General features: G+C 61.2%; 59 protein-coding genes (2 of these 59 only partly in view). 27 read left to right on the plus strand and 32 right to left on the minus strand.

Features of this window, described 5'->3' with window-relative positions:
- The 3 genes in view from FNU76_RS02105 to FNU76_RS02115 are tightly spaced (each overlapping or abutting the next) and all read right to left on the minus strand, a layout consistent with a single transcriptional unit that may run on beyond the window.
- Positions 1 to 345 carry the 5' portion of an MlaD family protein gene (locus FNU76_RS02105; protein ID WP_143856165.1) on the minus strand. It extends 612 nt beyond the left edge of the window, so only the first 345 of its 957 coding nucleotides appear in the window; the start codon lies at positions 343 to 345; its stop codon lies off the left edge, out of view.
- Positions 342 to 893 (minus strand): hypothetical protein, encoded by a 552-nt coding sequence (locus FNU76_RS02110; protein WP_143856166.1) that lies wholly within the window; start codon positions 891 to 893, stop codon positions 342 to 344. Before FNU76_RS02110 ends, FNU76_RS02105 begins: the two co-directional genes overlap by 4 nt.
- A complete protein-coding gene (locus FNU76_RS02115) occupies positions 890 to 1600 on the minus strand; it encodes an MlaE family ABC transporter permease (RefSeq protein ID WP_143856167.1) in 711 nt (236 codons plus the stop codon). Before FNU76_RS02115 ends, FNU76_RS02110 begins: the two co-directional genes overlap by 4 nt.
- A gap of 232 nt (positions 1601 to 1832) precedes the next feature.
- Between FNU76_RS02115 and trxB the strand changes: the two genes are divergently transcribed.
- Complete coding sequence (gene trxB, locus FNU76_RS02120) at positions 1833 to 2786, plus strand: thioredoxin-disulfide reductase (RefSeq protein WP_143856168.1); 954 nt, start codon at positions 1833 to 1835, stop codon at positions 2784 to 2786.
- A gap of 58 nt (positions 2787 to 2844) precedes the next feature.
- On the opposite strand, the gene FNU76_RS02125 is transcribed toward trxB, so the two are convergent.
- Positions 2845 to 3048, minus strand: a complete 204-nt coding sequence (locus FNU76_RS02125) for a hypothetical protein (protein WP_143856169.1) — start codon at positions 3046 to 3048, stop codon at positions 2845 to 2847.
- Here FNU76_RS02125 and FNU76_RS02130 point away from each other — a divergent pair.
- Both FNU76_RS02130 and FNU76_RS02135 read left to right on the plus strand, forming a co-directional pair.
- Entirely contained in the window at positions 3043 to 4200 is a 1158-nt protein-coding gene (locus FNU76_RS02130) for a leucine-rich repeat domain-containing protein (RefSeq protein ID WP_143856170.1), read from the plus strand. The genes FNU76_RS02125 and FNU76_RS02130 overlap by 6 nt on opposite strands.
- A 421-nt stretch (positions 4201 to 4621) precedes the next feature.
- Positions 4622 to 5968: a leucine-rich repeat domain-containing protein gene (locus FNU76_RS02135; RefSeq protein ID WP_143856171.1), complete on the plus strand. Its 1347-nt coding sequence runs from the start codon at positions 4622 to 4624 to the stop codon at positions 5966 to 5968.
- Here FNU76_RS02135 and FNU76_RS02140 read toward each other — a convergent pair.
- Positions 5951 to 6508 (minus strand): hypothetical protein, encoded by a 558-nt coding sequence (locus FNU76_RS02140; protein ID WP_143856172.1) that lies wholly within the window; start codon positions 6506 to 6508, stop codon positions 5951 to 5953. The two genes, FNU76_RS02135 and FNU76_RS02140, sit on opposite strands and share 18 nt — an antisense overlap.
- Positions 6509 to 6671: 163 nt before the next feature.
- On the opposite strand from FNU76_RS02140, the gene FNU76_RS02145 reads away from it, so the two are divergent.
- From FNU76_RS02145 to FNU76_RS02155, 3 genes are all read left to right on the plus strand, one after another.
- Positions 6672 to 7307 carry a Smr/MutS family protein gene (locus FNU76_RS02145; RefSeq protein ID WP_223879194.1) on the plus strand — a complete coding sequence of 212 codons (636 nt, stop codon included), beginning with the start codon at positions 6672 to 6674 and terminating at the stop codon, positions 7305 to 7307.
- Between the two features lie 83 nt (positions 7308 to 7390).
- Positions 7391 to 8302 (plus strand): polysaccharide deacetylase family protein, encoded by a 912-nt coding sequence (locus tag FNU76_RS02150; RefSeq protein WP_143856173.1) that lies wholly within the window; start codon positions 7391 to 7393, stop codon positions 8300 to 8302.
- 59 nt (positions 8303 to 8361) lie between these two features.
- The gene (locus FNU76_RS02155; protein WP_143856174.1) at positions 8362 to 8841 is read left to right on the plus strand and encodes a hypothetical protein; all 480 of its coding nucleotides are present in this window, start codon (positions 8362 to 8364) and stop codon (positions 8839 to 8841) included.
- Between the two features lie 35 nt (positions 8842 to 8876).
- On the opposite strand, the gene apaG is transcribed toward FNU76_RS02155, so the two are convergent.
- Complete coding sequence (gene apaG / locus FNU76_RS02160) at positions 8877 to 9260, minus strand: Co2+/Mg2+ efflux facilitator ApaG/CorD (protein ID WP_143856175.1); 384 nt, start codon at positions 9258 to 9260, stop codon at positions 8877 to 8879.
- Positions 9261 to 9436: 176 nt separating this feature from the next.
- Between apaG and rpe the strand changes: the two genes are divergently transcribed.
- From rpe to FNU76_RS02245, 17 genes are all read left to right on the plus strand, one after another.
- Positions 9437 to 10126 (plus strand): ribulose-phosphate 3-epimerase, encoded by a 690-nt coding sequence (gene rpe, locus FNU76_RS02165; RefSeq protein ID WP_143856176.1) that lies wholly within the window; start codon positions 9437 to 9439, stop codon positions 10124 to 10126.
- Complete coding sequence (locus FNU76_RS02170) at positions 10123 to 10878, plus strand: SDR family NAD(P)-dependent oxidoreductase (protein WP_143856177.1); 756 nt, start codon at positions 10123 to 10125, stop codon at positions 10876 to 10878. Before rpe ends, FNU76_RS02170 begins: the two co-directional genes overlap by 4 nt.
- Positions 10879 to 11002: 124 nt before the next feature.
- Positions 11003 to 12811 carry a thiamine pyrophosphate-binding protein gene (locus tag FNU76_RS02175; protein ID WP_143856178.1) on the plus strand — a complete coding sequence of 603 codons (1809 nt, stop codon included), beginning with the start codon at positions 11003 to 11005 and terminating at the stop codon, positions 12809 to 12811.
- Positions 12808 to 13626, plus strand: a complete 819-nt coding sequence (locus FNU76_RS02180) for a citrate synthase family protein (protein WP_143856179.1) — start codon at positions 12808 to 12810, stop codon at positions 13624 to 13626. The genes FNU76_RS02175 and FNU76_RS02180 overlap by 4 nt, the downstream gene beginning before the upstream one ends.
- The gene (locus FNU76_RS02185) at positions 13623 to 14429 is read left to right on the plus strand and encodes a citrate synthase family protein (protein ID WP_143856180.1); all 807 of its coding nucleotides are present in this window, start codon (positions 13623 to 13625) and stop codon (positions 14427 to 14429) included. The genes FNU76_RS02180 and FNU76_RS02185 overlap by 4 nt, the downstream gene beginning before the upstream one ends.
- 68 nt (positions 14430 to 14497) lie before the next feature.
- Complete coding sequence (locus FNU76_RS02190; RefSeq protein ID WP_179958315.1) at positions 14498 to 16591, plus strand: TonB-dependent receptor plug domain-containing protein; 2094 nt, start codon at positions 14498 to 14500, stop codon at positions 16589 to 16591.
- 35 nt (positions 16592 to 16626) lie between these two features.
- Complete coding sequence (locus FNU76_RS02195) at positions 16627 to 17853, plus strand: ABC transporter substrate binding protein (protein WP_143856182.1); 1227 nt, start codon at positions 16627 to 16629, stop codon at positions 17851 to 17853.
- A gap of 10 nt (positions 17854 to 17863) precedes the next feature.
- On the plus strand, positions 17864 to 22330 hold the full coding sequence (locus FNU76_RS02200) for an EAL domain-containing protein (RefSeq protein WP_223879195.1): 4467 nt from the start codon (positions 17864 to 17866) through the stop codon (positions 22328 to 22330).
- Positions 22331 to 22348: 18 nt separating this feature from the next.
- Positions 22349 to 23044: a phosphoglycolate phosphatase gene (locus FNU76_RS02205; RefSeq protein WP_143856183.1), complete on the plus strand. Its 696-nt coding sequence runs from the start codon at positions 22349 to 22351 to the stop codon at positions 23042 to 23044.
- Between the two features lie 96 nt (positions 23045 to 23140).
- Complete coding sequence (gene trpE, locus FNU76_RS02210; protein ID WP_143856184.1) at positions 23141 to 24604, plus strand: anthranilate synthase component I; 1464 nt, start codon at positions 23141 to 23143, stop codon at positions 24602 to 24604.
- A gap of 154 nt (positions 24605 to 24758) precedes the next feature.
- Entirely contained in the window at positions 24759 to 25652 is an 894-nt protein-coding gene (locus FNU76_RS24300) for a PEP-CTERM sorting domain-containing protein (RefSeq protein ID WP_223879196.1), read from the plus strand.
- 268 nt (positions 25653 to 25920) lie between these two features.
- Entirely contained in the window at positions 25921 to 26256 is a 336-nt protein-coding gene (locus FNU76_RS02220; protein WP_143856185.1) for a hypothetical protein, read from the plus strand.
- Positions 26231 to 26557: a hypothetical protein gene (locus tag FNU76_RS02225; RefSeq protein WP_143856186.1), complete on the plus strand. Its 327-nt coding sequence runs from the start codon at positions 26231 to 26233 to the stop codon at positions 26555 to 26557. Before FNU76_RS02220 ends, FNU76_RS02225 begins: the two co-directional genes overlap by 26 nt.
- Before the next feature lie 464 nt (positions 26558 to 27021).
- Positions 27022 to 28239 (plus strand): tyrosine-type recombinase/integrase, encoded by a 1218-nt coding sequence (locus FNU76_RS02230; RefSeq protein WP_143856187.1) that lies wholly within the window; start codon positions 27022 to 27024, stop codon positions 28237 to 28239.
- A 656-nt stretch (positions 28240 to 28895) separates the two neighbouring features.
- Complete coding sequence (locus FNU76_RS02235; RefSeq protein WP_143856188.1) at positions 28896 to 31235, plus strand: RHS repeat domain-containing protein; 2340 nt, start codon at positions 28896 to 28898, stop codon at positions 31233 to 31235.
- A gap of 19 nt (positions 31236 to 31254) precedes the next feature.
- Entirely contained in the window at positions 31255 to 33621 is a 2367-nt protein-coding gene (locus tag FNU76_RS02240; RefSeq protein ID WP_179958316.1) for an RHS repeat-associated core domain-containing protein, read from the plus strand.
- Between the two features lie 2 nt (positions 33622 to 33623).
- Positions 33624 to 34334 (plus strand): hypothetical protein, encoded by a 711-nt coding sequence (locus tag FNU76_RS02245; RefSeq protein WP_143856190.1) that lies wholly within the window; start codon positions 33624 to 33626, stop codon positions 34332 to 34334.
- Between the two features lie 404 nt (positions 34335 to 34738).
- Here the strand turns inward: FNU76_RS02245 and FNU76_RS02255 are convergent, their stop codons facing one another.
- From FNU76_RS02255 to FNU76_RS02285, 7 genes are all read right to left on the minus strand, one after another.
- Positions 34739 to 35239 (minus strand): lysozyme, encoded by a 501-nt coding sequence (locus FNU76_RS02255; protein ID WP_143856192.1) that lies wholly within the window; start codon positions 35237 to 35239, stop codon positions 34739 to 34741.
- A complete protein-coding gene (locus FNU76_RS02260) occupies positions 35236 to 35484 on the minus strand; it encodes a hypothetical protein (protein WP_143856193.1) in 249 nt (82 codons plus the stop codon). The genes FNU76_RS02255 and FNU76_RS02260 overlap by 4 nt, the downstream gene beginning before the upstream one ends.
- Before the next feature lie 67 nt (positions 35485 to 35551).
- Positions 35552 to 36595 carry a phage late control D family protein gene (locus FNU76_RS02265; RefSeq protein WP_143856194.1) on the minus strand — a complete coding sequence of 348 codons (1044 nt, stop codon included), beginning with the start codon at positions 36593 to 36595 and terminating at the stop codon, positions 35552 to 35554.
- Positions 36596 to 36597: 2 nt separating this feature from the next.
- Positions 36598 to 36804: a tail protein X gene (locus FNU76_RS02270; protein WP_143856195.1), complete on the minus strand. Its 207-nt coding sequence runs from the start codon at positions 36802 to 36804 to the stop codon at positions 36598 to 36600.
- On the minus strand, positions 36779 to 37693 hold the full coding sequence (locus FNU76_RS02275; protein WP_223879197.1) for a phage tail protein: 915 nt from the start codon (positions 37691 to 37693) through the stop codon (positions 36779 to 36781). The genes FNU76_RS02270 and FNU76_RS02275 overlap by 26 nt, the downstream gene beginning before the upstream one ends.
- Positions 37694 to 37702: 9 nt before the next feature.
- Complete coding sequence (locus FNU76_RS02280; protein ID WP_143856196.1) at positions 37703 to 40093, minus strand: phage tail tape measure protein; 2391 nt, start codon at positions 40091 to 40093, stop codon at positions 37703 to 37705.
- 93 nt (positions 40094 to 40186) lie between these two features.
- The gene (locus FNU76_RS02285; RefSeq protein WP_143856197.1) at positions 40187 to 40510 is read right to left on the minus strand and encodes a phage tail assembly protein; all 324 of its coding nucleotides are present in this window, start codon (positions 40508 to 40510) and stop codon (positions 40187 to 40189) included.
- Between the two features lie 214 nt (positions 40511 to 40724).
- On the opposite strand from FNU76_RS02285, the gene FNU76_RS02290 reads away from it, so the two are divergent.
- Positions 40725 to 41300, plus strand: coding sequence for a hypothetical protein (locus FNU76_RS02290; protein ID WP_143856198.1), 576 nt, complete (start codon positions 40725 to 40727; stop codon positions 41298 to 41300).
- A 40-nt stretch (positions 41301 to 41340) separates the two neighbouring features.
- On the opposite strand, the gene FNU76_RS02295 is transcribed toward FNU76_RS02290, so the two are convergent.
- Both FNU76_RS02295 and FNU76_RS02300 read right to left on the minus strand, forming a co-directional pair.
- Positions 41341 to 41844: a phage major tail tube protein gene (locus FNU76_RS02295; protein WP_143856199.1), complete on the minus strand. Its 504-nt coding sequence runs from the start codon at positions 41842 to 41844 to the stop codon at positions 41341 to 41343.
- Between the two features lie 11 nt (positions 41845 to 41855).
- Positions 41856 to 43025 carry a phage tail sheath C-terminal domain-containing protein gene (locus FNU76_RS02300; protein WP_143856200.1) on the minus strand — a complete coding sequence of 390 codons (1170 nt, stop codon included), beginning with the start codon at positions 43023 to 43025 and terminating at the stop codon, positions 41856 to 41858.
- Between the two features lie 206 nt (positions 43026 to 43231).
- On the opposite strand from FNU76_RS02300, the gene FNU76_RS02305 reads away from it, so the two are divergent.
- On the plus strand, positions 43232 to 43549 hold the full coding sequence (locus FNU76_RS02305) for a hypothetical protein (RefSeq protein ID WP_143856201.1): 318 nt from the start codon (positions 43232 to 43234) through the stop codon (positions 43547 to 43549).
- A 116-nt stretch (positions 43550 to 43665) separates the two neighbouring features.
- Here the strand turns inward: FNU76_RS02305 and FNU76_RS02310 are convergent, their stop codons facing one another.
- Positions 43666 to 43938 (minus strand): hypothetical protein, encoded by a 273-nt coding sequence (locus FNU76_RS02310; RefSeq protein WP_143856202.1) that lies wholly within the window; start codon positions 43936 to 43938, stop codon positions 43666 to 43668.
- 44 nt (positions 43939 to 43982) lie between these two features.
- On the opposite strand from FNU76_RS02310, the gene FNU76_RS02315 reads away from it, so the two are divergent.
- Complete coding sequence (locus FNU76_RS02315) at positions 43983 to 44594, plus strand: hypothetical protein (RefSeq protein WP_143856203.1); 612 nt, start codon at positions 43983 to 43985, stop codon at positions 44592 to 44594.
- Here the strand turns inward: FNU76_RS02315 and FNU76_RS02320 are convergent.
- From FNU76_RS02320 to FNU76_RS02385, 14 genes are all read right to left on the minus strand, one after another.
- On the minus strand, positions 44591 to 45133 hold the full coding sequence (locus FNU76_RS02320) for a hypothetical protein (RefSeq protein ID WP_143856204.1): 543 nt from the start codon (positions 45131 to 45133) through the stop codon (positions 44591 to 44593). The genes FNU76_RS02315 and FNU76_RS02320 overlap by 4 nt on opposite strands.
- 4 nt (positions 45134 to 45137) lie before the next feature.
- The gene (locus tag FNU76_RS02325; protein ID WP_143856205.1) at positions 45138 to 46052 is read right to left on the minus strand and encodes a hypothetical protein; all 915 of its coding nucleotides are present in this window, start codon (positions 46050 to 46052) and stop codon (positions 45138 to 45140) included.
- Positions 46052 to 46369, minus strand: coding sequence for a hypothetical protein (locus FNU76_RS02330; RefSeq protein WP_143856206.1), 318 nt, complete (start codon positions 46367 to 46369; stop codon positions 46052 to 46054). The genes FNU76_RS02325 and FNU76_RS02330 overlap by 1 nt, the downstream gene beginning before the upstream one ends.
- Before the next feature lie 63 nt (positions 46370 to 46432).
- Positions 46433 to 47047, minus strand: a complete 615-nt coding sequence (locus FNU76_RS02335; protein ID WP_143856207.1) for a phage tail protein — start codon at positions 47045 to 47047, stop codon at positions 46433 to 46435.
- Positions 47048 to 47054: 7 nt separating this feature from the next.
- Complete coding sequence (locus FNU76_RS02340; protein WP_143856208.1) at positions 47055 to 47681, minus strand: phage tail protein I; 627 nt, start codon at positions 47679 to 47681, stop codon at positions 47055 to 47057.
- On the minus strand, positions 47671 to 48564 hold the full coding sequence (locus FNU76_RS02345; protein ID WP_143856209.1) for a baseplate assembly protein: 894 nt from the start codon (positions 48562 to 48564) through the stop codon (positions 47671 to 47673). Before FNU76_RS02345 ends, FNU76_RS02340 begins: the two co-directional genes overlap by 11 nt.
- Positions 48561 to 48926, minus strand: a complete 366-nt coding sequence (locus FNU76_RS02350; RefSeq protein ID WP_143856210.1) for a GPW/gp25 family protein — start codon at positions 48924 to 48926, stop codon at positions 48561 to 48563. Before FNU76_RS02350 ends, FNU76_RS02345 begins: the two co-directional genes overlap by 4 nt.
- Entirely contained in the window at positions 48926 to 49120 is a 195-nt protein-coding gene (locus tag FNU76_RS02355) for a hypothetical protein (protein WP_143856211.1), read from the minus strand. The genes FNU76_RS02350 and FNU76_RS02355 overlap by 1 nt, the downstream gene beginning before the upstream one ends.
- A gap of 71 nt (positions 49121 to 49191) precedes the next feature.
- Complete coding sequence (locus FNU76_RS02360; RefSeq protein ID WP_143856212.1) at positions 49192 to 49464, minus strand: PAAR domain-containing protein; 273 nt, start codon at positions 49462 to 49464, stop codon at positions 49192 to 49194.
- Complete coding sequence (locus FNU76_RS02365) at positions 49461 to 49937, minus strand: phage baseplate assembly protein V (RefSeq protein ID WP_179958317.1); 477 nt, start codon at positions 49935 to 49937, stop codon at positions 49461 to 49463. The genes FNU76_RS02360 and FNU76_RS02365 overlap by 4 nt, the downstream gene beginning before the upstream one ends.
- The gene (locus tag FNU76_RS02370; protein ID WP_143856214.1) at positions 49927 to 50487 is read right to left on the minus strand and encodes a hypothetical protein; all 561 of its coding nucleotides are present in this window, start codon (positions 50485 to 50487) and stop codon (positions 49927 to 49929) included. Before FNU76_RS02370 ends, FNU76_RS02365 begins: the two co-directional genes overlap by 11 nt.
- Entirely contained in the window at positions 50474 to 51022 is a 549-nt protein-coding gene (locus FNU76_RS02375; RefSeq protein WP_143856215.1) for a phage tail protein, read from the minus strand. The genes FNU76_RS02370 and FNU76_RS02375 overlap by 14 nt, the downstream gene beginning before the upstream one ends.
- Entirely contained in the window at positions 51019 to 51318 is a 300-nt protein-coding gene (locus tag FNU76_RS02380; protein WP_143856216.1) for a head-tail joining protein, read from the minus strand. Before FNU76_RS02380 ends, FNU76_RS02375 begins: the two co-directional genes overlap by 4 nt.
- Before the next feature lie 4 nt (positions 51319 to 51322).
- Positions 51323 to 52318, minus strand: a complete 996-nt coding sequence (locus FNU76_RS02385) for a major capsid protein (protein ID WP_143856217.1) — start codon at positions 52316 to 52318, stop codon at positions 51323 to 51325.
- Positions 52319 to 52475: 157 nt separating this feature from the next.
- Here FNU76_RS02385 and FNU76_RS02390 point away from each other — a divergent pair, with 157 nt between their 5' ends.
- Positions 52476 to 54629: a hypothetical protein gene (locus tag FNU76_RS02390; RefSeq protein ID WP_143856218.1), complete on the plus strand. Its 2154-nt coding sequence runs from the start codon at positions 52476 to 52478 to the stop codon at positions 54627 to 54629.
- A gap of 52 nt (positions 54630 to 54681) precedes the next feature.
- Here FNU76_RS02390 and FNU76_RS02395 read toward each other — a convergent pair whose 3' ends face one another.
- Positions 54682 to 55029, minus strand: a complete 348-nt coding sequence (locus tag FNU76_RS02395; protein WP_143856219.1) for a head decoration protein — start codon at positions 55027 to 55029, stop codon at positions 54682 to 54684.
- Positions 55029 to 55618: the 3' portion of a head maturation protease, ClpP-related gene (locus FNU76_RS02400; protein ID WP_223879198.1), read on the minus strand. The gene runs 532 nt beyond the window's last position; 590 of the gene's 1122 nt are visible here — the last part of the coding sequence; its start codon lies off the right edge, out of view; the stop codon is at positions 55029 to 55031. Before FNU76_RS02400 ends, FNU76_RS02395 begins: the two co-directional genes overlap by 1 nt.

Below are 55618 nucleotides of genomic sequence, written 5' to 3' on the forward strand. Positions count from 1 at the left end.
GCCGATCAGCCCGTCCTTGGCCACCCGCCCCACCGAATCGGCCTTGACCCATTTCAGATGCCGGTCCTCGATCAGCAGGGCGATGCGCACGCGGCCCCGGTCATCGAGCCGCAGATCGGTCACTTCGCCGATCTTGAAGCCGGAAAATTTGACCGCCATCCCTACCTTGAGGCCATTACCGTTGTCGCTGATAAAACTGAGCGGCGTCTTCGCTTCGAAGTAACCCTGGCGCCAGGCGAAAAAAAGCAGCACCAGCGCCGCACTGGCCAGGGCGGTCAGGCCGAACAGCGCCAGCTTCCAAGGCAGTGCGCGAAAGCGCGGATCGTTGTCACGCAACAGCTTCATGGCCGGTTCTCATTTGTATCATCGTCAAAACCCCAGATAAGGCCTGGCCGCTGGACGCCCAGCACCAACCAGGCGGCATGCGGGCATTCGGCGGCGAACAGCCTGCTCAAGCTGGCGGCATCGCCTTCATCCAGGCGGCCGAACCATTCGCTTTCGGCCAATATCAGCGCCGGCCGTGCCATCAGGGTACGCAAGGCGCAGGCAATACGGCGCTGGCGGCCGTTCAAACCGCCAGCCGGCGCCGCCGCGAACGACTGGCGCTCCTCCAGCGGCATGCCCAAGCCATCGAGCAGCCTGGTGAAGCGTGCCTCCTGGGCCGCCCCGGGCGGATCGGCAAAATAGCTTAAGGGCAACAGGCAGTTTTCCCAAACCCTTAGATTGGCCAACAGGCCGCCTTCGCCCGGCAGCCAACCATGCGGGCCGGCCACGCTCTCGGCCGCCTGCTCGAACAGTTCCCCTCGGGCATGGCCGGCCAGGGGCAAATGGCAACGCCCACCCTCTTCCAGCACCAGCGGCTGACCGGCATGCACCCATTGCAGAATACTCATGCGATATGCCCCAGCAGGATAAAGCCCAGATCCAGCGCAAACAGGGTCAGCACCGCGCGGATAACGGCGCTGGAGGCCGCGATCGGCACGTCGGTGACGCTAAGCCCGCCGGAAAGGCCACGGGCGCAGGCGACCGTGGCCATGGCAGCGCCGAATACCACGCTTTTCGCCAGGCACAGCCAAAGCGTGGACACGGATAAGGAGGTAGGCAGGCGCGCCAGCTCCGTCAACCAGCCGAAGCCCGCCACCGCGACCGCACCCGTGAGCAGGGCCGCAAGGGCGAAATAGCATGTCAGTACCGTGTTGGCCAGCATCATCCCGACAATGCGCGGCATCACCAGATAGGCGCGCACATCCACGCCCATCCGCGCCAGCGCCGCCAGCTCGCCATGCAGCCGCATCATCGCCAACTCGCTGGCCATGGCCGAGCTGGAACGGGCCGTCAGCAGAATGGCGGTCAACATGGGCGCCAACTCGGCCAGGGTAATGCGTGCCAACAGGCTCAGGCTGCCTTCGCCGCTCTGCCCTATCTGATAGTGGAGTTGCGCCACCACGATGCCGCCCACCGAGATGCCGATAAACAGCAGCAAGGGCAAGGCTTCTATGCCGCAGAAATACAATTGCTTCATCAGTACCCGCCGCACCGGCCAGCGGCGCAAGGCCGACAGGCGCATGGCGGCCGCCAGCAACAGCCTCAGGCTATTCATGGCCGCTTCTCCCGCACTGTCCGACTATCGATAGCATTGAAACAATCAATTTAATTCCTCTCCAGGGCCGGACTTATACTATCGCCAATTTTAAGGGATAGGGCGCGAAGCGTGCCTCCACCTGCTTGAAGATACCTCGCGCAAGCCTCACCTTGGCTGCATTCCGCCCTGCACAAGCCGCCCGCCGCGGCAGTACGATTCCACCCAGTTACAACGAAAAAGGAAGCCCTCCATGCCCACCACCACGCACAGCAGCCTGCTTATCCTCGGCTCCGGCCCCGCCGGCTATACCGCCGCCGTCTACGCCGCCCGTGCCAACCGCAAACCGCTGCTGGTCACCGGCATCGCCCAAGGCGGGCAGCTGATGACGACCACCGACGTGGACAACTGGCCGGCCGACGCCGATGGCGTGCAGGGCCCGGAACTGATGGCGCGCTTCGAGAAGCATGCCCGCCGCTTCGGCACCGAAATCGTGTTCGATCATATCCATACCACCAAGCTGGATGAAAAGCCCATCCGCCTGATCGGCGACGCCGGCGAGTACACCTGCGATGCCCTGATCATCGCCACCGGCGCCTCTGCCCAATATCTTGGCTTGCCCAGCGAAGAGGCCTTCATGGGCAAGGGCGTATCGGGCTGCGCCACCTGCGACGGCTTTTTCTATCGCAACCAGAAGGTCGCCGTGGTCGGCGGCGGCAATACCGCCGTGGAAGAAGCGCTCTACCTGGCCAATATCGCCAGCCACGTCACCCTGGTGCACCGCCGCGATACCTTCCGCGCCGAAAAGATCCTGATCGAGCATCTGATGGAAAAGGTAGCGGCCGGCAAGATCAGCCTGCAACTGGATAGTACGCTCGACGAAGTATTGGGCGACGACAGCGGCGTGACCGGCATTCGCGTCAAGTCCACCAAGGACGGCAGCAGCAAGGACCTGGAATTGACCGGCTGCTTTATCGCCATCGGCCACAAGCCCAATACCGATATCTTTGCCGGCCAGCTGGAAATGGAAAACGGCTACATCATCACCAAGGGCGGCAATGCGGGTGGCGCCACCAGCACCAGCGTGGCCGGCGTGTTCGCCGCCGGCGATGTGCAGGACCACATCTACCGCCAGGCCATCACCAGCGCCGCGACCGGCTGCCAGGCCGCACTGGATGCCGACAAGTATCTCGACACCCTGAAATAAGCGCTTGCCGCAAGGCTACGTGAATACAAGGGCCGCCCATGGGCGGCCTTTTTCGTTTTCATGGATCGTCAAAAAACGATACCGCACTGCAAATTTCGAATGCCTTGCTGCCGGCGACAGCACATTCCTTGGACACCTGGATGACCGGACCCGCCTCGCGAGTCTTGCCATACACCCCAAACACCTCGCCTTTCCCTGCCACATCGACACGGCGCCAGGGCAAGGCGATGCTGTCTACCGAGGAAGGATAAGCAAGATGCATCGTATTCCGTCGCATGGTTTACCAAGCACCCAAGCAGCCGCGGCGGATTTTTGGGAACGCCCCGAAAATCCAGACCTGCGCCGCGCGTTGGACGCCTTGCGCGACAACGGCGAGGACGAGTTGGAACTCGCCGACAAAGCCATGAACGACGCCGACATGGCGGACTTGGCGGCGGCACTGCGACAAGGCGCCGAGGTGCACACGCTTGATCTGTCCAACAACCCGTTCGACGACAGTGGCCTGGCGGCCCTGGCCGATGCGTTGCGGGACAACCGCAGCCTGGTAACGCTCCGTCTGAATGACTGTCAAGCCGGTTTGGCGGGCATGCAGGCCTTGGCGGCGGCCCTCAGGACCAACGGCAGCTTATGCACGCTCGAACTGCAGCGGTGCTGGCTCGGTCCGGCGGCCCTCGCAGCGCTGGCGACCGCCTTGCCGTCCAACATCACCCTGGTCGCGCTCGACCTCAGCGACAATGGCCTGGAGGACGCCGGCGCGGCCGTCTTGGCCGCAGGGCTGGCGCGCAACCATAATCTGGATCGGCTGTTTATGCGGCACAACCGGCTGACGGGCTTGGGCGCCGAGGCGCTGGGCGAGGCGCTGTTGACCCATCCCGCCTTGCAGAAGCTGGACCTGGCCTATAACCAAGTGGGCGATGCCGGTGCGCGGGCCTTGTCCAGCACGCTGCAGCAAGCCCAAGTCACGTTGACCTCGCTCAACCTGAATGAAAATCGAATCGGCGATACCGGCGCTTTCCACCTGGCCAGTGCCTTGGTCGACAATTGCTGCCTTACCGAACTCCAGCTGGAAGGCAACCCGCTGCTCAGCAACGCCGGCGCTCGGGCCCTTGCCGAAGCCTTGCGGCACAACAACCAGCTCACCAACTTGAAGCTGGGCCAACCGCGGGACAGCAGGTTCGATGACCATATCCTGGCCGCTATTTCCGCAGACATAAACCGCAATCGCAATTCAGCTGATGAGCAGATGAAGGATTTGGTGCTACGAGCATCGGGGCTTTGCCAAGAAAGTGCATTCCAACAGGCATCGGCTTGCTACCGACAGGCCGCGAACCTGATGCACTTCGATTCGGCGAGATTTGCACGCATTTTGGTGAGCCAGGCCTTGATTGAAATGAGTGAGTCAGGCCTTGATTGAACCGACCATTCGAAATGCCAATCATTTGGCCTGGGAAGGTCTGGCGCATCTACAGGCGGGGCACGCACTATGTGCAAGCCTACACAGCGCTCGGTCAGGCACTGCAAATCTGCACTGACCACACGTTCGCACTGGAGGGCATGCAAGCCTTACAGGCCAGGTCACCCTAAAGGCCATCTGAGTACAAGGGCCGCCCATGGGCGGCCCTTGTCGTTTTCATCCCGCGTCCAAAAGTGATACCGCGCAGCGAAATTCGAATGCCCTCCTGCCAGCTATCACCCACTCCTTGTGGCTTGGACACCCTGATGACGGGATCCGCCTTCGCGGGTCTGCCGATATGCCCACATACGGGCCTTACCTTGCCATATCAGCATATAGCGCCACGGCAAGGTAATGCTGTTGATCGAGGAAGGATAAAAGCATGCTTCGCATTCCATCGCACGGATTACCCACCACCCAAGCAGCCACGGCGGACTTTTCGGAGCGCCCTGCAAACCCTGCCCTGCGCAAGGCGCTGGACGCCCTGCGCGATAACGACGAGGACAATCTGGCACTCGCCGGCAAAGACATGAGCGACGCCGATATGGTGACCCTGGCGGCGGTATTGCGACAAAACAGCGAAGTACAATCGCTCGACCTGTCCAACAACCCGTTCGGCGACCGCGGCTTGCAGGCCCTGGCCGACGCACTGCGGGACAACCGCAGCCTGATCCAGCTTCGCCTGAATGGCTGTCGAGCCGGCTTGCCGGGCATGCAAGCCCTGGCTGCGGCGCTCACGGCCAATCCCGGCTTGAGTACGCTCGAGCTGCAACGATGCCAGTTCGGCCACGCAGCCCTTGAAGCCCTGGCGAACACCTTGCCGGACAACGGCCGCCTGGCCATACTTGACCTCAGCGGCAATGGGCTGAATGACGCGGACGCAGCGGTCCTGGCTACCGCGCTGGCACGCAACGGCTACCTGAAACGGCTGCTACTGAACGACAACTGGCTGACAGCTTTGGGCGCCAAGGCACTGAGCGAGGCGCTATTGAGCCATCCCAGCCTGGAGAAGCTCGACCTGACCAACAACCAGGTGGGCGATGCCGGCGCCCGAGCCCTGGCCGCCGCCCTGCGACAAACCCAGGTCTCGCTGACCTCGCTCAATCTGAACCAAAATCAAATCGGCGATACCGGCGCTTTTGACTTGGCCGATGCCTTGGCAAACCCTTGCTGCCTTTCCGAACTCACGCTGGAAGGCAACCCGATCGGCAACGCCGGCGCCCAGGCACTTGCCGAGGTCTTACAGTACAACGGCCTGCTCACCACCTTGAAGCTGAGCCCACCGCGCAGCGGTAAGTTTGATGACCTGGTCTTGGCAGCCATCTCCGAAGGCATAAACCGAAATCGCAATTCAGCTTACGAGCAGATGAAGCTCCTGGTCCTACAGGCAACGCAGCTGCGCGATCAAGGCGCTTTCCAACAGGCATCGATATACTTCCGGATCGCCGCGAACCTGGTGTACTTCGATACGGCCAGACATTTAGGCATCGTGCTGCTGCAAGCCGCGATTGAACCGGATATCGAAAATGCCAATCAGCTGGCCCGGGCGGGCCAAGCGCATCTGCAGGCTGGGCGCTACGCACAAGCCCATACAGCGCTCGCTCAGGCACTGCAGATCTGCCGCGATCACACGCTTGCGCAGGCGGTCCTGAAGGATTTGCAGGACCGGTCCACCGCGATGCCCCCTACCCCCCGCCCGCCCGAGAGCGGCTCATGCGTACTTATCTGATTTTCTCCGAAGCAAGGGTTTGGCTTCGTAGAAAGCTACCTTAGCAAGACGCGGATCGGACAGTGAGAGGATGTCGCTACTCTTGCTCGGAATTTCACTCGCGGGGAGTGCCGGTGTCGGGGAGGTCGGGGGTGTCGGGGGTGTGTAGACAACGCTGCCGCCCGACCACGCTGACGGGGGTATTGCTATGGGTTTGGAGCGATGAAGTCGAGCTTTCGCGATCAGCGCCTGCTCCGCCACCCGGGCCTCGTTTCTTACTTCGCACCAGGCATGCTGCAAGCGTTGGGTACGGCTCTGCCAGGATCCATCACCTATGCGATGGGTAAAGAGCTGAATGATCGCGGCAAAAAAGCGAACGATACGGTAATGGGATGCTTGCTTGGCCACCCCCTCTTCGGATTTTTCCACCTGGTAATGGGTACCGCCCCATTCCACCGACAGCTTACCGCGCGCATTCGACCGGCAATATTCTGTTGCCACCGTCTTGAATTCATCGACACCGCCGATGTGGGCCGCAGACGGCTTTACATGACACGTCATCTTTTCTCGTCCTCCAAATTGGTGGCCCCGATTATTTAGAATCCCCGCTTTTTTCGACCCAAACGATTCAGCGAAAGTTCATACCGTCGCCTATACCCCGCCAGGGCATCCGCGCGTAAGCCGCAATGGCGGCCTAATGCCGCCATTGCGCTAAAATCGCGCCATGTCGCGTCCAAAGACTCCCCTCGCCGAACTGCTGAAACCCTTGGCTCGCCGCATGCGGGCGGACAAGCAGGTGCGCGCGCAACCGACGTCCCCACCGAAAAAACCGCCGGCCGCCACCGAACAGGCGATCTTTATGCAGGCGGTGGCCGATGTCACGCCGCTCCGGCAATCCCTACCCTACCCGCATCCCCCCCAGGCCGTTTCACCTTGGCCTCTGCATCATCTTTACGAGGAAGAACGGGATAGCCAGGACGGCATGTCCGATTTCTGGCCATGGGACAGCATGGCCAGCGATGAGGAAGCACGCTTTCTGCGTCCCGGCCAGAAGCACGACACCTTGAAGAAGTTGCAGCGCGGCCATTGGCCGGTGCAAGCCAGCCTGGACCTGCACGGCTTCAATAGCGACCAGGCGCGCATGGCGGTCGGCGGGTTTGTGCTCGATTGCGTGGCGCGGCGACGGCGCTGCGTGCGCATCGTCCACGGCAAGGGTCTCAGCTCCAGGAACAACGAGCCGGTGCTGAAAAACAAGCTGCGCAACTGGCTGGCGCAACGCGAGGAGGTCTTGGGCTTTTGCCAGGCAGGACCGGCCGACGGCGGTGCCGGCGCTGTGGTGTTACTGCTGCGCGGCCGCTGACTTTCCAGTCCGCGCTTGTGGGTCGGCCCGCTAGTACGGACAATGCGCACCGCCACAAGAATAATCCAGGGAGTACCGCAGCCATGCTGCTTGCGCTGAGAATCGAGGTGGATAGCCTTGCCGCCGCCCGCGACATCACCCCCCGGTTGCTGGGGTTGCTGCGCGACCATGATGCGAAGGCCAGTTTTTTCTTCGCCATGGGGCCGGACCGCAGCGGCCGCACCGGCGGCCCCCTGTTCGAGGTAGGCGAAAGCCGCCAGCAGATTCGTCTCAATCGCCAATTGAACGGGCCGCGCGGTGCGGCACGTTGGTATGGCAGCCTGATTCCGGCGCCGGAGCTGGTCAAACATGCCGCTGACGCCATCCGGGCGGTGCGCGATGCTGGCTTCGAAACGGGCTTGCGCGGCTGGGACCGGGTGAATTGGATCAAGTGCATTGCCGGCGCCGAGGCGAGCTGGGTGCGCGGCGAGCTGGAGGCGGCCTGCCACGCCTACGAAGCGGTGCTGGGTGAGGCGCCCCATGCCATTGCCCTGCCAGGCTGGCGCGTCAATCGGGCCGCCCTGCGGCTGGAACAGCAGCTAGGCTTGCACTACGCCAGCGACACACGCGGCAAACACCCGTTTTTGCCGGTCATAGAGGGAGAGCCGGTCCGCGTCCTGCAACTGCCCACCACGCTGCCCACCTTGTCGGAACTGATCGGCGCGGGCAATCGCGACGGCACGGCCGCCGTAGACGACTTGCTGGCCATGACCGAGCGCATTCCCCTTACCGGCCATGTCTTCACCATCCAGGCGCACGGCGATGGCGGCAAGCGCTTGCCGCTTTTGCAACGTTTACTTGCCGGTTGGCGGGAACAGGGCCTGGAGTTGGCGAGCCTGCAGCGTCTGAGTGAAATCCTCGACCCGGCCAAATTGCCCTGGCACACCGTTGAACTGCGCGCCTGGCCAGGCCATGGCGGCCTGCTGGCCTTGCAGGGAGAAGCTTTTCCCGGCTAGTGGCGAGAAGGTGGCCCATCCCTTGCTTTACTACTCTAACACCTCGTTGGAGTAGCAAAATGCTCACCGCCCTCGCCTATTACGAACCGCTCGCCAACTATCTGCAGCCGGCGCCGCCCGTGCCGCACACACGTCTGCCGGGACCGTTGCCGCTAGGCTTTCCGGAAGCATTCCGGGCTCGCTTGATCAGCCTGGCCAGCGATCCCAGCGTGGGTAACGACACCATGCAGCGCCTCTATTTCGACCTGGTGGTGTGTCCGCAGATCGAAGCCAGCATGCGCCGCATGCACCCGGCCAGCCAGGCCGGCCTCGACCAGCCGCGCAGCGAAGCCATTTTCCTCGACCCGGCATTTTCCTGGACCATCCATCTCGACGACCGCCTGCATCGGCGCTGGCAGGATTGCCTGCTGCGGCACGGCGAGCGCGCCGGCCTGGAAGACGTGGTCGGCTTGCTGGCAGGGTTTCGGATACTGGCGGAACATCTTGGGGATAGGGCCGCGTGGGCAAATACGCCTTGGCGGCCACCTGTGGACTTGTAAGCCGGCCGATCGCGTACGCGGCAATAAGCGACAACTCAATGCAAAATACGGGGCACCGACAGGACGAAGGATTCCACCGGTGCGTCGAAACTCTGGCCATCGTCGGCGCGGAACTGATAGCTGCCATGCATGGTCCCAACCGGCGAGCTGAGCGCCACGCCGCTGGTGTAGGCGAAGGCCTCGCCCGGCTTCAATTGGGGCTGTTCGCCCACCACGCCTTGGCCGCGGACTTCCTGGGTCTTGCCGTCCGCTTCGCTGATGATCCAATGCCGCGTCAGCAATTGGGCCGCCACGGAACCGGTGTTGACGATGCTGATGTGGTAGGCGAATACGTGCCGATTGGCATCCTCGTCCGATTGCTCGGCCAGGTACTGGGTTTGAACGGTGACGGTGATATCGTACTTGCGGGATTCGCCCATGAAGTGGCTCGGAAAAAAATGCGGTCGTAAAACGCTGGGCTCGGCGCCCGGCTACGCTTGCCGGGGAATTGGCCCGGACGTTCTCCTACTGATTACACGCGAAAATGTCGGCTTGAACAAGGCATCCTTCGCTTTCCGGTAAAATCGTACCTTTCCCCTCTCGCCGAGCGCCCGCCATGAGCCAGCCCACATTCCGCATTGCCCCCTCCATCCTGTCCGCCGACTTCGCAAAACTGGGCGAGGAAGTACGGAATGTGATCGCCGCGGGAGCCGATATCATCCATTTCGACGTGATGGACAACCACTACGTCCCCAACCTGACCATCGGCCCGCTGGTGTGCCAGGCCATCCGGCCCTGTACCGAAGCCATGATCGATGTACACCTGATGGTCAAACCGGTCGATGCCATCGTGCCGCTGTTCGCCAAGGCCGGCGCGGACTTGATTACCTTCCATCCCGAAGCCAGCGAGCATATCGACCGCACCCTGGGGCTGATCAAGGAGCAAGGCTGCAAGGCTGGCCTGGTGTTCAATCCGGCCACGCCGCTGTCCCATCTGGACTATGTGATGGATAAGATCGATATGGTGCTGCTGATGTCGGTCAATCCCGGTTTCGGCGGCCAGAAGTTCATTCCGGCGACCCTGGACAAGCTGCGCGAGGCGCGCCGCCGCATCGATGAATATACCGCCCGCACCGGCCGGGAGATCTGGCTGGAGATCGACGGCGGCGTCAAGGTGGACAATATCGCCGAGATCGCCCGCGCGGGTGCCGACACCTTCGTGGCCGGCTCGGCCATTTACGATTCGCCCGACTACCAGGCCACCATCGCAGCGATGCGCGCCGAGTTGGCCAAGGTCGGCGCATGAGCGGAGCCCTCTATATCCTCACCGGGGCCTCGCGCGGCCTGGGCCTGGGCATCGCGCGCGCCATCGCCGCACGGGGCGGCCAGCTGCTGGCCGTCGCCCGCAGCGAGAGTGCCGAACTGGCGCAATTGGGCCGGGATATGCCGGGCTATCGGTTTTTCCCCTGCGACCTTGCCGACGCGGCCCAGCTGGAAGCGTTGACCGGGGCGCTTTGCGGTGCGCTGGGCAGCGCGCGCGACCTCTACCTGATCAACAATGCCGGCGTCACCGGCCCCATCGCGCCGGCCGGCCGCTATCAGCACAGCGACCTTGTCCACTGCCTGGCGGTCAACCTGACCGCCGCCATGCACTTGAGCAATGCCTTTATCGCGCATGTGCAGGAAAGGCCGGGAGATCGCCGCATCCTCAATATCAGCTCGGGCGCCGGCCGCAATCCCTACCCGAGCTGGACCGCCTATTGCACCAGCAAGGCGGGCCTCGACATGTATAGCCGCTGCGTTGGGGTGGAACAGGCGGAACACGCCAACGGCATCCGCATCGCCGCCGTCGCGCCCGGCATTATCGATACCGATATGCAAGCCGACATCCGCGCCAGTACGCCCGAGGACTTCCCCTTGGTCGAACGCTTCAAGGCTTACCAGGCCGACGGCGCACTGAGCGACCCGGACCGGGCCGGGGCCGATCTCCTGCGCTTGCTGCATGGCACGCATATGGGCTTCGGGGACCTGCTCGATATACGCACCTTCGCCAGCTAAGCCCACGCCGCGCCTGCCGCAATGGCGGGCATGCATGTCCACTTGGCCCTTGCCTGCATAAGCGCCTATAAATATTGCGGCTGCCAGCGAAATGCAGCCGCACATAAGGCGAAGAGGGCGAGACATGGCGGACAACAAGGCAGCGGGCGGACAAACCGACACGCTTCAGGGCACGGACGTGGCCGAACTGGTGGTGCGCTATCTGGAAGCCATTGGCGTCGAGTACGTGTTTGGCGTACCGGGCGGCGCGGTCGAACCCGTCTACAACGCCTTAGCCCGCAGCGCCCGGCGCGGCGGGCCAAGGGCGGTGGTGGCACGGCACGAGGCCGGTGCGGCCTTTATGGCGGAGGGTTACACCCGCGAGACCGGCCGGCTCGGTGTCTGCATCGCCACCTCGGGTCCGGGCGCCACCAATCTGATCACCGGCGTGGCCTGCGCCTACGACAACAGCATCCCCATGCTGGCCATTACGGGTCAACCCTCGTTACCCTCTTTCGGTCGTGGCGCCTTGCAGGAATCGGCCTGCACCGGCGTGAACACGCTGGGGATGTTTCGCCACTGCACTCGCTATAACTCGCTGGTTTCCCACCCCGATCAAGTCGAGAGCAAGCTGGTCAGCGCCTTGATGCGCACCCACCGGGCGCCCTATGGGCCGGCCCATCTTTCTTTTCCGGTCGATATCCTGCGTGCGCCCGCGCCCTCTTCATGGCTGAATTACGACTTGCGCTCCCTGCTGGAAAAACCCTCGCTGCTGGATATCAATGTGGTCCGGCAACTGGCCGAGGAAATTCGGCGGGCCGACAAGATCGCCATTATTCTCGGCGGCACCTGCGGCGAAGCGACCGAAGCCATTCTGCAACTCGCCGAACTGACCAATGCCCTGTTCGTCACCACCCCGGACGGCAAGGGCCTGGTCAACCCACGCCATCATCTCTATCGCGGCGTGTTCGGATTCGCCGGCCATTACACCGCCAACGCCATTCTGCTGGACGACCCCGATGTGGTCCTGGCCATTGGCGTCAGCCTCGGCGAATGGACCAGTGCGGCCTGGTGCGACACGGTCTTGAACAACCGGCTGGTGCATATCGATGTGGACGATGAACATCTGATGCGCTCGCCCATGGCCCGCCTGCATGTGCGCGGCCGTATCAGCAGCGTGTGCGAAATGCTGGTCGATATCCTGCGCGGCGACCAGGCCAAGGCAGCCGAACGGGCCGGCAAGATCAGCTTGCGCAGCATCGAGGGCATGCTGCGCGAACCGAACAAGTACGAGTCCGATGCGGTCCCGATCAAACCCCAGCGGCTGATGCACGAGCTATCGCGCCATTGCCCGCCCAGCACCCGCTTCTATGCCGACGCCGGCAATAGCACCGCCTGGGCGATCCATTATCTGCAGGCGCGCGACCGGCGCATCAGCCACCAGCACGACTTCGGCCGCACGCACCCGGAACTGGGCGAGCGGCGCCATGACCATTCCGGCTGGCTGCGCGTGTTGATGGATTTCGCTCCCATGGGTTGGGCGATCGGCACCGCGGTCGGCGGTGCGCGCGGCAATCCCGAGTGCCCGGTGGTTTGCATCACCGGCGACGGCAGCTATCTGATGAGCGGCCAGGAGATCACCGTGGCCGCCTCCGAGAAGCTGACCGTGCTGTTCGTCATTCTCAATGATGCCGCACTGGGCATGGTCAAGCACGGCCAAAGGCTGGCGGGCGCCGAGGCGACCGCCTTCGAACTGCCGGACATCGACTACCGGCGCCTGGCCGAATCCATGGGCATTCCGGGATTCCTGATCCGCCGCCCGGAGGATTTCGACAGCCTGGATTTCGATGCCATCCTGCGCCGGCGCGGCCCCACCCTGCTGGATGTGCGGATAGACGGCGAGGAAGTCCCGCCCATGAGCCTGCGGATGAAGACCCTGGGGACCGAGCAATGAGCCAGGCGGCCCCGGAACAGGTAATCCACACCCGCATCTGGCTGGAAGAAGCCGAAGCGGACAATCCCTTCGCCAGCCGGGCCGCTTATTGCCATGGCTATGATGTATACGGCGAGATGCTGGGACAGGCACGCTGGATGGAAATGCTCTATCTCTTGTTCCGCGCCGAGCGGCCCACGCCGGCCGAAACCGCCCTGCTGGACGCCTTGGCGGTGGCGCTGGCCAATCCCGGACCGCGCGATCCGTCCATCCATGCCGCCATGTGCGGCGGCATCGGCGGCTCCACCGCCGCCGCCAGCCTGATGGCGGCACTGGCGGTAGGCGCAGGTCAATATGGCGGCGGCCGCGAAGTATGGCTGGCCATGCAGGGCTGGCAGCAATGCGGTACCGAGCTGAGCGCCTGGCAATCCAGGCTGGCCAAGCTGCCCGAAGCCGAAATCGATGTCTGGCCGGCGCCGGAACACCCGGCCGGCTTCGATCCAAACGGTGTCAGCACCACCACCATCGTGTGCCAGACCCTGGCGGTGCTGGCCAGGCTCAGTCCCGGCCCTCGCCTGCCCTGGCTGCAAACCCAACGCGTTGCGCTGGAACAGGCCGCCGGCCTGCCACTGGCCCTGACGCTACCTGCCGCCGCCTGCCTCTGCGACCTGGGCTTCAACCCGGCGCAGGGCGAGATGCTATACCTGCTGCTGCGCCTGCCGGGCGCGGCCGCGCATGCGCTGGAACAATGGGAGTATGGCTTCAAGCGCTTCCCCTTTCCCCCGCTGGAGCTGGAGGACGATCCCGCCCAGCCCGACACGAAAGCCCCATCATGAGCGGCTACCAGCATCTTGCCGAGGCCAGCGGGCGTTTTCGTACCAGGGTCGGCGGCGCCTTTCCCGGGAGCCGGGCGGTATTCCGGGGCCATGATCTGCACGGCGAATTGATGGAAATGGAGTGGCTGGCGCTTTACGCCTACAGCATCACAGCGCGCCGGCCCAGTGCCGCCGAGACGCGCCTGATGAATGCCCTTTGGGTGGTGACCGGCTATCCGGACGCGCGCATCTGGTGCAACCGGGTGGCGGCGCTGGCGGGTACCAGCCGCAGCACCGCCAATCTGGCGATCTGCGCCGGCAATGCCATCGCCGAGGCCTCCATCTACGGGCGCCGCAATGAATTCCGCGCCATCAGCTACTTTCTGGCGACCCGGCAAAAAATGGCTGCGGGCGCCAGCCTGGCGGATTGCGTGGCCGAACACCTCGCCGCCAGGCGCAAGCTGGCTGGCTACGGCCGCCCCCTGGCAAATGGCGACGAGCGCATCCCGCCCATCATGCGGGTGGCCGAATCGCTGGGTCTGCACGACGGTCCGCATGTGCGCCTTGCCTTCGCCCTCGACCAGTTCCTGCTGGGCAGCGGCAAGCCGCTGCGCATGAACTACGGCGGCCTGGTTGCCGCCTTCGGCGCCGATCTGGGATTCAGCGCCCAAACCTTCCAGCAGTTCATGTTTCCCAGCCTGCTGGCCGGCATGCAGCCGTGCTATGGCGAGGCTTGCGAGCTACCGGCCGGCAGCCGCTTTCCCACCCCCTGCACGGGTATCCGCTACGAGGGTGAAGCGCGACGCCCCTGGCTACCCGGCTGAAGCGGCCACCCTGCCCCCTATCGCTCCCTTGCTCACTCGATTGAATGGTACATAGCCGGAGAACCACGATGAAACGATGGCCATATAGTCAGATCAGCTTGCTGGTAGCGTTGACGTGCGGATACGGGGCGGCGGCCGAGATGGAAGAAGAAGACATGGCGCTGGCCTACGGCGATAAGCGCTTTGTCAGTATCGCCACCGGCAGCGCCCAACCGGTCAGCCGGGCACCGGCCGTGGCCAGCGTGATCACGGCGGCCGAAATCGAGGCGATGGGCGCCATCGATCTAGACCAGGTGCTGGAGACGGTGCCGGGCATGCATATCAACCGTTCCTCGCAGGTCGGCAGCCCGGTCTATGTTATCCGCGGCATCCAGTCCGATACCAATAACCGGGTACTGCTGCTGGTTAACGGCATTCCCATGACTTCGGTCTTCACCGGCGACCCGGGCAGCGTATCGGTCGGCCAGCCGCTGGAGAATGTCTCGCGCATCGAAGTGATTCGCGGCCCGGGATCCGCCCTGTATGGCGCCGACGCCTTTGCCGGCGTGATCAATATCGTCACCAAGACCGCCACCGAGATCGGCGGCCACCGTCTCGGCGCGCGCGGCGGATCGTTCGGTACCGGGGCAGCCTGGTGGCTGTACGGTGGCAATGTGGGCGCGATGCAGGTGGCGGCCTATCTGTCGGCCGGCCGTACCGACGGCGCCCGCCGCACGGTCGAGATCGACAATCAGACACCGCTGGACGGCCTGTTCGGAACCCGCATTTCCTATGCCCCCGGCCCCACCGAGTACGGCCACAAGGATATCGACGCGGCCATCGATCTGAGCCAGGGTAAATGGCGCCTGCGCACCGCTTACAAGTGGCGGGATAAAGTAGGCACCGGCACCGGGGTGGCATCGGCGCTCGATCCGGCTGGCCATGGCTCGAACAAGCGGCTGACCGCCGACCTGAATTACGAGGACAAGCAATTCAGCCCGGACTGGGAAATCAGCGCCCAGCTGGCACATATGTATATGAGCCAGCAAACCAATCTGGTGTTGTTTCCGCCCGGCGCCTTTGGCGGTGCTTTCCCCGACGGTATGCGCGGTACGCCCGGTACCAAGCTGCGCCGTACCCGCGTGGGCGGCACGGCGGTCTATACCGGCTGGACCAACCATAGGCTGCGTCTCGGCATGGGCTGGGAGAAGAACGATCTGTTCGATGTCCACGAAACCAAGAACTTCAATTTCGCCTTTGTCCCCGGCGTGGGGAATGTGCCGGTACCCACCGGCGGGATGATAGACGTCTCCAATGTGGCGTCTTTCCAACTGCCGCATAAGCGGACCCTGCGCTATCTGTTCGCGCAGGATGAATGGCAGCTGGCCAAGGACCTGTTCCTGACGGCCGGGGTGCGTCGCGACCACTACTCCGACTTTGGCAGCACCACCAACCCTCGCCTGGCACTGGTATGGGAAGCCGCCTTCAACCTGACCGCCAAGCTGCTCTATAGCCGCGCCTTCCGCGCCCCGTCGTTCAGCGAGCTGTATAACGTCAACAACCCCGTGCAACTGGGCTACATCAATACCAAGCCGGAAAAGCTGGATTCGCTGGAGGCCGCCGTCAATTGGCAGGTGCGCAGCAATACCCAGCTCAACCTCAGCCTGTTCCGCTACCAGATGAAGGACATCATCCGCTTCCTCCCCAATAGCGACCCCATCACTGGCGCCACCGCCGGCAATAGCGGCCGCCAGAAAGGCCATGGCTTCGAACTGGAAACGGTCTGGGATGCCAGCCGCACCGTGCGAGTCAGCGGTCATTACGCTTGGCAGCGTTCAACCGACAAGACCAGCCAGACCGATGCCGGCAATGCGCCGCGCCAGCAACTTTCGGCGCAGGGCGACTGGCGCTTCAGCGATAACTGGCGCTTGGCCGGCCGCGTCAACCGGGTGGCGGACCGCCGCCGCCAGGCTGGCGACAACCGGCCGGCCGTGCCTGACTACACCAGCACCGATCTGACCCTGAGTTATGGAAATAGCCGCAGCGCCTGGGATATGAGCCTGATTGCCCGTAATATATTCAACAGCGATATCCGCGAGCCCAGCCAGGCGCCTGGCCTGATCCCGCGCGATTATCCGCAGGCCGGCCGTGCCTGGTTCCTGCAATTGCAGCGCAGGCTTTGACGACAAGCATCTAATTGACAAGGATTAGCGCGATAGTGCCTTTCCACCGACCACGCCGGGATGGGTCCGAGGGTATCCGCCGGGTCGATGTCCGTCGCGCGACCGGGCTGGCGATGCTGGCGCTTTGGCTGATAGCCGGCTTTGGCACGTATGCCGCTGCGCACGCCGCTGCACACACCGCCGAACCGCGCAATCGCCATCCCACCCTGGCCGTGCTGTACGACCGTGCCGACGAGTACGCGCCTAACGCATTCCAGCAGATTCTCAGCGGCATTTTCGAGCATCCCGATGTGGCGCTGTATCGGCTGAAATCCAGCGCCCGCCAGGAGCAGGCGATGATGCTGGCCGCTTCGACCGGTGGCGGCTTTCTCAAGGTCGCCGCCTACAGCGCCGGCAATATCGCCGTGCTCTACCCCGATATCGGCGAGCCCTACCGCAGCGTATTCTCCAAAATCATCGAGGGCATCGAGGATAAGACCAAGGTCCGCGTCGCCAGCTTTGCCATCGGCAGCAATCTGAACCAGCAGGAATTGAACGGCGAGCTGAAGCGCCAGAATGTACGGGTCGTGATCGCCTTGGGCCGCAACGGCCTGCGCGCCGCGGCCGCGCTGGACCGGGCCACCGTCAATATCGTGGCCGGCGGCGTATTGGCCGTGCCCGAGAACGAGGCGCGCGGCATTTCCGTACATAGCCTGGCGCCCGATCCCGAGCTGCTGTTTATCCGCCTCAAGCTGCTGTCTCCGCAGGCCAAGCGGGTCTTCGTCGTCTACGACCCGCGCAACAATGGCTGGCTGATCCAGCTGGCACGCCAGGCGGCCAAGGCGCAGGGGCTGGAACTGCAGGTACGCGAGGCCGGCGACCTGAAGACCGCCATGCAACATTACCAGGCCATCCTGTCGGCCAGCGACGCCCACACCGACGCGCTATGGTTGCCGCAGGACGGCACCACCGTGGAAGAGTCGGCCGTGCTGCCGCTGGTCCTGCAGGGAGCCTGGAATCGCAACCTGGTGGTGTTCTCCAGCAGCCTTGGGCACGTCAAGCGTGGCATCCTGTTTTCGCTCTACCCGGACAACCTTGGCCTGGGCCGCCAGCTGGCCCATTTCGCGCTGGGCCAGCTGGCCGGCAATGCCGAGGCCGCCGAGGCCACCCGCCCGCTCAAGGAAGTACTTCTGGCGGTAAATCTGCGTACCGCCAGCCACCTTGGACTAAACCTCAGTAACAAGCAGCAGCAAAGTTTCGATCTTATCTTCCCCGAGCCGTGAGCCAAGCCGGATGAAACTGCTAGAGCGCTATCTGCATGACAAGTCTTTCCGCCACCAATTGAGCGTGGCGGTGACGGTGGGCGTATTGTTGCTGGCGCTGCTCTCGTCCCTGGCCAGCTCCTGGCAGGGCAGCCGCCAGATCCGCGAGGTGCTGCGGGCCCAGGGCGAAGGCTTGGCGGAAAGCCTGGCGCGCCAGAGCAAGCTGGCCCTGCTGTACGACGCAGCCGAGAACGCCGACGCCGCCGTCGGCGTCACCCTGGCTTTTCCCGATATCACCCGGCTGGAAATCCGCCACGCCGACGGCCGGCCGCTATTGGTGCGCGGCAAGGGCGACCAGCGCCTGCCCGAGCGGCCCGAACTGCCGCCCCCGGACCGTATCGGCGGACTGGAAATCGAAACCGACGACAGTTGGCAATTCGTCTCGCCGGTCATGGGCAAGGAGGCGGAAGTCTCGCCCTTCGCCGTGGATGAACCGCGCAGCGAGCGCCTGGGCTATGTGCGGCTGGTGCAAAGCAAGGCCACCCTGCGGCAGATGACGATACAGATGTTCGCGGTCAATTTCGGCACCTCCTTTCTGGCCGCTTTCGTCCTGCTGCTGCTGATCCGCCTGCTTACCCAGCGCCTGATGCGGCCCTTGACCCAGCTGGCAGGCCAGATGGCGCGGGCCGAACAAGGCGAGTCCGGCGTGCGGGCGGCCACGGACGGCCCGCCCGACATCGCGGAAATGGCGCAAGCCTTCAATAGCATGATCGTGGTGTTGGAGCAGCGGGAGCAGCAGTTGCGCCAAGCGCATGACGAAGCGGTGCGCTATGCCCATCTGAAGGCGGAATTCGCCGCCACCGTCAGCCACGAGATCCGTACGCCGCTCAACGGGGTGATCGGCACCCTGGATATCCTGATGGCCACTTCGCTGCCGGACAAGCAGCATCACTTTGTCGAACTGGCCTGGAACTCGTCGCAATATCTGTTGGACCTGATCAACAATATTCTCGATTTTTCCAAGCTGGAGGCCGGGCGGGTCGAGCTGGAGCACAGCGACTTCAGCCCCAATGGCTTGATCGAGGATGTGATCGAGCTACTGGCCGCGCAAACCCAGAAGAAAGGACTGGAACTGAGCCACCTGGTCGGCGACGAGGTCCCCGCCCGGCTTAACGGCGATCCTGGCCGTCTGCGCCAGGTACTGACCAATCTGATCGGCAATGCCATCAAATTCACCGAACAGGGTGAAATCGTCGTGCAGGCCGCGGTACTGGAACAGCGCGACGAGGACTGGCTATTGCGCTTCGAAGTACGCGACAACGGCATAGGCATAGACAGCCAAGCGCAGGCGCATATCTTCGAATCGTTTGCCCAGGCCGATAGTTCGACCAATCGCCGCTTCGGCGGCTCCGGACTGGGCCTGTCCATCTGCCGCCAACTGGTGAACCTGATGGGCGGCGAGATCGGCGTGGAAAGCGCGCCGGGCAAAGGCAGCCGCTTCTGGTTCACGCTACCGCTGGGACCCGCCCATGACGAAGCGCTCGCCCCCACCGCCCACCCCGGCACGGGGCGCGGCGTAGTGCTGGTGGACGAAAGCCCGGTGGTGCGGGACTTCCTGGCGCAATCCCTGTCGGCCCTGGGCTTTCGCTGCCTCAATGCCCGCCATACCGCCGAGGCCATGGCCATCCTGCAAGCGCAACTGGCCGCGGGGACGCCCTGCGAGCTACTGTTCATGGACAGCCAGTTCACCAGCGCCGCCGGCGGCGACCTGGTCGCCCGCATCCGCGCCGATGCCGACCTGGCACGGCTGCGCATCGTCGCGATGAACCGATTCGGTCTCAGCCAGCCACCGGGGAACGGACATATCGACGCTTGGCTCAGCAAACCGCTGCGGCTGGAGAAATTGCGGGAGTGCATCGCCACGCTGGACGCCCCCAGCGCCGGCAGGGAAATCGCAGCCGTACCCGCGCCGGTGGGGCGTTGCCGGATCCTGGTGGCCGAAGACAATCGCACCAACCAGGCCGTGGCCGAAAGCATGCTGTTGATGCTGGGTTGCCATGCCGAAATCGTCGGTGACGGCCATGCCGCCATCCATGCCTTTCAATTGCAGGCCTTCGATCTGATCCTGATGGACTGCAATATGCCGCATATGGACGGCTATCAGGCCACCGCCGCCATCCGCGCCCTGGAAGCCGAGACCGGCCGGCGCATTCCCATCGTCGCCATGACCGCCAATGTGCAGCAGATCGACGTGGAGAAATGCCTCGCCGCCGGCATGGACGACCATCTGGCCAAACCGCTGACCCTGGGCAGCCTGGGCAACAAGCTGGCGCGCTGGTCAAAGCGTTCCATCGACGGTTCGCCCGGTCCGAGCGCCAGCGCCGAGCAACTGGAAATCGGCAGCAAGCCGCTCAACAGCGGCGTGTTCAACACCCTGCGCGAAGCGCTGGGTGATAGCCTGGGCCTGGCCATCCAACCCTATCTGGAAGACCTGCCCAAGTATCTGGAAACACTGGAGCAGGCCGCCGCCGCCCAGGACGGCGAACGCCTGCGCCAAGCCGCGCATGCCATCAAGGGCGCCAGCGGCACGCTGGGCGCCGCCATTGTCTCCGGCCTCGCGCGCGAGATCGAAGCCTTGGCCGAGGTCGGCCAGATCGCCCTGGCCGAATCCCTGCTCACTCGCCTGCATGCCGAGTGCGCCTTGGTGAAACAGGCCCTGCTGGCCGAACTTCGCCAGCATCAGGGCGAGGCCAGCGAAACGCGCGGCGAGGAAGGCCTGGTCCTGGTGGTGGACGACGACCGCAGCACCCGCTCCGCCCTGCGCCAGGCCCTGGAGCGAAGCGGTTTCCAGGTCAGCGAGGCAGCCGACGGCGAGGCAGCCTTGGCCAGCCTGGCGGACAACCGTCCCGATGTGATCCTGATGGACGGCCTGATGCCGGTACTGGATGGCTTCAGCGCCTGTTCCCGGCTACAGGAGATGCCGGAATTCCGCGATATCCCGGTATTGATGATCACCGCGCTGGAAGACAATGGCTCGATCGAACGCGCTTTCGCCGTCGGTGCCAGCGATTACATCACCAAGCCCATCCACCTGGCCGTGGTGCAGCAACGGGTGCGGCGCGTGATAGAAGCCAACCGCAGCGCCCGGCATGTGCGCCATCTGGCCTATCACGACACCACTACCGACCTGCCGAACCGCGCCCAGTTCACCGAACAGATCAAGCAAGCCATCGTCCGTGCCGAACAGCACGGCCACAGCCTGGCCTTGCTGTTCCTCGACCTGGACCGCTTTAAATTCGTCAACGACACGCTGGGCCACGAGACCGGCGATCGCCTGCTCAAACTGGTCGGCCAGCGCCTTCGCCACAGCCTGCGCAGCAGCGATTGCGTGGCCAGGCTGGGCGGCGACGAATTCACCGTCCTGCTGGACGAGTTGCCGGATGCCACCACGGCCGCCACGGCCGCGCAAAAGATCGAACGCGCCTTGGCCAACCATTTCGATATCGATGGGCACGACATCTTTATTTCAGCCAGTATCGGCATCTCGCTCTATCCCATCGACGGCAACAATGCCAGCGTGCTGCTGCGCCACGCCGACACCGCCATGTACCGGGCCAAGCGTGCCAATGGCGGTTTCCAGTTCTACGAAGCCGGCATGGACGCCAGCGTATCCGAGCACCTCCGCCTGGAAAGCGCCCTGCGCCGCGCCCTGGAACGGGAAGAATTGCGTGTCTACTACCAGCCGGTAGCCGAAGTGGCCGACAGCCGTATCGTCGGCATGGAAGCCCTGTTGCGCTGGCAGCACCCCAGCCGAGGGATGGTATCGCCGGCCGATTTCATCCCGCTGGCGGAAGAAACCGGCCTGATCATCCCGATTGGCGAATGGGTGCTGCGCACCGCCTGCGGGCAAGCCATGAGCTGGTTGAACGCAGGTAACAGCCAATTGCAGATCGCCGTCAATCTCTCCAGCGTGCAACTGGGGCAGGCCAATTTTGTCGAGCTGGTCGGCCGCATCCTGGCCGAAACGGGCTTGCCGGCGCGACACCTGGTCCTGGAAATCACCGAAAGCGTGCTGATGGAACACGCGCACGACACCGTCTCCATCCTGCATCAGCTCAAGACGCTGGGCGTTCATCTATCCATCGACGACTTCGGCACCGGCTATTCCTCGCTCGCCTACCTGAAACGCTTCCCGGTCGACACCCTCAAGATCGATTACTCCTTTACCCGCGATGTCACCACCGACCCGGACGCCGCGGCCATCGTCACCGGCATCGTCGCGCTGGCCCATAGCCTGCGCCTGGAAGTGGTGGCCGAAGGGGTGGAAACCGAAACCCAGCAGGATTTCTACCGGCAACTCGCCTGCCGCTTCATGCAAGGCTATTATCTGAGTCCGCCGGTGCCGGCCAGGGAATTCGAAATGCGTTTTCTCCAGGCAGAGGGCGCCTCCGACCACGACACCTCCTCGCTCAGCTCCGCAGCCAGCAAGGCAGGGTAAGCACGTAAAACCTGAACCATGCCCATCAAAGCCATCGCCCTCGACCTGGACGGCACCCTGCTCGATACCATTGCCGACCTGGCCGCCGCCGCCAACGCCATGCGCCGCGAACACAGCCTGCCGGACCTGCCGCAAGCTCGTCTGGAGAGTTTTGTCGGCGGCGGCATGGGGCAATTGGTACACCGCGCCTTGACGGACGACCGGGACGGACAAGCCCATCCCGAGCTGCATGAAGCCGGCGTGGCATCGTTCTGCCGCCATTACGACCGGTTGCTGGCCGTCGCCACCCGCCCCTATCCCGGTGTGCTGGAGGGATTGCAGGCCATGCGCGACATGGGCCTGCCCTTGGCCGTCATCACCAATAAGCCGATACGCTTTACCGTGCCGGTATTGCAGCGCACCGGCCTGGCGGACTATTTCGAGATCGTACTGGGCGGCGACAGCCTGCCGGAAAAGAAGCCCCATCCCTTGCCGCTGCTGACGGCTTGCGCACAATGGGGTATCCAGGCGGCGGAACTGCTGATGATAGGCGACTCGCACTTCGATCGCGATGCGGCCGACAATGCCGGCTCGCCTTGCCTGCTACTGCGCTACGGCTACGACGATATCTCCGGACTGGCTTGCACCGGCCATATCGACAACCTTGTCGAGGCGGTGGATTTCGTGAAGAATGCAGCTTCATTTCCTTCGTTCGGCGTACCCAACCCATCATGATGACTTCCAAACGGCACAGCGGGCTGACCTGGCGATGGCGCTAGTTGATCGCGTCAGACCAGCGTTTTTTTCCCCATCCTTGCCCGGAAGCACACCATGACCGAACTCGAATTCGACGCGCTCGCGCGTCAAGGCTACAACCGCATCCCCGTCGTCCAGGAAGGCCTGGCCGATCTCTACACCCCGCTGTCCGTCTACCTGCGCCTGGCCAATGCCCCCTATTCCTACCTGCTGGAATCGGTGGTGGGCGGCGAGCGTTTCGGTCGCTATAGCTTTATCGGCCTGCCTGCCCGTACCGTATTGACGGTGCGCGGCCGCGCCACCGAAGTCAGCGTCAACGGCGAGGTGGTCGAACGCGACGACGGCGACCCGCTGGATTTCATCGAACAGTTCCAAGCCCGCTTCAAGGTACCGCCGGGCGAGAACCTGCCGCGTTTCGCCGGCGGCCTGGTCGGTTACTTCGGCTACGACACCATCCGCTTGATCGAAAAGAAGCTGGCGGCCTGCGACAAGCCCGACCCGCTGGGCGTGGCCGATATCCAGCTGCTGCTGAGCGAGGAAATCGCCATCTTCGACAATCTGAGCGGCAAGCTCTACCTGGTCGTCTATGCCGACCCAAGCCAACCGCAAGCCTTTGCCAAAGCCCATTCGCGCCTGCATGGCCTGCGCATGCAGTTGCGTGATCCAGCCCGCCTACCCCGCGCCGAAGCCACGCCGACCACCACCGCCAAATCCGAGTTCGGCGAAGCCGCCTTCAAGGCCGCGGTGGAAAAGGCCAAGCAGTACATCGTCGACGGCGACATCATGCAGGTGGTCCTGTCGCAGCGCATGAGCATGCGCTTCGAACAGCCGCCCATCACGCTGTACCGGGCGCTGCGCAGCCTCAATCCCTCGCCCTATATGTTTTATTACCAGTTGGGCGATACCCATATCGTCGGCGCCTCGCCCGAGATCCTGGTACGGCACGAGGGCGGCGCGGTCACGGTGCGCCCCATCGCCGGCACCCGCCCCCGCGGCAAGACCCGCGAAGAGGACCTGGCGCTGGAAGAGGAACTGCTGGCCGATCCGAAGGAAATCGCCGAACACGTGATGCTGATGGACCTGGGCCGTAACGATATCGGCCGGGTCGCGCAGATCGGCAGCGTCAAGGTCACCGACGACCGGGTGGTGGAACGTTATTCGCACGTAATGCATATCGTTTCCAGCGTGGAAGCCGCGCTCAAGCCCGGCATGAGCAACCTGGACATCCTGCGCGCCACCTTCCCCGCCGGTACGGTTTCCGGCGCGCCCAAGGTGAGGGCCATGCAGATCATCGACGAGCTGGAACCCAGCAAGCGCGGCATCTATTCCGGCGCGGTCGGCTATCTGGGTTTCAATGGCGATATGGATGTGGCGATCGCGCTACGCACCGCCGTGATCAAGGACCAGATACTGTATGTACAAGCCGGCGCCGGCATCGTCGCCGACTCGGTGGCCAGCGCCGAATGGCAGGAAACGCAAAACAAGGCCCGCGCCGTGCTGCGCGCTGCCGAGATGGCGCAGAAAGGGTTGGACAGTTAGGTTCTCTCGTCAGCACCAGCGTTTACGCTGGGCCGCCGTGGTCCGAACGGATCATTGATGGAATGGAGAAGGATGCCGGATACTGCTGCGGGTATTTGACCCGCGCTATCCGTTCATTAGCCGCTTTCCCATTCCTTTCGAGAAAATCCTATCCATGTCCATCCAGTTCCCCGCCATTCGTTTGGCCGCATGTGGCCTGTTGTTATTCGGTCTGCAAGCTGCCCAGGCGGCCAGTGCCACGGCCAGCGTCTCCTATGATCCCGCCGGCATGCGCAACCCGAACTGGACCCGGGCGGGCTCGACTTCGCTTACCGACGCGCAAGAAGCCCTGGTCGGCACCGACGATCTGCCCCTCCCCAGCGGCAATCGCAATCCGCCCGATGACATGCCCTATTACCCGGTGATGATGGCGGCGCGCTCCGCCACCGACGGCATGGGCGCCAACGCCTATAGCGCGGCGGCCGGCATCGCCACCGGCAGCGCCAGTTGGCAGGACACCATCAGCAATACTTCCGGCAGCCAGCGCGACTACCAGATGAATCTGCAGTTCAGCCAGCTGAGCATGGGCGTCAGCCAGTGGAACCCCGCGACCCAGCACAATTTCCACAGTGGCTTTATTGCCGATATCCAGGTCAACGGCCATTCGGTCTGGCGCGCCGCGCAGACACTCAAAGTCGTCAACGGCGCAGTTTCGCTCAGCAAGGAAGGTTTCGACCTGGGAAATGGCCAGCTGTACGAAAATAGCGGCAACGCGGAACCGTACGCCAACTACGTTTCCTATTCGCTCGACGACTATATCGGCAAGGTCAACCTGGGCAGCTTCGCCAGCGGGCAAACGGCCAATATCAAGTACACACTGACCACGTTCAGCTATTGGGACGATCCCTTGGGCTGCAATCAGTACTGCGCCGACACCAGCGTATCGTTGTTCGATCCCACGCATACGAATGATCGCATCACTACCGCGCCGGTGCCGGAACCAGAGGGTTACGCCATGCTGTTGGCGGGGTTGGGACTGATTGGTGCAAGCATGCGTAGGCGTGGATAGGACCGACTTTGCCGCGCAACCCGCTCAACCTTGTTTGACGCGGGTTGCAGTCCATTACGTCGAAGCCCGAATACAGAACCATCATCCAACCCGGATACAGTTCCGTAGATGCAGGCCCAGTCTCCTGACACTGCATAGCAGGTCGCATACTTTGCCGCGCGTAAGTAAACAATCCCGGGGCACAAAATAACCGCCGCTTGGTCAACGGATAAGTCTGCCGCCCCGCCTGGGCCTCCAAATCCAATTTAACGTACTCGGCGGTACTTCCATGGATACTCGTGACCCACTGACCCAGCAGTACTTCAACGGGAAAATCAAACTGCTGACGACGGAACAATATGAATTGAACGGCATAGCACTTGATGCCACGACCGTGGGGAAGCTCGTCGGCGCTTTGGATGACAGTCTCATCCTCGTTGAAGAAAGCAACGACGATCTGGTTTTTATTGCAAGCCATCCATTTCTCCAAATTGACCAGCAGCGACGCCTGACCCAAGTCGAAGACGGCATCATACTGATTTCTAACGACTTATTTGCACTCCACCCCATCCATCGCGGAAAAGGGCTAGGCAACCGAAGTGAAAGCTGCGCAACTGTTTCCTGATATTCGCGCAATCATGACCTTTGCTGCGGGCAAATATGACGACGAAATGGTGGGCTACTACGTCTGGGCGCAACTTGGCTATGACGCATCGCTCACCGAGTCCGAACAACTGCAGTGGCGTAGAGACAGCGGATCGAACAATGCCGTCACTACGATCCAAGCGTTGCTTGAGCAACCCGATGGTCTCGCATGGTGGCGCCTGAATGGCTACGGACGTATCATGCAGTTTGATCTATCGCCAGGTAGTCCCAGCATCAAAGTGCTCAATGCATATCTTGCAAAAGAAGGGATACGCGTATGAAGAAGTCTGTCTTGCGTGTCTTGCGCCCAAAGACACGCGCTGAAGTGGAAGCCAAGCTGGAACAGCGTCACCACGACGCTGTCGTCCAAGGTGTAAATGTCAACCCGGACACGTCGCCGCAGCCGGCATTGCCACTTCCTCGTCGTGCTCGCACCGCTTAGGTTGAAAATCGATCAGAGTAATACCTCTAATGTATTACTCGGTAGCTCGATTGGGGCAAACTTGGTCATGCGTAGGCGCACAAACAAAAATATTTTACAAATCAAAGAGTTACAGCCGACATGCTGCTAGTAATTGAAAATTAGCATTGGTCCACTGAGCTGTCCGTAATTGTCCCCTTCCCTACCCAGCCGCGCCGATCTGGCGCGGTTTCCGTTTGCACTTCTCCGCAACCATCCGTTGCCGTCCACAAAAAAACCGCACACAATACCGCACATAAAAATCATGTGCGGTTGTCCGTCCTAATGCCTCTTACAGAAATGAAGTGCCGGAACACCAAGCCTGAGGAAAAACCCATCGCCTTACAGGATGGGAACGGCCTCTACCTTGAAGTTCGCCCCAGCGGGAAGAAAGTCTGGTTGTACCGCTACTGGCTAACACCGAAGAAGGCCGGCCGCTATACCATAGGCGAGTACCCAGCCGTCTCGTTGGTCGATGCCCGGCGCGAACGCGAGCGCGTCCGTGGCTTGGTTGCCCAGGGTATCAATCCAACCGAGGCTCGCAATCAAGCAAAGTTGATTCAGCGGTCCGACCGTTCGGTCACTCTGCGCAAAGTGGCCAATGACTGGATTACCTACAGCACCCCCCACTGGAAGCCCAACACACTTCGCCAAGTAAACACCTTCCTTGAGCGGGATCTGCTGGCCACTTACGGTGCTTTACCCATTGGGGAGATCACCTCCGCCCACATCCTAACTGCTATCCGCAAAGTCGAAGAGCGCGGCGCCAAGTCCATCGCGGTGCTGGTTCGCCAATGGGCTGGCGGCATCTTCCGTCATGCCATTGCCAACTTGATCGTTGACATTGACCCTACCTACGCGCTGCGCGGTTCCATACGCATGCCAACGGTTAAACACCACGCCCATCTTGAAGCACCTGATGTAGGACCGTTTCTGGTCGCGCTCGATGCATATCAAGGCTACGGCCTCACCAACATCGCCACCAATCTGTTGTTGCTTACACTGGTACGAACTACTGAATTGCGCTTGGCTAAGTGGACTGAATTCGATTTGGAAGCCGCCGAGTGGCGCATCCCGGTGGAGCGGATGAAGATGGGGCGCCCGCATATCGTCCCCCTGTCTCGACAAGCCGTTGAAAAACTGCGGATGCTGCATAAATTCACGGGTGAGCGGAATTTCCTGTTCCCAAACATGCGCCGGCCAAATGAAGGCATGACGAACACCACTATTTTGCGGGTGATCGAGTGCATTGGGTATAAGGGCAAAGTGACCGGCCACGGCTTCCGTGGCACAGGCACTACTGTGCTGCACGAGAATGGATTTCCCGAGCACGTCATTGAACGCCAACTCGCTCACACTGAGCGAAATCAGGTTAAAGCTGCCTACAACCACGCCCAGTATTTACCGGAGCGCCGCGAGATGCTGCAGTGGTGGGCAGACTGGATTGATGCGCAGCGGCCTATGCCGAACGTCGTGCAGGTATCAGCAGTGGAAACCGCGTAAGGAAACGTTGGCGGCTCACTTGCTGCCATCTGGACCGATGTTGACGTACCGACCTGGCTAGAATAAGTATTAGGCAGTCACAGGTTCGATTCCTGTCGGAGGCGCCATCTCTAAACCGCGCCAAGCCGCTCAAAACCACGTAGCTACAAGGTTTTCGCAGTTTCCAAACCATCACTCGGTGGCTTGGAGCGGCTTCAATTGGCTTGTGTATTCACACGCTAGTCACACGTGAAATTACCTCTGGTCAGCACCTACATAGAGCCCAGACCTCATGGGCAACCGTGCCCTTCCAGACGATCATCCGTTTTCGGCTCGCCCCATCAGTACCGTAGCGGCGTAGCTTAGAACAGAGTGTCTGATCTTCCTGGCATACCTGCACACCATCCTGTTCAAGCAAAATACCAGACTCGACTGGCTTCAGACGCGCACTTAGTCGATCCAGCCCAATCTCGATAGCATGTAGAAGAAGAGGCTGGCGCCGGTTGAGCGTCCTGCGTGAATACGCCGGCGCAATTGGAGTCCTTCCGGTAAACCTACCGTCCGTCGCCTCGTCAAGCTAGTGACGAGATTTGCGGATATATTGTCGGCCCCGCGTAGGCCAGACACCGCTCTGGCCTCACCAAAATTCGCGCAATGATTTCTTCAAGACCTTGTAAATGAAACGTTTTTTCCTCCTTGTTGCCTGCTACCTACTCTCCTATGCCGCCGTGGCGGGGCCGGGCGAAGAGCGCGGTTATGTCTATATCTACGGTCCGATGTATTGGATGGATATTCACAAAAAAAGCCCCTGCATGGGTGATCAACCGTCAGACGTTGAGAATGTACCCGGGTGCAAAACGAAGGCCGACCGCAGCGTCCAGCAATATCTACGGGAAGGCGGCTACTACAATCAGGGCTGGAGCTACGCGGACGCCATCTGCTATCGGGGCAGCAACGGCGCACCAGATCACTGTCTCGGCGCCGTCAACGTTCGTCAGGGCATGTGCAAGCCAGGCTGGGAGTACGGCTGGAATAATGGTGTGAAGCCAGAAAAGCAGTACTGCCGCAGCGGCGGCCCCAATGGTTTCTGCCCTGCCGGCTTTTCCATGCGGGACGATGGGACCTGCGCATGCCCGGCCGGCAAGGAATACGATCCCCAGCAAGGTCAATGCGCCGTCCCGACCAACCCCACGCAAAATACCCAGGATAAAACGCCGCCGCAGGACGATTGCCAATGCAGCATTCCGGCTGCGATCGGCGATCCGATTGGTCTAGACCGGGGCCGCACCCTGATCGACGAGACCGATTACGCCGCCACGGGTGCGTCATCGCTCGCCTTTACCCGCCACTATGACAGCCTGCGTCGCGTGCCTGCCGGTACGGCCGCACGCGGCTGGGATGCCAGCGGCTGGCGCCACAACTACGATATCCGTCTATTTACACGCGCCGCTTACAACCGTCTCGATATGATGCTCCAGCTTGGTCAACGGACGATGTCGTTTCGCTTATTGGACGGTGAACCCCGCCGTTGGCAAGCCGACGCCGATGTCAATGCCAGCCTGACCGAACTGCCGGGCGGCGGCTGGCAGTACCGTGATGGCGACGATAGCGTATGGACCTTTGACGACTATCTACAGCCCGTCAGCCAAGTCCAACGCAATGGCTACACCCTGACGTTCACTACCAATGCCAACCAAGATATCTTCCTGGTCCGCGACAGCTTCCAGCGCCAACTGCGCATCGACTACGACGGCCTGCTGATCAAGCAAGTCACCCCGCCCAGCGGCAAGGTCATCACCTACGGCTACGAGGCCGGCAAGCTGGTCTCGGTCAGCCACGCTGATGGCTATCGCCGCCAATACCAATACCTGGTCCGGGTGTCGCCCATTGCCAATGCCCCGGCTGCCATTAGCGACCTGATCGACGAGAACCAGAAGCCTTTCGCCCATTGGGAATACGACGCCACCACCGGCCTGACCATTGCTACCTGGGAAGCCGGCAAGCAAAACCACTATCAGGTGGACCAGTACCAATTCGACGCCCAAAACCAGCTGCAGTCGGTGCGCTTCACCGATCCGCTCGGCGTCAGCCACAGCTATGGCCAGGCCAGCCAACTCGACGTGACCCGCCCCCGCCAGGAAACCCGCAGCGGTGCCCGTGCCGGCGATCCCGTGCAGACCCGCAGCCAGACCTACGACGCGCAAAACAACCTGGCCAGTGTGACCAACTTCAAGGGCGCGACCACCACCTACAAATACGAACTGGCTCGCAACCTTCAAATCGAGCGTATCGAGTCTGCCGGCACGGACAAAGCCCGCACCACCCGGACCGAATGGTGGTCCAACCTGCGTATCCCGCTGGCTATTTCCGCCCCCTCACTGCGCACCACCTTTGTCCCCGATAGCAAGGGCAATATCCTCAGCCGCACCGAGCAAGCCACCCTTGACCCCAACGGCAGCCAAGGCTTCAATGCCGCACCGACCGGCAGCGCCCGCGTCTGGCAGTACACCTACTACCCGAATGGCCTGCTGTGGACCGCCACCGAGCCGGACCTGTCGGTGAGCACCTTCGTCTACGACGCCCAGGGCAACCTCAGCCAAGCCACCGACGGCGCTGGCTTGGTCACCCTCTATCAGGACTACACCCCGGCCGGCCAGGTGGGCCGTATCAAACAGCCCGACGGTGTCACCATCACGCTGGGCTATGACCTGCGCGGCCGCCTCAAGACCCGCACGGTCGGCAGCCTGGTGACCACCTATAGCTACCACCCCACCGGCCAGCTGAGCCAGGTCGACACTCCAGACGGCCGCAAGCTGAACTATGACTACGACACAGCCCACCGCCTGACCGTGATCCGCGACAACCTCGGCAACCGCATCGTCTACACCCTGGATGCCATGGGCAATCGCAAGTTCACCGAGCTACAGGACAGCAGCAACAGCCTGGCCCAGCTGGTCGCCCAAATTGACGCTGACCGGGCCCCCTTGGCCCGTCCCACTGCTCGTACCGCAAGCTAAGCCTGATAAAATAAGCCCAATGAAATTTTCCAAACTGATACTCGCGGCCACGCTGGCCCTCAGCCTGCCGCTGGCCGCCGCCACCGTCCAAACCATCAAGCGCGAATTCGACCTGCACGGCAATCTTGCCAAGGAAATCCGCAACGACGGTGGTTGGACCGAATACACGTACGACCCGAACGACCTGGTGAAGACGCGTACTGACGACCTGGGCCGGCTCAGCGTGTTCGAGTACGATGCGCTCGATCGCATGATCACCCGCACCGATACGGCCTTGGGTGTCACCCGCATCCAGCGCTTCGACTACGACGGACGCAACCGCCTGACCAAGTACACCGATCCGCGCGGCCTGGTCACCACCTATACCTATAACGGCTTCGACGAAATCCTCGTCCAGACCAGTCCCGATAGCGGTGTCACCACCACGGTCCCCAACGGCAAAGGCGGTACCGATACCGTCACCGACGCCAAGCGGCAAACCACCAAGTTCCACTACGACCTCGCCGGCCGTCTGGACAAGCTCACCTACGCCGACCAGAGCACCGTTACCTTCGGCTACGGCACCACCGGCCCACGGGCCGGCAAGCTGCAGCTGATCACCGACTCGCAAGGCGATCAGATCAGCATCCCCTACGACGACCTCGGCCGTCCCATGGGTGAATGGCGCACCATCGCCGGCAAGCAATACATCACTCGTGAGAACTACGACAGCGCGGGACGCCTGAAACAGCGCGTCTACCCCAGCGGCCGCACCATCACCTACAACTTCAATGCCGCCGGCCAGATCAACCAGATCCTCACCCAAGCCAATGCCACCGCCGCCACAACGGTACTGGCCAAGGACATTACATACCGCCCCTTCGGCGCCGCGCAGAACTGGACCTATGGCAATGGCGAACTGCACACCAGCCGCTATGACCTTGACGGTCGGTTGACCCAGATTAGCCTGGGCGACAGCACCCTGACCCTGGGCTACGACACTGGCAGCCGCATCAAGACCCAGAAGATCAGCGGCGGCTGGTGGGAGCGATTACTGCAAAAGCTTGGCCTGCCCGCTGGCCAGCAAACTCAGTACGGTTACGATGGCTACGACCGCCTGAGCAGCTGGCAGGACGGCACCAAGAGCCAGGCCTACAAATACGACGTCAGCAACAACCGCACCGAACTGACCGTCAACGGCAAGACCTTTGTCCAGCGCGTCGAGACGACCAGCAACCGCTTGACTGCCAGCGACGGCCCGCAAAGCAGTGTCTACCAATATGACGCCAATGGCAGCCGTACGAGCGACACCAAGCAAAGCTACATCTACAACGCCCGTGGACGGCTCATCGCTGCTGCCGGGGCGCAATACGTGGTCAATGCCCTGGGTCAGCGCATCGTCAAGACCTACCAAGGCCAGACCACGGTCTACCACTACGACATGCAAGGCCATCTGATCGCCGAAAGCGACCAGCTGGGCAATACCAAGCGCGAGTACGTCTATCTCCATGACACCCCGATCGCCGTCATCGACTTCGGTGCGGTTCGCTATATCCATACCGACCACTTGGGCACCACCCGGTTAATCACCGACGCCACTAAGCGACCGATTTGGGCGTGGCAGGGCGAGCCATTCGGTAATAGCGCCCCCAATGAAGACCCAGAGGCCACTGGCGGCGCCTATGCCTACAACATGCGCCATCCTGGCCAGTACTTCGATCGCGAGACTGGGCTGTTCTACAATGGGCACCGTGACTACGATGCGGCGGGCGGACGGTACATCCAGTCGGACCCAATAGGCTTGGCTGGCGGGCTCAATACCTATGCCTATGTGGATGGAAATCCGCTCAGTTATAGCGATCCGCTCGGATTATTCCGAAGTCCCGATTGGATGCGCGCAGTCATTCCTGGGCAAGTGGCGTGGGACAATGCTCTCACCGCTTGGGAAAACGGCAACCGGGGTGCGGCTGTTGCCCATACCGGCGTGATGTTTGGTGAGGCGCTAGCGACCGTGATGACCTCCGGCGGCTATGGTGCTTCTCGCCAGGCGGTGGTTTGTACGGTAAATTCAACGGCCGCAAAGGAGGCAGGCATTGTCGCCAACGGCGTTCGCGGAAGAGCATCAGAGGTACGGGTACTTCAAGAGCTTGGTTTGTCGAAGAACACGACAGTAGTTTCAACTGCCGAAGGTCGAGCCATACCAGATGCATTGACGAACTCGCTATCTGTTGAAATTAAAGACACTATAAACGTTAGTCTGACGCGGCAACTAAGGGTTCAAACTGAGGCTGCCAGAGCGGCTGGGCGCGAGTCGGTGCTCATCACCGGGGAGAAGACGTGCATCAGCGGTGCTTGTAGCCGAGCGTTTGACACAATTATTCGTCGTTCTGACTTGGGACCGAGGTAAAGATGCTGGAAGCAGGGTTTGAGTTTGAAAATAATATTGCGCGAGTAGTAGCGGCATTCGAGACGTTGCCGGTAGCGCTTCGACCTGTTTACTTCAGCCACACGGAGGAAGTTAGTAACGCGGCCGATCAGATTGAAGACAAGAAGAGATTTGCCGCTTTCGTTGCCAAAAGCCAATCAGGTTTCTTCTTGCTTGCTCCCGGAATCACTTACAGCATCAGAATCGCGACGGGAAAATCAACTATTTGCGATTGTTTTTTAGATGTTGATCCATCACTTGCTAAGGAGTTCTTAATCCATATGGCGACTGCACAGCCGATCTTCGGCTTTGCCTGTGAGCCGCAAGAAAGAGAGCATCGAAATCGAGTGGTGACTAAGCAAGGCGTGAATACGATCGAGAGTTGGGTTGGCCGAGATTCGCAAAAATATTTGCCTGGGTTCTATTGGCTAACTCTGCTGCCTGATTCTCTCGCGACGAGGCATGCTGTTCCTCTACCTGTTGTGGAAAAAGCCGCGCAAGAACACGTGGCGCTTCAAGGCGGTCAGCATCTCTTTCGGTTCTATGAGCAGCCTCAGGACTGGCAGTCAGTGCAAAGCATTGCCGAACTGATTTCAACGCTGCCGGGAGTCTTTGATATCGAAAAGATGAAGCCTCAACTTGCAGCGGCAAAAAATTTCCTTGATCTCAATGCTGCGTTGAGAAACTGGAAATGAAAAACAAAATCAGGGACATAAGGGACAGAGTGCCTAACGCGGCATGAAACGAAGTTAGCATCTGGTACCACAACAACAGCTTGCGAGGCTTGAGAGATGCTGCGCTTTGTAACCGTCGAGAGATTCGCCGAGTTGAGCGGCTACACCCCCCATGCTATCCGCGCCAAGATAAGTCGCGGCATCTGGAGGCACGGTGACGTGGTTATCAAGGCACCGGACAACCGGATTTTGATCGACGTGCAGCGCTATGAAGAGTGGGTGCTATCCGCTACGCAGCTAGGCCAGTTGCGAAGCAACACACCCTCGCAATCTCCCCTCCCTCTGCGAGAACCAGCGCAACGACCGGTAGTGGGCGCAAGCCCACCCCCGCTAGGGGCTCGTAAGACCAGTAAAGGCCTGCGGGGTTAATCACACAGCGCCCGCTCCGCTGCCCGACGATTCTCCAAACCTTGCACGTAGACCTTCTTGCCGGTCTTGGCGTCGGTGATATACGACCAGGCCGGCTGGCCCGCATCGTTGACTTGGATCGCGCGGCACGCACTGCCCCAGTCACCCTGGCGGGCATAGCGAGCAGCAGCGGATTGGCAGGCGCCGGCCGAACCGACGTTGTACGCGAAGGCGGTCAGAGCGGCGGCTTGGTTGGGCGTCATGGGAACAGGAACGCAACGGCTGATAGCGGCATAGGTCTCGGTCAGTTCTTCCCGTAGCCAGGCCTCGCAGGTGGCATCGCTGTAAGTCGCACCGATTTTGACGCGCGGGCCGGTCTGTCCCATACAGGCTGTGGGAATGCCAGCCACATCGAGATAGGTCCGATTGCGCTTGCCTTCCCAGCGGATGACAAAGGGTGTGGCGAGGGCCAGCACGGCGGCGGTGCTGGCGGTGAGGATACGCAGCCGGGTACTCACGGCTTATCCCCCGAGCCTAGCTGATGGATAAAGGCCAGTACGGCGGTGACCAGCATCACGATGGGCGTCACCCATTTTGCGATGGTGCCCAGGACTTCCAGTACCCGCATGCCGCCGCGCACGGTGTCGAGGATTTCGCGCACCTCGCTGGTGATGGCGGTGTTTTGCTGCATTTGGGTCGAAAGATCGGCCAGCTTGTGATCGACCTGCTCGCGCCAGCGGTCGGGGGGGATGGGATTTTGCATAGGTACCTCCAAGGACATCGGCAATAAAAAACCCCGCACGGCGGGGCACACTGTCTGGGGTTGCGGATTAAGGCAGCGGCGCGGGGATAGGCAGATCCGTTTGGCTGGTGCGGCCGACCTGGGCCTTGCCGGCATTGCCGGCGTTCAACTGCACGGTGGTGATCCAGCCCGTGTGCGAAAAGGCGTGCTCCACGCTTTCGGCCAGAAAAACCCCATCCACCTGCGGTTTAAAGCCTTTCAGGCTCACTTTACGCTCCGCGCATAAACGGGCATCGCCACGTGCCAGGACCAAGTGGCCGCTGGCGGTGGCACGATTGAGGGCGCCCAACCGGCTATCCGCCGCGTCGCGGGCAGCATGCGGATTGGCGTAGGTATGGCGGTCGATGTGGATTGCAGTCGCGCCAGGCGGTGCGGATGGGTTGGGCAGGATCAGTGGGACCGGCTGGCCAACCTTCGGGTCGTGCCATTGCGTCCGGACCTTGGCGTGCGCGGGCCGATCCGGGAATACCAGCGAGTAGCTATGGCATTGCGCCGGTGAAATGGTCAGCTCGGCCATACTCCCACCGCTGGCCTGCTGCCCACTATCACGCGGCAGGACCAGCAGCTTGCCGGCCTTCACCGTCGCTGTCGCGTTGTGCAAACGTGCCAGCCGGGTGAGAAAGTGCAGATCGCTTTCGCCCACCTGATCGGCACGTACGATCTCGGCTTGAACGGCACACACCGGCTGCCAGCCATGCCGGCCGGCAATGTCGCCGACGATGATGGAGAGGCTGGTGTCCTCCCAGCTGTTGCGCCGGTGCGTCTTGCTGTCCTCGCTGACGTCGGCCGCCTTGCAGCGGATCAGCATGGCGGCCGGCGGACCTTTGACTTCGATCTCATCGACGCGGTAGCGGCCCAGGCGATTCAAGCCTTCGCCTACCCAGCCCAGCGACACCGCCAGCACCGCGCCTTTACGCGGAAAGCGCAGCTTGCCGTCGCGGTCATCCAGCTCGATCTCGCAGCTGTCGGAATCCAGGCCAGGCTTATCGCTTATGCGGATCTCAATCAGCCGGTCGCGGATCAGGGCGGTAATATCCTGCTCGTCGGCCAGCACTTGAAAATCGGGCTTCATGCCTACGCCCACAGCTGGATCGCGTCTTGCCGGCGGGCAGGTAGATCCGGGAAGGTGATCAGCTGGCCGGACGGATAAGGCTGAGCCTGGGTGGCCAGGCCCGGGTTAGCAGCCAAGACGGTTTCCACCGTCCCATCGAGATAGCCGTAGATCAGTTGGCACAGGGTATCGAGGATATCGCCCTCAGCCGTTCGTATAGTCCTCGCCATAGCGCAGGAACTCCAAGGTAAAGGTTTGTTTGCGAGGGGCACCATTCGCCAGCAGGCCGGCCTGCTCTTCGTCGATCTTGGTCAAATACCAGCGCCCCAGCACTTCGCCGTAACCGGTGGTCAGGGTGACCGGCTCCAGAGCGTAGCCAATCTTGCGCAGTCGGTTGAGCTGGCCGATACCCGGCGCACCGGTACCGAAGTCAGCGGCGGTGAAGATGGCACCGGACAAGGTGATGGTTTCGCCGCCCTGGCTGACCGCTTGCAGCGCGGGCCGGCGCGTCAGCCGGTCCTGGCTGGCGACGTTGTAGGCCGTCTGGCGTTTCACGCTGTCGTGCGCGGCGGTGCTGAGGTTGAAATAGAAGGTACCGCTCGGCGCGCTCAGAATCAGCAGGTGCGAAGCGGGACCGGTGGCGCCGGTGAAGGGCGACGTGGTAGCCGCGCGCTGGGTGGTCGGCGACGGTGTAGCGGTCGGTACTGGGCTGGCGGCCAAGGGATGCTGCTGTTGGGCGCGGGTATTGGCCTGTTTCAAGGCTTGGCCCGCTTCCGCCAGCTGCTTGGCAATCTGCTGCGTCGCACTGCCGGCCTGGGTGACCGCAGCAACAATACGGCCGGCTTTGTCCTGAATCGCCGCAACGGCATTGTCCAGGGCGCCATACGCACGACCCATAGCCGACCGATCGGTATCGGCTAGCCCTTGCCCGGTACCGCGTCCTTGCGACAAGGCAGACGTCGCCGCCTGGATATCGGCCACCGCTTGCCCACCGACCGATTGCAGCATGGCCGCACCCTGCCCGGGATCTTGCGCCAGCTTCGCCGCGACCAGGCTGACGCGCCCGGCGGCGGCTGCCGCGCGTGTTGCGGCTTGGCCGATTGCTTGAACGAGTGCCATATGGATTCCTTAAACGTGGGCGGCATCATGGAGGGCACCGCGTGCAACCTGGGCACGGTAGTCCTCGAACATCCGCTTGAGATGCGGCATCAGTTCTGCGGCCAGGGCGCGCGGGTCTTTGACGTCGCCTTGGACGGTGATAGCGAGATTCGGGGCGAAGGTGAGTTGCTGGTTCGCAGTCGGTGCTGGCTTGGGAGCCGGTGCGGGCTGCGCCGTGGGCAGGCTGGTAACCGCTGGCTTGCCCTGCTTGGCGCGCAAGGCGTTGACCTCGGCCAGTGAAATCGGGGCGTTGAGTTGGCGCAGTTCCTCACCATGCAGCTGTTGGAACACGCCACCACCCGCCCAGCCATCGCCGCCGCCGGTGACCTTGCCCACGCCCTTGTTGATCAGGGTGCCGACGCCATAGCCGGCTGCAGCAGCCCCCGCGACCATGCCGGTAGACGTAGCAATCAAACCCGTCGAGCCACTACCAGCAACGGAACCCAACGTAGGCGCCATGCTGGCGACACTGCCCGTCGAAGCCAGGGCCAGACCAGGGCGGCCCGCCTTGCTGAGGAGGTTCAGGCCACCACCGACAGCCCGCTCTCCCACGCCGCGCACCGCTTGCCAGGCACGACCCATGCGGCCGACAGGCGGGGTGCCACCGGGCGTGCGACTATTGGGCAGATCGATACCGCTGGTACCGAAGCCACCAACCGGCCAGTTGGTGACGTACACCGCCTGGGCGCTGGCAGCACCCACCACATTGCCTGCCCGTTCTGCCAATTGACCCAGCCGGCCAGGTAGGCGACCACGGCCGGCCAGCAGCCCGCCGCGTGCCAGACCGAAGGCACCGCGGCCGATTTGTGCGCCGGCTTTCATGCCCTTCCAGGCAATCAACGAGGCGCCCAGCACCACCAAGGCGGCGGTCGCTTGTGGCACGGCACTGGCGATGGTACCGATGCCTTGTCCGATCCCGCGCAAGGCGTTGCCCACCGTATCGGACAGCGGCTGCAGCGCATCGCCGACACGGCGCACGGCATCATCCCAGGCCTGGCCAACCTCACTCCATAGCTGCTTGGCGCTGTCGCGGCGGTCCGCGAGATCCTTCTCGATGTCCTTGCTGGCGGCCTTCGAGTCGCGCTTGAGATTGGCGTAGAGCGCGCTGTTTTGCATGTACGCCGTGAGGGCTGCCTTGACCTGCATGTCGGCGAATAGATCGCCGGTTTTCATGGTCTCCGCGAACGCCTGCAGCATGGCCTGCTGCTTGGTGGGGTCTTGCTGTGCGATCTGCTTGGCCGCCTCGGCCAGTTGTTTGGCCTTGGTCGGATCGATGCGCTCGACATAGGCGCGGGCCAGGACAAACGAGGCTTCGACGGTGTTCCAGCCCTTGCCGATGGCCTCGCGCATCTTGGCCTCGTAATCGATGCCAGCGTCCTTGTACTGCTTCTTCGTTTCCTCGGAACCAATCTTGGAAAACCAGTTCTTCAGATTGTTGGCGGCTTGGTCGGCGCTGCCGGCAGTTTTCATTTGCACCTGCAAAAGCGCACCCAAACTGGAAACCGATTCCTGGCCGACGATGCCGACCTTTTGCATCTCCGCCAGCAGCTCGGGGAACCAGCGCGCCATGTCGGCGGATTCGAACGAGCCAGCCTTGCCCAGGTAAGCGATGCTGTTTAGCGCTTTGCGCATGCCTTCCGGGTCGCCGATCTTGGCATTCTGCGCCAGCGCCTGGATCAGCTTCGCGGTGTCGGGCCCCTCGGATGCCTGGCCAATGGAAAACTTGGCCGCATCCGGGGCGAAATCCAACGCTTGCTGCCGCGTCATCCCGCCACCCACCATCACATTCACCGCCTGGGCGACATCGTTGCGGGCCATGCCACTGGAGGCCGAGGCACTGACGATGCCGCGCGACAGCTTCTCCTCCTCGGCGGTGCGGGCGATACCGCCCTTGATGGCGATATCGCGAACGATGGCGCGATAGTCGGCACTGACCATGACCGGCGCCGCCATGCCCAGGGCGAACTTGCCGGCATCGGCCAGGGCGGATTTACCCGCTTCCATGCCGGCGCCGATCCGCTGTCGGCCGGCAGCCTGTAGTTCCAAGCCGCGTGCCGTGCGACCCAGCCGGCGATAGTGTTGCTCAAGCCGGTCCACTTCGATGCCGGCCTGACGCAGGGTGGCGATATTGCCGTCCAGCTTGCGGCGCACCCCATCGGCGGCCGCACTGCCGGTGCGATGCAGGGTGTTGAATTCCTGCTGCAGTTGCCGGGTCTCGCCAATGACCTTGTGCCACAGCTTGGCATCCTGGGTGCGCCGTTGCAGATCCGCGACCTTGCCCTTGGTCTCCGCGAATGCCTTACCCAACGAGGCGCCGACCGCGCCGCCGATGACCAGGCCGAGCGCGATTTCTCTCGCCATCTTGTCTCCTTGTTTTACGACTCGCCACTAAGCCACCACAGCACCTCATCGAGCGAGAGGCGCTCAATCTCGGACGGCTGGAAATGCAGCTCCTTAGCCAGCCGTTGCATGAGCTGGCGCAATTGGTCCGCCGGCAGCATCGTCATCGGCTGCCAGGCGAAAATAGGCCTCCTGCAGGCGACGGTAGTCGCGCCAGGCCATGCCCTCCAGCTCAGACACCGACACCTCGGCAAGGGACGCGAACAGCTGCATCTCGCGTTCCGTTTCGTCGCTCGTCAGGCGCTGGGCGTTGCGAATATCGCGCACCAGCGGGGCGCGTAGGGTCAGGCTGTCGCGCAGCACGCCGTTGAAGGTGGCGGTTTGTCGTAGATTGATGGTGATTTGATTGCTGCCGTGTTGCAGCCAAGCACTGCTCATGAAATAGAACTCCAAAGGAAATAGAGCGCTGAAATTGCGCGGTTATGGCGACTACCAATTAGCGAAAGTCTGAAAAATCGGCTTACCTAACGAATATCCCTATACTTCCGTATAGATTACCTCCAGGACCAAATAGGCGTAGATTGCTCGACAATAGCCCATTGCAGGCTCAATCGTGCCACTTAAAATTGATTAAGTGCCTAGGAGTATTTAAATGCCATTTAGGGTCGATATCGCTACAAATGCAAATGATCTGATATACGGATTGGCCGAACCTCGCTCCCTTTATTCATTGCCCGGAAATCCCTTTCATAATAGGGGCATGATTTACATTGATCAATTTGCTGTGCTGCCATTTGAGCGCCCTCCTTATGGCACGAAGATAATGGATAATCAGTTGATTGCACGCTACCAACTAGATGCGAAATATGGTTCAGCATTGCACTCGAACACCAATGAGGCAGTCCGTCGAAAATGTAAAGGTGGAATTAAGTTTGGGATTGAATGCGGCAAGAACATCCATTTTGTCCTAGACGGCCTGGAATACCGCGAAGTCTGCGAGAAAAGCGGTTTTCGAAATAATGGAATAGATGTTGACGAGGGCATATCCAGAAGCGTCACGGGCGCGGAGTTGAGATGGGTTTATAGAAATAAAATAACCCAAGGAGTATTGGGCCAAGTGCAGTTTTGGTTTAATGGAAATCGCTGCCAGGCGCCTTGGGAAACGGATAACACCATCCGTACACTCTTTCAGATCTATAGGCCTACCCAAGATGAAATGAGAGATTGATAGTTTGAATTAGCATGCATATGACGTATTCGGCTAGGTGCTACATGCCCAGCGCCTCCCGCACCTTATCCAGCTGGTCGACGCCATCGATCACTCGCCTGCAGGCCAGCGGCTCGATCTCGTACATCACTTTTCCATCCAGCTCCAGCTTGTAATAGCTGAGCGCAATGCCGAACTTGTTCTCCGACTTCTCGCCAGGCTTCCAGTCGCCCATATCCAGTTCTTCCAGCATGCCGCGCATACTGATAATGGCCGCGACCACGGCGCCTTTCTGATCCTTGAAGGCGCCCCGGAAGCTGCCATTGAAGGCGGTCTGATCGGCCAGGCCGAAGAACTTCAGCGCGCCGGCATCCAGGCCGGACAGAGTAAAGCTACCTTCCAGCGTCTCCATGCCCATATCTATCTTGATGGCGGCATCCGAGCCACCAGGGCGATGGTCATCGGTCTTCAGCTTGAGCTTGGGTGGCGTGACCGACATCGCCAGACCGGCGTAGCCCTTACCGTCGATAAAGGCATTCATGTTGTACAGCGCTTGCGGGACCATGTCGGCCTCCCCTATTTATTGGTGTTGAGGACTTCGGTAATCCACTGGTTGGTCACCTCGACCCGGAAGATGGGGTTTTCCGCCGGCGGCACATCGGTAAAGCGGATATTCCAGTAGACGCGGCCTTGTTCCAGCTGGCTGGCGGTATTCAGTTCCAGGTCTGGGTAGACCTCGAAATTGATAATCGCGCCCTGCGCCTTGAGGTCACGCATAAAGGCTTGCAAGCCTTCAGTTACGTCCTTGACATAGGTCTTGGTGATCGAGCGGTCCACTGCCCATTTGTGGCCGTACAGGATCGCGTCCATCACGATATCGAGGGTGCGAACGCGGGTGACAAAGGACCACTTCGGGTCGGCGCTCAAGGTACGGTTACCCCATAGCCGGAACCCGCCGTCGCGGATGATGGTAGTGATATGGGCGGCATTCAGTAGATTGGCGCGGCAGGTTTCGTCGCCATCGAGAAACTCGACTGGGCGGCCGGTACCGGTGACCTCGACGAACTCCTTGTTCGACGGACTGGCCCAAAAGCCATACTCCTTGTCGGTCCGCGCGAACAGTCCAGCCGCATACGGCGAGGCCGGCACCACCACTTCGGCATTGGCCGTGGTGTCCCAAATCTTCAGCCCAGGATCGACGGCATAGATGCGCTTGGAGCCAAAGTTGGTGAAGTAGGCAATGGCCGCTTCGTCGTCGGTATTCGGTCCGTCTACGATGGCGACCGCCTTCAACTTGGCCGCCAGACTATCCATCGCCGAAGCGATCGGCTGCTTGGCGGAGTGGCCGGGGCAGACGATCAAGCGTGGCTGGGCATTGTGGCGGCTCTTGCCGTCCAGCAAGGCTTGCATGCCGGTACGGGCGCCGGCCTGGGTGACGCCGCCAATCACCGCACTGGTCAGCGCGGCACCATCGGCAACCACAGGCACACCGACCGCCACGATCACGGCGGCGGCCTGGGCATAGATTCCCCGTGCCGCCTTCGCCAGATTGCTGCCGGCGCCAAACTTAAGGACCGCCTCTCGGTAGCTGGTCAGCAGGACCGGTTGATTGGGTGTAGCCAAGCCTTCGGCCGGGGTAAAAGTATCGACCAGGCCGATGATGGACGAGGATGGAATGGCGATGGGGCGCGGCCCGGCATCGACCAGGGTGACGGTTACGCCGTGAAAGAAACTCAAGCTGGGCATGAGACTCCAAAAGGAAAAGCCCGCGAGGCGGGCCAAAGGAAAATGTGCGGGGTGCATTTATTCGGACGTTCGTCCAAATGAAGGATGCGGGCCGCGAGTCGATTTGGTTCGAGTTCGGTCATCGCCGCCGCACAGCTGCAGGCCCTCATGGTGTAGAATATATTCTATGGAGCACTGAGCTTCCGCGGGGGAAACAAGGAGGCACCATGGCTGGCAAGCATCGTATCTATCAAACCAAGGACAATATTCGAGAAAAAGCAGACGCCTTTTTTGCTTACGGTATCGCCGCTCTCGCGGGGGAAGCCCGATCTGCGGCCCAGCACACTGACTGGCTGTTCCGATGCATCAGCGCATACGAGCATGTCGCACCCGTAAAGTGTGCCGCCTGCGAAATGGACAGCGAGGCCCTTTACTTCGTCTTCGATTCGAATCGGCACGATCCGCAAAGCGAAAACTTCCAGCGCTTGATGGAGGATTTGGCGACGCAATGGCTCGCATCGCGTGAGGGAGCGAATACGGCTTAGCTTATCCATGCGCATAGCGGGTCGCGGCGGACAGCGCCTGGCGGGCTAACGCCGGAACACGCTGACCGCCACTCCCGCAAAGCGCATCTGTGCGGCTTCCGGCAAGCCAGCATTGATTACCGCTTCATCGACGTCCAGGCACCATCGTCCCCGGGCACGGTAAACGGCGCGGACACTGTGACGATGCCCTCGACCATGGTCGCAGCAGCAAGCCTTCCCGCCCACCCTGCTGGTTTCTGCGAACCATTACTACCAAAATGGCTCAATGGGGTGAAGGAAACACCAGTAATGAGGCCAGCAGAAATTCCATCCGTCGAAAATAAAAATACTTTATTTCGCCACATTTCCTTCACATGAAGGATGCGCCATCCCAAAAGAAGGGATAGCATCAAACACAGCGAAGATTATTTTCGCCAGGAACAAAGGCTATAGCATGAGTACTGCGAATAAGATATTCAGCACTAAAGACAGTATTCATGAGGTGGTAAATGCATTTATGGAACATGGCATTGTGGCGATAATGGGATCGGATTCGGCTGTCCAGCTATACTCAAATTGGCTGATGAACTCCGTTACCCCCTATCCGCATTTAGCACCAAAAAAAGGCAGCGCCAGCATCGTCGAAAATGCCGACCTTCATTATATTTTTGATTTGAATCGACACGACCCTTCCAGCATTAAATTTCAGGACTTGCTACAGGAGATTGCTGTTTATCGGCTTGGCCTCTACGGAATGCAGCTGAAAGTATTTGATCAATTGGACAACGTCAACGAGGCGGCTGAGACCCTGATTCGAGACGGGATCGTCGCGATAGCAGCGCCTCGATCCACTGCCGTGCCTTATCTTGAACGCGTTCAAGCCTGCATAGCGCCTTACGTAAACGTCAAAGCGATTCTGGGTTTTCAGCCCGTACCGAGCCACGGCTATTTGTATTACCTTCGCGACGCAAATCGCTACGCACTAGAGGATGAACGACTGGCACAGCGGCTGTTGGATCTCGATGCGCAGGACCGCCGTTATTGCGGATACACCCAAGCTCACTAAGCCCGGAAGACACTGACCGTCATCCCCGCAAAGCGCATCTGCGCGGCTTCCGGCAGTCCAGCATTAATGGCTGCTTCATCGACCAGCCAAGTGCCATCATCGCCGGGTACCGTAAATGGCGCGGACACGGTGACGATGCCCTCGACCAGGGTCGCCAGCAGCAAGCCATCGCGACCACCCTGCTGGCGGATGGGCAACCGAAAGCTGTCGCTCAGCGGCAGCACTGCGCTGTCCTCGCCGCGCAGCTCGGCGGTAAAGCTCAGCGTTGCGCCCTGGGGGCAGATCACCTCATGGCGATCCATGGCAACCGTGGTTTGAGTGGATCGGTCGCTGGTGACCTGGGTAATGACCAACAAGGGGCGGACGGATGGTTTGGATGGGCCGTAGAGGGGCAGATCGAGGCTGCCGCTGTACTCGGCAATGATATGTCCCGGCATGGCGGCCAGATCGGCATTGCTGAAGAAGCGAATCTGGTCCGGATATGTAATTAATCCGGATGAGTCGTCGGTTCGTATAGGGAAATGCACACGTTTCATCATGGTTTTAGATCCCCGCCAAAGTGGCGACTTGGTTCAACCACGAATCGAGTGCCAGCCGCGTGTACACCCCGCCCGTCAATCGCCGACCACCCGCTGGATGAAACACGGTGTACTTGCCGCCCCCAATGTGGCGAAGCAAGGATGTCGCGCCATTGCTCGCCATGCTGACGGGGAAGCCGATCTGGTTCGCCATGACGGCGGCTTGCCGACCGTTCCTCGCCAGCGGTAACACGATGGGATCGGTGTTGGTGGACCCCGACTGCACGCTCGCGCTGGCCAACACCACGATGGATTCGTCGGCACTGACATAGGCAAATCCGTTACCCGTGTTGTTCAAAGGCACGCCATTCGCCGAGGTCACCACGGTCGGGCCGGTCACGATGGCACCCGTGATGGGATGAATGGTCGTGCGGTATACATTGCCGTTGACGGCGGAAACGCTATAGAGCGACAGATTGCCGGCGCCCTCGACGGGCCGGGTCAACAGGTGGTTGTTATGGGCAAAGGCATTGTTGGTCTGCGCCGAAAAACTACCGACCACGGTCAAAGCACCACTCGCCAGCACAATCTTGTTGAGGTACATCGTGGCCGGCGTGGTACCGGTGAAGTAGGACAAACACCAGATTGCCTGATCGACAGCGTCAAAATAGATCGATTCGCGCACCAGGGCCGTGATGGTCGGAAAATCCGTCAGCGTTTTAGTCCAGATCGGCATGCCCGCAGGATTAAGCAAGGCAAACCCCGGCAACGAGAAAACCTGTAGCGCGCTGCCATCTGTCAGCCAGGACACCGGCAGGTAGCCGGCCGAGGCACCAGTATTGTCGCCCTGGGCGGCGGGGCGCGGAATCGCGGCAGGCCAGGGAAAGACCGAGCGGGCCGCGACATTGCCCGAGGTCGAAGAAAGGATACGGCGGCCCATCAGTTAGAGAACCCATAAGCACGCACATCAACCACACCCACGGCGCTGGCCCGCACAAAGATGGTCTCACCCGCCGAGGGCGTAAAGCCGCTACGTTCCAGCACATTACTGATCGTGCCTTCGGGCTCCAGCGGGGTTTTCCATTCCATTCGGTCGCCATTGACCACGCCGCCAACACCAATGGCGATGCCGACATTCACCGTACTGGTACTGCAATTGACCATATTGATATTAATCGTCGGCTCGCCGGCGGGGATGGTGTAGAGCGGCTCCCAGGTGTCGGCGCGGGGAATACACATTTTGCCAAATGTCGGCATTAAGTCTCCATAGGGGAAGTAAATCGAGAGAACGGGAGAAAGAAACGGGTAGTGCGGCGCCGACTAAATCTGGCCGTGGAAAAACCGTTCCGCCCGGCTGAACAAGCTGCGCACATCGCGCCATTCGGCATCGCCAGCGGCGGCGGTTTTCTTGACGAGGATCTGATTGGGCAGGCCGCCCAGCGGCAATTGGGTCTGCTGGCCCATGACTTGCAGCACCCATTGGCGCGAAGCCAAGGTCTTGCTGGGGTCGATACTGAGATTGACCGCGCTGGCATTGCCCAGGGCGACCACCATCTCCATCACCGTGTCCACGCCCATGCCTTGGCTCAGCACGGGTTTGTAGCGGTCGGCGCAGTTGGCGACGGCGATCAGCGTGCCGGTCGAATCGAACAGGCCGATCTCTCGGATGGTGAAACCGCCCACATCGATGGGAATCACGATATTGGCGGTGATCCAGCCGGCGTTTTGCGCATCGATAGCAACCAGGCTGATGGGACCGCGCCAGGTTTCACGCACGAGGCGGGTCTGCTTCGCCTCGGGCACCACCGGCACTCCGCCGCCATCACCCACCGCCATCTGGGTCAATTCAATCGTCTGTTGCTTCGCCAGGGCTTGGGCGATCCGGGCTAAACCGGCCTCGGTGGGCAGGGTGAACCAGTTTTGTACATCGGCCATAGGGCTCCTATCGGGATAAAGGGGCGCCGCGCGGCCGGATGTGCAGCACCTCCACGAGCGTGGTGGTGGCAGCCAGGTAGAGCGGCAGAGGTGGAGCGGGTAGCCGGCGGAGTTGGTAAGGCATGACGCGGGACGTCTCGCCCAGGCAGGTAGCGGCGGCGACCTTCATGGTGCCGGGCACCTGTTGGATGGCAGCCAGACGGCGCAGGTGCGAACGCTGGGGCTTCCACAGGTCAATTACGCTGAGGGCGTTGCCCACGGCGGTCTGATCTTCGGCACTGCGCAGCATCAATTGCACATCGAACTCGGCCCAATGCGCACCGGGCGGATGCTCGATCAGGCGGGCCTCAGCGAAACCCAGAATCCCCAGCGCCCGCTGGATGGCCCAGGGCGTGCCCTTCTTCCTATGCAAGGCAAGCGACTCACGGATCAATTGCCGCCGTTGCGCATCAGTCAAGGCATAGGCCCAGCCATCGACCGACATCGCCCAGGCCAGGTAAGGCAAGAGCGGCGCCGGGCAATGGTCGGCCGACCACAGCGCGCGCAGCACGGCCGGATCGAGCGGCGAGGCGGTGCTGTCGGCGACGGCCCGCTCCAGGGTAGTGGCGTTGCTAGGGAGTAACTTAGCGCTCATCGCTATTCACCACCTGTATCGCCAGCTCGGTGCAGAGCGCCACCTCGTTGCCGGCCATCACCAGATCGAGGGCAGGCTCCGACAGATCCACTCGCACGATGCCAGGTACATGCAGCGCTGCGTACAGACCTGAGCGCGGGACATCGCGGCCGATCCTGCGGCAGTCGGCCAGGTAGGTCGCCAAGGCAGCACGGGCAGCCGCTTCCGCCGGGTCGCCGTCGGGACCAGGGCGGCGGTACAGCGTGGCGCGAACGGCAAAGGGACGCAGCGAGGCGGCCCGCACCTGCACGGTATCGCTCAGTGGCCGGCGCTCCTCGGCGGACAGATAGGCCGCCACCGTACTGAGCAAGCCCGCACTGGGCGAGCCATCACCGTCCACCGACAGTACCGTCACCCGCACCGTGCCCGGTACCGGGCTATCCACCGCCACATCGGCCACGTGGGCATCGGCGCTGAGGGCGTGGAAGACATAGCTATCACGCGAGCCCGCTACCGTCTCGCCTTCCAGGGCCATCTGGGCACGCAGCCGTAATCGTTCGTCGTCCTCGTAGGTGGCCGGTACCGGCGACTGCGCGGCGGGGTTGCCGGCATCAAGCAATAGCCGCGACACCCCGAGCAAGGCGGCCAGCTGCTCCAGATCACTGCCTCTCGCAAAGGGCAGTAATACCGCCTGGACGGCATCATTGATCCGCGCCCGAAGCGTCAGCTCGTCATAGGTCGCCAGCTCCAGCAGCTTGATTACCGGGTCGGTTTCCAGCACGGCGCTGAACTGCGGATACAGGGTACGGAACCGACCCAACTTGCCCTGGAAGATCGTCTCGAAATCCAGCTCCTCGATCACCGCCGGGGGCGGCAGGCGGGCCAAGTCGATGAGATTGTTCATAGTGCCACCTCGATCAAAGCGGCCTCGCCATCGATTTCGGCATCGATCACGAAGTCGAAGCGGCCCTCGACGATGGACCGCAGGGTCACGCGCTTCACCCGCACCAGCGGCTCGGTCAGCAGTGGGCTCCAGTTATGGGGGGCATTGAGGGCTTCGGCGATCTCCGCCTGCATGGCCGACTTGAGGCCACCGTTGAACGGCAGATCGACCATCTCGGGCAGACGCGAGCCATAGCGCGGCCGCATGCGACGGCTGCCGATGCGGGTGGTGAGAATGTCGTGAATGCCTTGCACGATGGCTTCCCGGCCCGAGATCGGCTGGCCGGTGTCGCGGTGCATGCCGATAAAGGGCTGGGCGACCATCAGGCGGCCACGCTCTCGAAGTCGTCGTGCTGGTCCAGATAGGCGACCAGTTCGGGCACATCGGTAACGATGCGGGACTTTTCGACCATAAAGGCCCGGCCGTCTTCAAGCACCAGGGTGCGGGATTTAAAGGACTTGTCGCGATAGGTACGCGGGGCGACGGGAATCGCATCGCTTGTCAGGGGTTTGGCCATAGGGGCTCCAGAATGCAAAAGCCCCGCTCGAAGGCGGGGCGAAGGGAAGAAGACAGGAGAACAGGTGCAACTCAGTCAGGCAGCGTGAACCAGGGGCGGCCGCTGGAACCATGCCCGCAGGATGCCGCGTGGCCGGCCCGACAGACCGGCTCGCCGTCGAGGGTCAGCCAGGAAGAACCCTGCACCATGCTGGGCGAAGGGCTGTGTGGTGGAAGACCGTGGCCGGCGACAGCATCGCCCAGCAGCACAGCCGGCTGACCGTCCACGCTGAACCAGCTTTGTCCGCCGCCCAGCTGGCTACCACCTGCTGCATCCAGGCCGGCCACGGCAATACCATAGCTCATGCCTGTACCCCCTCGAACTTGGGCGTGCGCAGGGTCACGCCATCGCTACGCAATTCCAGCTCGGTGGCGCCGACCCGCAGCACGATGCGGCCGTTAGGTGGGGCCTCGATCAAATACTGGTGTGCCTGCCAGTCGTATTCGACCTTGGCACCGTCCGGCATCTGCTCGACCGTGGCATGCGGGCGCTGATCGGGTTGGGCATGCTGGTTGGTGTTGAAGCCGGGCAGGATAAAGGCGCCTTCTGGCAGGCCGCTGGGGGACAACATCAGGACTTGCTCGCCCTTGCTGGGCGGTCGCCATTTGCGCACCTGGCCGGCGGCGAATGACGTCCAGGGCAACCAGGCAGACACCCAATCACCAATGCGAACCCTGGCGCGAGCCGGTGGGCTGTGGCGGACTTCCTCGACGGTACCGGCCGCCAGCAGCACCGCCAGGCGGCGGTCGATTTCGTTGATAGCGTAGTTATCGGACATGGTGGCTTTCTCCCCAGTCAGGGGGTGGAGGTTCGCCGGCCGGCCAATAGCGGTCGGCCCGGCCTTCGCCGGTTTCGGGGTAGATGCCGAGTAGCAGGGACAGCCCGGTTTCATCCGGATACGGCCAGGTGGTTTTGCCCAAGTGGATTTCATGGGTCCACTCGACCAGCCAAACCAGATAGCTATCGAGTTCGGGCTTCATGGCGTCTTCGCCGGCTTGCAACAGGGTCGCCAAACCGATGGGCAGGCCCCAGTTCTCGCTTTGAATGGCGACGGCGATGTGGGCGGCCAATTCGCGCACCAGCAGGTAGGCCTGCCGCTGGTTCGGATCGACCACGGCCCGCGCCTGGATATGCACGACCAGGGCGGTTTCGCCGGTGCCAGGATCGGTACCGGCCTCGATCTCCGACAGCTCCAGGAACACCGCCGGTATATCGATGCGGCGGCCGATATCGGGATAGGCTTCCACAGTCTTGGCGGCCGGTCCCAATTTGGTACGCAAGCCGGCCACAATGGCATCGTGCAATTGGCCCAGGTTATCGAGTCCCATGGCTTCCTATCCGGCCAAGGGCCTTCTGCAGTTCATAGTTCACTTCCTGGCGCAGCACGACCAACAAGCGGGCCTCGACCTGGGCGGCGACTTTCTGAAAAGCCGCCTCGCCAGGGTCATCCCATTCAAGCTTGACCTCGACGATGGGATAGCGCGCTTTGCCGGTACGCTGAAACACCGGCCCGGTCGGCGCCCGCTGTGCCATGGTCCAGGCGCCGGCAAAGCGATGCTTGCCGACGGTGATGCCGCGCCGGGTCTGGCGAGGCGTGCCGAGCCGATTGGCTTGCAAGGGATTGAGTCCTAGCCAGACCTTGCCGCTGTCACGCGAGCGCAAGAAAAAGTAGAGACGTTGGCGCAGTACCTTCTGCGGCACCTTGGTGTCTTTGGCAATGAGCTTGGCGACCTGGCTTTTTACCCAGGTCGAAATCTTGCGCAGGGTCCGCCGCCAAGCCGCTTGCATGGCGGAAGGCGGTAGTCCACGCAGCAGTTCGTCTACCTGGCGAGTATCGAGTTCAACCTTCAGCGGCTCGCTCATGCGGCAGGCCGCAGAATGACCGCTGTCCAGCCCGTGCCATCCGGTTCGATGCCGACCACCTCGTAAGCAAGCCCATCGACCACCACGGTGGCGCCTTTGACAATCCCCACCGCGTCGGCATCCCGCACGGACAATTGCGGCTCAACAATGGCAGTCTTCAACCGACCGAACTGCGGTTGCAGCCAGGGTGCGGCGAACATACCCCGCACCGGCCGGCCGTCCACCAGGGCAGCATCGCCCAGGACATCGAGCAATACGCCATCCATAGCGCCACTGAGGGCGCGGAAATCGTCCATCCGCTTACTTCGTCAGCTTGATGACGGCGCGAGGCCGAGTGCAGAGGTGCAGCGGGTTGGATTGCGCCTCCATGGCGATGCCCTTGCCGAAGGGGATGGCTTCCTGCTTGGCGTAGTATGGTAGACCGGTGGTGTTGACCGTCTCCATATAGTCGGCCGGGGCGAAGCGGGTGATAAACAGATCCGTCACCCCTTCCGGAATGGCATAGGCCTCGTCGTCGCCGACAAAACCGATGCCGCCCAGGCGACCGCGATAGCGCTCGAAGGTCACCCCGCCGAATTCGAAACTTTCGCGGGGATCGCCGCGCAGGCTGGCGGCCATCTCGGTCGCCAGGAAGGTCTCGCGGAAGGACTTATGGGAGATGAACGCATTCCAGAAATTCTTGCCGCATTGCACCCGCACGCCACTGAAGGTCAGATTGCCCAGCGTGTCTTCTATCAGATCCTGCAGCAGACCGCATTTGAGGCGCAGATCGGTATCGACTTTGCCCAACTCGAACGGCAGCACTTGCTGCTCGATGCCAAAGCGGTCGTACAGGTCCAGCAATACCGAACTGCCATCGGCATCGAGTACCTGACCCTTGACCGCGCCAATACGGTGAAATTCATGGGTGGCGTCCAGCTGGCGGCGCATCTTCTTCAAGCGCTTTTCGACCACCGCACCAATGGCGGCCAGCTCGGTCATGCTGCCAAAAGCGCGCACGCCCTGGACCTCGTCGGCGGTAATGCTGGCAGTTTGCGGCAGGTGAATGGTGTTGAATGGAATCAGCGTGCGCTTGCTGCCATGCACGACCAGGCCGGGCTGGCCACGTTGGCCGGCGGGGACGAGGGACAGCGTTTCGCCGTCCTTCTCGATCTGCACGGTGGTGGTATTGATGCCTTCCTCGTCGAACAGGCCCATATCGCCCAGCTTGCTGGGGACGGGGACTTGGTCGTTGATGGTGGCGGTCAGGGACGACACCGAGAAGGCGTCGTCTTGGAAAATGGAGAGTTCTGCCATGAGGCTCCAGAAAAAGAAAACCCAGCACGTGACTGGGTCGGTTGTGACGGGATTGCCCTAGATCGGCGGCTTACGTTTGTTAGGAGGGGTAAATTTCTTTCGTCTCACCCTGGCCTTTGCTACTGTCGCATCAGTTAGAGAGACTTCAGATACCGAGATGGCGCACGAAATCCAAACCATGCTGGCTGCTGAGCCGCTAACCGAATCCAGCACACCATCAACGACAATGACTTGGGCCAAGGAGGTGGAGACCGGGGAGGCCCGGTACATTGGTGAAATTGGCAAGGAACGCCGAGGTTACAAATGTGACTGTGTATGCTTTGGTTGCGGGTATCCCCTTTCTGCACGCAAGGCAGGTGCACCGCCGATCCAATGGTCCGGAAATCGACAACAGCGTCCGCATTTTGCTCACCAGCGCGGGGCCATCGTCGCTAATTGCCAAATCATCACTGCCCGGATTGCTGCGCTCAATGTACTTAGGAGCGATGGGATAATTCAACTCCCAGGTCGTGGACGCAGCGGATACTTCGTTGGGCTTAGCGGTACCCGCTATGAAGCATTTGTCGAATCGCCACCTGAAAAGGCGATCATCAATACGGTTGCAATTCACGATACAGATACGGCAATTCTCACACTTGTGGGCGGGCGCCAAATTAAAGTTAAATTGGTATCCAGCATCACTGCAGATAACGAGGTTGCCGACAGTTCAGGATTTCCCACCATCCTACTGCTCACCGACGACCCTGATATTGCTGGCATGTCCCCGACACAGATACGTCAGCGCCTAGCCGTCGGCGTGCATTGGTGTCAATTTGGCGATGATGACCCTTTGCTATTTTCTGCTCAAATGGACGCTCAGGACAAGGCAAAAACCGCTTTGGATTGGTATGATTTTAAACAGCTTGATCCTACTATCCCGGATGAATTGCGCTACGAAACGCTACTGCACCTTAAGGCAAAGGAAATCCTAGGCAGCAGCCCCATACTTAATCTGCCGCCTCCCTCGGCTACCGCTTATGCAACCCTAAGGGATGGCAGCGCACTGACTGAAACTCAGACTTTGCCATCCATGCAGCTATCGATTTTGTCGGCCACGCTGGAAAAGAGAATTGGTCAGCTTCGCCCAGACTTATTGATCACTTTTCCTGTTTCTAAGACTTTCGATACCGGTCAGCTGCTCATCGAAGTAACAGTAAGCAATTCTATCGATCCGGCCAGACGGGAACGAATCGCAGCGCTTGGTCTCCCAGCGCTGGAAATTAATCTAAGTCGGTTTGCCGGCACGCTTACGCTGGAAGCGTTTACCGATTTGCTCATCCATCGACTGGAGACAAAAACGTGGATTTATCACCCACACTTGCAGATGTTGCAGGATCGTGCTCAAGAACAACTTACTAAAAAAGTAGCTGATGCAGAGAAAAGCTCCGTACAGGAAACTGCTCATCAAAAAATCAAACAGTTATCACCTGCTGAACTTTTATCTAAGCTATTGCTAGCGGTAGTAGCCTATGCGGAAGCTGTAGCAAAGACCAGGACTATCTATAACAAAAAGCAGAATAGCGCTGCCATCTGGAAGGAAGAGCACACCAGGGAAGTGTTATATATTTATGTCAATGAATTCAAGTCTCGAGGGTATGCTGAATTTAATGCCTTCTGGGATGCCAGATTTCAAGCCATTCTTAATCGGATACTTTCTCTAAAACTTGACCGAGCGATTGGCTATAATCTTAATTCGGCCTGGCAGGTTATCAACACCATGTTGATGGATCAGGCACAGTCACGATCTTTTCATTCTATCTACTTGCTGGCCATTAGGCTTTACAAGCCTACGGTAAATCATATTCAACAAGAACGTATCACGGCTTGGCGAGACGAAGTCGCCGGAGAAATTAAAAGCCCCGCCTCCAATTACTCACCTGATTGCCGGTACAATTTGTTGATAGCGCGATTATTCCCCGAATTGAAAGATGGTCTGTCGAAGCTATCTAAGATAGAAGCTGAAAATTCAGCCGCCAGACCACATATTGCCCCGCCAGTCAAAGTAAAGAAAGAAGTTATATCCCCAGATGCATACTCGCGAGCATCTGGGAATATCAAGCATTTGATGCCAGTCTTTGAGGAACGGGTACCGAACCTGGGAGGCGTTCATGAAGGTGCCAGGCGGGCCGCCAATAATGGTCAATCGCCGTTAAGCTTTATCTACGAATATGCGCACGAGAAAGGCTTTGAAGAACATGATGTGATGAATGCCTTGAGGGAGTTGGACGTGATGGATTCACCCCAAAGATGGAAGCAAAAGTTATGGCGCTGACTCCCCGATTTGATGTGACTACCACGGCCTTTAACTACTCACCCATCACTTTTCAGCGAACGATGAGCTGACGCGCCTTTAGATCAGCGCGTCCGGCCACATCCAACCCCACTAGCCGTTCTGCCGACACCTCGCATAGCCGGACATGCGCTACGGCGCGACGAGACACCGTCGATTCAGGCAGCGGCGCATACAGAATGCCGACCGCCACCTCGCTGCCATCATTGGCGGCATTGCTATAGGGCACATACTCCCCGCCCACCGTCTTGATCCCCAGCACCTGGCCGGCCGGCAGGAAGGGACCAGTCGCGACCACAATCGCTTCCCTGGAAATCTTCCCTTCGCCCTCCGACAGAAAATACTCACCGGTATGGTTACCTTCGACTTTGATTTTTGCCATTACTTGCTTCCTTGGTTGGTTGCCTTGGGCTTGCCCTTGCGGGCCGCGTAGATTTCGGTGGAATTGGGCGAACGGGCCAGCGTCTGGGTCGCGTCCGGTACCGGCTCACAGTTGTCGATCTCTCCCACATCGGCGGCGATCAGCTTGTCGAACAACCGCGCACGCACGGCATCGGCACCCAGCCCCACAGCCAAGTAGTCGCCTGCCAGTTCCGGCAACTTGGCAGTCTGGCACAGGACCGATACGGCTTCGATACGGCTGACTTCAGCGGCCACGGTGGCCTCGTCCTTGAGGGCAGTAGACACAATCAGTTTCTCGGCAAGTTGGGGGTGCCCAGCCTGGATACAGGCTTGGGTGAGGCGGGCCGCCAGGGCGGCGACGTTGTGGGCGGGTTCCTGTGGGGGCTGGGGCGCTGGATCAGCTTTTGTCTCGGCTGGTTTGTCTTTCTCCACCAGCGCTTGCGGCAATTTCCGATACTTGGCCAGGATGGGCGACAACGCCCGCGCCTTGGCTTGCACCGTCCCGCTGATTTCATCGGCCAGGCCCAGGGCCACCGCCTCGTAGGGAGACAACCAGGTTTCCGCATCTA

The organism is Chitinimonas arctica (genome assembly GCF_007431345.1).
GTDB classification, from domain to species: domain Bacteria; phylum Pseudomonadota; class Gammaproteobacteria; order Burkholderiales; family Chitinimonadaceae; genus Chitinimonas; species Chitinimonas arctica.

Excerpts from the sequence above, each read along its gene's own strand:
- FNU76_RS02110 (WP_143856166.1), bottom strand. The coding sequence starts at position 893 with ATGAGTATTCTGCAATGGGTGCATGCCGGTCAGCCGCTGGTGCTGGAA.
- FNU76_RS02115 (WP_143856167.1), bottom strand. The coding sequence starts at position 1,600 with ATGAATAGCCTGAGGCTGTTGCTGGCGGCCGCCATGCGCCTGTCGGCC.
- trxB (WP_143856168.1), top strand. The coding sequence starts at position 1,833 with ATGCCCACCACCACGCACAGCAGCCTGCTTATCCTCGGCTCCGGCCCC.
- FNU76_RS02130 (WP_143856170.1), top strand. The coding sequence starts at position 3,043 with ATGCATCGTATTCCGTCGCATGGTTTACCAAGCACCCAAGCAGCCGCG.
- FNU76_RS02125 (WP_143856169.1), bottom strand. The coding sequence starts at position 3,048 with ATGCATCTTGCTTATCCTTCCTCGGTAGACAGCATCGCCTTGCCCTGG.
- FNU76_RS02135 (WP_143856171.1), top strand. The coding sequence starts at position 4,622 with ATGCTTCGCATTCCATCGCACGGATTACCCACCACCCAAGCAGCCACG.
- FNU76_RS02140 (WP_143856172.1), bottom strand. The coding sequence starts at position 6,508 with ATGACGTGTCATGTAAAGCCGTCTGCGGCCCACATCGGCGGTGTCGAT.
- FNU76_RS02145 (WP_223879194.1), top strand. The coding sequence starts at position 6,672 with ATGTCGCGTCCAAAGACTCCCCTCGCCGAACTGCTGAAACCCTTGGCT.
- FNU76_RS02150 (WP_143856173.1), top strand. The coding sequence starts at position 7,391 with ATGCTGCTTGCGCTGAGAATCGAGGTGGATAGCCTTGCCGCCGCCCGC.
- FNU76_RS02155 (WP_143856174.1), top strand. The coding sequence starts at position 8,362 with ATGCTCACCGCCCTCGCCTATTACGAACCGCTCGCCAACTATCTGCAG.
- apaG (WP_143856175.1), bottom strand. The coding sequence starts at position 9,260 with ATGGGCGAATCCCGCAAGTACGATATCACCGTCACCGTTCAAACCCAG.
- rpe (WP_143856176.1), top strand. The coding sequence starts at position 9,437 with ATGAGCCAGCCCACATTCCGCATTGCCCCCTCCATCCTGTCCGCCGAC.
- FNU76_RS02170 (WP_143856177.1), top strand. The coding sequence starts at position 10,123 with ATGAGCGGAGCCCTCTATATCCTCACCGGGGCCTCGCGCGGCCTGGGC.
- FNU76_RS02175 (WP_143856178.1), top strand. The coding sequence starts at position 11,003 with ATGGCGGACAACAAGGCAGCGGGCGGACAAACCGACACGCTTCAGGGC.
- FNU76_RS02180 (WP_143856179.1), top strand. The coding sequence starts at position 12,808 with ATGAGCCAGGCGGCCCCGGAACAGGTAATCCACACCCGCATCTGGCTG.
- FNU76_RS02185 (WP_143856180.1), top strand. The coding sequence starts at position 13,623 with ATGAGCGGCTACCAGCATCTTGCCGAGGCCAGCGGGCGTTTTCGTACC.
- FNU76_RS02190 (WP_179958315.1), top strand. The coding sequence starts at position 14,498 with ATGAAACGATGGCCATATAGTCAGATCAGCTTGCTGGTAGCGTTGACG.
- FNU76_RS02200 (WP_223879195.1), top strand. The coding sequence starts at position 17,864 with ATGAAACTGCTAGAGCGCTATCTGCATGACAAGTCTTTCCGCCACCAA.
- FNU76_RS02205 (WP_143856183.1), top strand. The coding sequence starts at position 22,349 with ATGCCCATCAAAGCCATCGCCCTCGACCTGGACGGCACCCTGCTCGAT.
- trpE (WP_143856184.1), top strand. The coding sequence starts at position 23,141 with ATGACCGAACTCGAATTCGACGCGCTCGCGCGTCAAGGCTACAACCGC.
- FNU76_RS24300 (WP_223879196.1), top strand. The coding sequence starts at position 24,759 with ATGTCCATCCAGTTCCCCGCCATTCGTTTGGCCGCATGTGGCCTGTTG.
- FNU76_RS02220 (WP_143856185.1), top strand. The coding sequence starts at position 25,921 with ATGGATACTCGTGACCCACTGACCCAGCAGTACTTCAACGGGAAAATC.
- FNU76_RS02230 (WP_143856187.1), top strand. The coding sequence starts at position 27,022 with ATGCCTCTTACAGAAATGAAGTGCCGGAACACCAAGCCTGAGGAAAAA.
- FNU76_RS02235 (WP_143856188.1), top strand. The coding sequence starts at position 28,896 with ATGAAACGTTTTTTCCTCCTTGTTGCCTGCTACCTACTCTCCTATGCC.
- FNU76_RS02240 (WP_179958316.1), top strand. The coding sequence starts at position 31,255 with ATGAAATTTTCCAAACTGATACTCGCGGCCACGCTGGCCCTCAGCCTG.
- FNU76_RS02245 (WP_143856190.1), top strand. The coding sequence starts at position 33,624 with ATGCTGGAAGCAGGGTTTGAGTTTGAAAATAATATTGCGCGAGTAGTA.
- FNU76_RS02260 (WP_143856193.1), bottom strand. The coding sequence starts at position 35,484 with ATGCAAAATCCCATCCCCCCCGACCGCTGGCGCGAGCAGGTCGATCAC.
- FNU76_RS02265 (WP_143856194.1), bottom strand. The coding sequence starts at position 36,595 with ATGAAGCCCGATTTTCAAGTGCTGGCCGACGAGCAGGATATTACCGCC.
- FNU76_RS02270 (WP_143856195.1), bottom strand. The coding sequence starts at position 36,804 with ATGGCGAGGACTATACGAACGGCTGAGGGCGATATCCTCGATACCCTG.
- FNU76_RS02275 (WP_223879197.1), bottom strand. The coding sequence starts at position 37,693 with ATGGCACTCGTTCAAGCAATCGGCCAAGCCGCAACACGCGCGGCAGCC.
- FNU76_RS02280 (WP_143856196.1), bottom strand. The coding sequence starts at position 40,093 with ATGGCGAGAGAAATCGCGCTCGGCCTGGTCATCGGCGGCGCGGTCGGC.
- FNU76_RS02285 (WP_143856197.1), bottom strand. The coding sequence starts at position 40,510 with ATGAGCAGTGCTTGGCTGCAACACGGCAGCAATCAAATCACCATCAAT.
- FNU76_RS02290 (WP_143856198.1), top strand. The coding sequence starts at position 40,725 with ATGCCATTTAGGGTCGATATCGCTACAAATGCAAATGATCTGATATAC.
- FNU76_RS02295 (WP_143856199.1), bottom strand. The coding sequence starts at position 41,844 with ATGGTCCCGCAAGCGCTGTACAACATGAATGCCTTTATCGACGGTAAG.
- FNU76_RS02300 (WP_143856200.1), bottom strand. The coding sequence starts at position 43,025 with ATGCCCAGCTTGAGTTTCTTTCACGGCGTAACCGTCACCCTGGTCGAT.
- FNU76_RS02305 (WP_143856201.1), top strand. The coding sequence starts at position 43,232 with ATGGCTGGCAAGCATCGTATCTATCAAACCAAGGACAATATTCGAGAA.
- FNU76_RS02310 (WP_143856202.1), bottom strand. The coding sequence starts at position 43,938 with ATGCTATCCCTTCTTTTGGGATGGCGCATCCTTCATGTGAAGGAAATG.
- FNU76_RS02315 (WP_143856203.1), top strand. The coding sequence starts at position 43,983 with ATGAGTACTGCGAATAAGATATTCAGCACTAAAGACAGTATTCATGAG.
- FNU76_RS02320 (WP_143856204.1), bottom strand. The coding sequence starts at position 45,133 with ATGATGAAACGTGTGCATTTCCCTATACGAACCGACGACTCATCCGGA.
- FNU76_RS02325 (WP_143856205.1), bottom strand. The coding sequence starts at position 46,052 with ATGGGCCGCCGTATCCTTTCTTCGACCTCGGGCAATGTCGCGGCCCGC.
- FNU76_RS02330 (WP_143856206.1), bottom strand. The coding sequence starts at position 46,369 with ATGCCGACATTTGGCAAAATGTGTATTCCCCGCGCCGACACCTGGGAG.
- FNU76_RS02335 (WP_143856207.1), bottom strand. The coding sequence starts at position 47,047 with ATGGCCGATGTACAAAACTGGTTCACCCTGCCCACCGAGGCCGGTTTA.
- FNU76_RS02340 (WP_143856208.1), bottom strand. The coding sequence starts at position 47,681 with ATGAGCGCTAAGTTACTCCCTAGCAACGCCACTACCCTGGAGCGGGCC.
- FNU76_RS02345 (WP_143856209.1), bottom strand. The coding sequence starts at position 48,564 with ATGAACAATCTCATCGACTTGGCCCGCCTGCCGCCCCCGGCGGTGATC.
- FNU76_RS02350 (WP_143856210.1), bottom strand. The coding sequence starts at position 48,926 with ATGGTCGCCCAGCCCTTTATCGGCATGCACCGCGACACCGGCCAGCCG.
- FNU76_RS02355 (WP_143856211.1), bottom strand. The coding sequence starts at position 49,120 with ATGGCCAAACCCCTGACAAGCGATGCGATTCCCGTCGCCCCGCGTACC.
- FNU76_RS02360 (WP_143856212.1), bottom strand. The coding sequence starts at position 49,464 with ATGAGCTATGGTATTGCCGTGGCCGGCCTGGATGCAGCAGGTGGTAGC.
- FNU76_RS02365 (WP_179958317.1), bottom strand. The coding sequence starts at position 49,937 with ATGTCCGATAACTACGCTATCAACGAAATCGACCGCCGCCTGGCGGTG.
- FNU76_RS02370 (WP_143856214.1), bottom strand. The coding sequence starts at position 50,487 with ATGGGACTCGATAACCTGGGCCAATTGCACGATGCCATTGTGGCCGGC.
- FNU76_RS02375 (WP_143856215.1), bottom strand. The coding sequence starts at position 51,022 with ATGAGCGAGCCGCTGAAGGTTGAACTCGATACTCGCCAGGTAGACGAA.
- FNU76_RS02380 (WP_143856216.1), bottom strand. The coding sequence starts at position 51,318 with ATGGACGATTTCCGCGCCCTCAGTGGCGCTATGGATGGCGTATTGCTC.
- FNU76_RS02385 (WP_143856217.1), bottom strand. The coding sequence starts at position 52,318 with ATGGCAGAACTCTCCATTTTCCAAGACGACGCCTTCTCGGTGTCGTCC.
- FNU76_RS02390 (WP_143856218.1), top strand. The coding sequence starts at position 52,476 with ATGGCGCACGAAATCCAAACCATGCTGGCTGCTGAGCCGCTAACCGAA.
- FNU76_RS02395 (WP_143856219.1), bottom strand. The coding sequence starts at position 55,029 with ATGGCAAAAATCAAAGTCGAAGGTAACCATACCGGTGAGTATTTTCTG.